The 57,671-nt window shown below is 40.4% G+C and carries 48 protein-coding genes and 1 CRISPR repeat array (2 of these 49 cut by a window edge); of the genes, 32 read left to right on the forward strand and 16 right to left on the reverse strand.

All coding sequences use genetic code 11. The features are described from left to right. From DC077_RS00425 to DC077_RS00445, 5 genes are all read left to right on the forward strand, one after another. Nucleotides 1–2,248, forward strand: partial view of a fimbria/pilus outer membrane usher protein gene (locus tag DC077_RS00425; RefSeq protein ID WP_109217744.1) — the 3' portion only. 254 nt of this gene lie to the left of the window's left edge; the window shows 2,248 of its 2,502 coding nt (coding positions 255–2,502); the start codon falls outside the window, past its left edge; its stop codon occupies nt 2,246–2,248. A gap of 12 nt (nt 2,249–2,260) precedes the next feature. Continuing rightward, a complete protein-coding gene (locus DC077_RS00430) occupies nt 2,261–2,956 on the forward strand; it encodes a fimbrial biogenesis chaperone (RefSeq protein ID WP_109201313.1) in 696 nt (231 codons plus the stop codon). 110 nt (nt 2,957–3,066) lie between these two features. Continuing rightward, a complete protein-coding gene (locus DC077_RS00435) occupies nt 3,067–4,119 on the forward strand; it encodes a hypothetical protein (protein WP_109217745.1) in 1,053 nt (350 codons plus the stop codon). Between the two features lie 295 nt (nt 4,120–4,414). Continuing rightward, nucleotides 4,415–5,482, forward strand: a complete 1,068-nt coding sequence (locus DC077_RS00440) for a hypothetical protein (RefSeq protein ID WP_133243537.1) — start codon at nt 4,415–4,417, stop codon at nt 5,480–5,482. A 316-nt stretch (nt 5,483–5,798) separates the two neighbouring features. Then, nucleotides 5,799–6,782 (forward strand): hypothetical protein, encoded by a 984-nt coding sequence (locus tag DC077_RS00445; protein ID WP_109217747.1) that lies wholly within the window; start codon nt 5,799–5,801, stop codon nt 6,780–6,782. Between the two features lie 256 nt (nt 6,783–7,038). Here the strand turns inward: DC077_RS00445 and ppa are convergent, their stop codons facing one another. After that, nucleotides 7,039–7,581: an inorganic diphosphatase gene (ppa, locus tag DC077_RS00450; protein ID WP_109217748.1), complete on the reverse strand. Its 543-nt coding sequence runs from the start codon at nt 7,579–7,581 to the stop codon at nt 7,039–7,041. Nucleotides 7,582–7,772: 191 nt separating this feature from the next. Here ppa and DC077_RS00455 point away from each other — a divergent pair, with 191 nt between their 5' ends. The 7 genes from DC077_RS00455 (at nt 7,773) to DC077_RS00480 (ending at nt 13,760) form a co-directional block, all read left to right on the forward strand. Next, nucleotides 7,773–9,548 (forward strand): GNAT family N-acetyltransferase, encoded by a 1,776-nt coding sequence (locus DC077_RS00455; RefSeq protein ID WP_109217749.1) that lies wholly within the window; start codon nt 7,773–7,775, stop codon nt 9,546–9,548. Next, nucleotides 9,548–10,237 carry a thiamine diphosphokinase gene (locus tag DC077_RS00460; RefSeq protein WP_157953456.1) on the forward strand — a complete coding sequence of 230 codons (690 nt, stop codon included), beginning with the start codon at nt 9,548–9,550 and terminating at the stop codon, nt 10,235–10,237. Before DC077_RS00455 ends, DC077_RS00460 begins: the two co-directional genes overlap by 1 nt. 39 nt (nt 10,238–10,276) lie before the next feature. After that, nucleotides 10,277–10,438 carry a hypothetical protein gene (locus tag DC077_RS10785; protein WP_157953457.1) on the forward strand — a complete coding sequence of 54 codons (162 nt, stop codon included), beginning with the start codon at nt 10,277–10,279 and terminating at the stop codon, nt 10,436–10,438. A gap of 26 nt (nt 10,439–10,464) precedes the next feature. Next, on the forward strand, nt 10,465–10,827 hold the full coding sequence (locus DC077_RS00465; protein WP_109201320.1) for an ArsC/Spx/MgsR family protein: 363 nt from the start codon (nt 10,465–10,467) through the stop codon (nt 10,825–10,827). 215 nt (nt 10,828–11,042) lie between these two features. Continuing rightward, nucleotides 11,043–11,471 (forward strand): DUF423 domain-containing protein, encoded by a 429-nt coding sequence (locus DC077_RS00470; protein WP_109201321.1) that lies wholly within the window; start codon nt 11,043–11,045, stop codon nt 11,469–11,471. Nucleotides 11,472–11,492: 21 nt separating this feature from the next. Beyond that, nucleotides 11,493–12,863 (forward strand): adenylosuccinate lyase, encoded by a 1,371-nt coding sequence (gene purB, locus DC077_RS00475; RefSeq protein WP_109217751.1) that lies wholly within the window; start codon nt 11,493–11,495, stop codon nt 12,861–12,863. A 258-nt stretch (nt 12,864–13,121) separates the two neighbouring features. Beyond that, on the forward strand, nt 13,122–13,760 hold the full coding sequence (locus DC077_RS00480; protein WP_109217752.1) for a LysE/ArgO family amino acid transporter: 639 nt from the start codon (nt 13,122–13,124) through the stop codon (nt 13,758–13,760). A gap of 354 nt (nt 13,761–14,114) precedes the next feature. Here DC077_RS00480 and DC077_RS00485 read toward each other — a convergent pair whose 3' ends face one another. Beyond that, nucleotides 14,115–14,459 (reverse strand): DMT family transporter, encoded by a 345-nt coding sequence (locus tag DC077_RS00485; protein ID WP_109201324.1) that lies wholly within the window; start codon nt 14,457–14,459, stop codon nt 14,115–14,117. After that, the gene (locus tag DC077_RS00490; RefSeq protein ID WP_192874925.1) at nt 14,459–14,797 is read right to left on the reverse strand and encodes a DMT family transporter; all 339 of its coding nucleotides are present in this window, start codon (nt 14,795–14,797) and stop codon (nt 14,459–14,461) included. Before DC077_RS00490 ends, DC077_RS00485 begins: the two co-directional genes overlap by 1 nt. A 130-nt stretch (nt 14,798–14,927) precedes the next feature. On the opposite strand from DC077_RS00490, the gene DC077_RS00495 reads away from it, so the two are divergent. After that, nucleotides 14,928–15,155: a hypothetical protein gene (locus tag DC077_RS00495; protein WP_133243409.1), complete on the forward strand. Its 228-nt coding sequence runs from the start codon at nt 14,928–14,930 to the stop codon at nt 15,153–15,155. Between the two features lie 24 nt (nt 15,156–15,179). On the opposite strand, the gene DC077_RS00500 is transcribed toward DC077_RS00495, so the two are convergent. The 3 genes from DC077_RS00500 to DC077_RS00510 form a co-directional block, all read right to left on the reverse strand. Continuing rightward, nucleotides 15,180–15,395 carry a hypothetical protein gene (locus DC077_RS00500; protein WP_109201326.1) on the reverse strand — a complete coding sequence of 72 codons (216 nt, stop codon included), beginning with the start codon at nt 15,393–15,395 and terminating at the stop codon, nt 15,180–15,182. A gap of 2 nt (nt 15,396–15,397) precedes the next feature. Beyond that, nucleotides 15,398–16,270 (reverse strand): threonine/homoserine exporter RhtA, encoded by an 873-nt coding sequence (gene rhtA / locus DC077_RS00505; RefSeq protein WP_109217753.1) that lies wholly within the window; start codon nt 16,268–16,270, stop codon nt 15,398–15,400. A 221-nt stretch (nt 16,271–16,491) separates the two neighbouring features. Beyond that, complete coding sequence (locus DC077_RS00510; RefSeq protein ID WP_239990244.1) at nt 16,492–17,388, reverse strand: DMT family transporter; 897 nt, start codon at nt 17,386–17,388, stop codon at nt 16,492–16,494. 583 nt (nt 17,389–17,971) lie between these two features. Here DC077_RS00510 and DC077_RS00515 point away from each other — a divergent pair. The 6 genes from DC077_RS00515 (at nt 17,972) to bioB (ending at nt 25,461) form a co-directional block, all read left to right on the forward strand. Then, nucleotides 17,972–18,520: an elongation factor P hydroxylase gene (locus DC077_RS00515; protein ID WP_109201328.1), complete on the forward strand. Its 549-nt coding sequence runs from the start codon at nt 17,972–17,974 to the stop codon at nt 18,518–18,520. Nucleotides 18,521–18,594: 74 nt separating this feature from the next. Continuing rightward, nucleotides 18,595–19,179: a YfcE family phosphodiesterase gene (locus tag DC077_RS00520; protein ID WP_109217754.1), complete on the forward strand. Its 585-nt coding sequence runs from the start codon at nt 18,595–18,597 to the stop codon at nt 19,177–19,179. Nucleotides 19,180–19,718: 539 nt separating this feature from the next. After that, complete coding sequence (locus DC077_RS00525) at nt 19,719–21,962, forward strand: ribonucleoside-diphosphate reductase subunit alpha (protein WP_109217755.1); 2,244 nt, start codon at nt 19,719–19,721, stop codon at nt 21,960–21,962. 52 nt (nt 21,963–22,014) lie between these two features. After that, complete coding sequence (locus tag DC077_RS00530; protein WP_109201331.1) at nt 22,015–23,112, forward strand: ribonucleotide-diphosphate reductase subunit beta; 1,098 nt, start codon at nt 22,015–22,017, stop codon at nt 23,110–23,112. 413 nt (nt 23,113–23,525) lie between these two features. Then, nucleotides 23,526–24,158: a hypothetical protein gene (locus tag DC077_RS00535; RefSeq protein ID WP_109201332.1), complete on the forward strand. Its 633-nt coding sequence runs from the start codon at nt 23,526–23,528 to the stop codon at nt 24,156–24,158. Between the two features lie 274 nt (nt 24,159–24,432). Next, nucleotides 24,433–25,461, forward strand: coding sequence for a biotin synthase BioB (gene bioB / locus DC077_RS00540; protein WP_109201333.1), 1,029 nt, complete (start codon nt 24,433–24,435; stop codon nt 25,459–25,461). 181 nt (nt 25,462–25,642) lie between these two features. Here bioB and DC077_RS00545 read toward each other — a convergent pair whose 3' ends face one another. The 5 genes from DC077_RS00545 to cysS all read right to left on the reverse strand — a co-directional run bounded on the left by DC077_RS00545 (nt 25,643) and on the right by cysS (nt 33,782). Next, a complete protein-coding gene (locus tag DC077_RS00545; protein ID WP_109201377.1) occupies nt 25,643–27,046 on the reverse strand; it encodes an NAD(P)-binding domain-containing protein in 1,404 nt (467 codons plus the stop codon). An 819-nt stretch (nt 27,047–27,865) separates the two neighbouring features. Further along, complete coding sequence (locus DC077_RS00550; RefSeq protein WP_109201378.1) at nt 27,866–29,542, reverse strand: hypothetical protein; 1,677 nt, start codon at nt 29,540–29,542, stop codon at nt 27,866–27,868. A 284-nt stretch (nt 29,543–29,826) separates the two neighbouring features. Continuing rightward, nucleotides 29,827–30,395: direct repeats of the CRISPR family, unit length 29 nt; unit sequence ATTTCTAAGCTGCCTATACGGCAGTGAAC. 276 nt (nt 30,396–30,671) lie between these two features. Then, nucleotides 30,672–31,739 carry a chorismate synthase gene (gene aroC / locus DC077_RS00555; protein ID WP_109201379.1) on the reverse strand — a complete coding sequence of 356 codons (1,068 nt, stop codon included), beginning with the start codon at nt 31,737–31,739 and terminating at the stop codon, nt 30,672–30,674. Nucleotides 31,740–32,145: 406 nt separating this feature from the next. After that, on the reverse strand, nt 32,146–32,421 hold the full coding sequence (locus DC077_RS00560; RefSeq protein ID WP_109201380.1) for an HP0495 family protein: 276 nt from the start codon (nt 32,419–32,421) through the stop codon (nt 32,146–32,148). Next, nucleotides 32,418–33,782 carry a cysteine--tRNA ligase gene (cysS, locus tag DC077_RS00565; RefSeq protein ID WP_109201381.1) on the reverse strand — a complete coding sequence of 455 codons (1,365 nt, stop codon included), beginning with the start codon at nt 33,780–33,782 and terminating at the stop codon, nt 32,418–32,420. Before cysS ends, DC077_RS00560 begins: the two co-directional genes overlap by 4 nt. Before the next feature lie 428 nt (nt 33,783–34,210). On the opposite strand from cysS, the gene DC077_RS00570 reads away from it, so the two are divergent. After that, nucleotides 34,211–35,416: a multidrug effflux MFS transporter gene (locus DC077_RS00570; RefSeq protein ID WP_109201382.1), complete on the forward strand. Its 1,206-nt coding sequence runs from the start codon at nt 34,211–34,213 to the stop codon at nt 35,414–35,416. A gap of 223 nt (nt 35,417–35,639) precedes the next feature. Here the strand turns inward: DC077_RS00570 and dnaJ are convergent, their stop codons facing one another. The 5 genes from dnaJ to DC077_RS00595 all read right to left on the reverse strand — a co-directional run bounded on the left by dnaJ (nt 35,640) and on the right by DC077_RS00595 (nt 44,799). Continuing rightward, nucleotides 35,640–36,779, reverse strand: a complete 1,140-nt coding sequence (gene dnaJ, locus DC077_RS00575) for a molecular chaperone DnaJ (protein WP_109201383.1) — start codon at nt 36,777–36,779, stop codon at nt 35,640–35,642. Nucleotides 36,780–37,460: 681 nt separating this feature from the next. Beyond that, a complete protein-coding gene (gene dnaK / locus DC077_RS00580; protein ID WP_109201384.1) occupies nt 37,461–39,374 on the reverse strand; it encodes a molecular chaperone DnaK in 1,914 nt (637 codons plus the stop codon). A 552-nt stretch (nt 39,375–39,926) separates the two neighbouring features. After that, a complete protein-coding gene (locus DC077_RS00585; RefSeq protein WP_109201385.1) occupies nt 39,927–40,670 on the reverse strand; it encodes a YggS family pyridoxal phosphate-dependent enzyme in 744 nt (247 codons plus the stop codon). A 17-nt stretch (nt 40,671–40,687) separates the two neighbouring features. Further along, on the reverse strand, nt 40,688–42,064 hold the full coding sequence (locus tag DC077_RS00590; RefSeq protein WP_109201386.1) for a sigma-54-dependent transcriptional regulator: 1,377 nt from the start codon (nt 42,062–42,064) through the stop codon (nt 40,688–40,690). A 230-nt stretch (nt 42,065–42,294) separates the two neighbouring features. Continuing rightward, entirely contained in the window at nt 42,295–44,799 is a 2,505-nt protein-coding gene (locus DC077_RS00595) for a DNA topoisomerase I (protein WP_109201387.1), read from the reverse strand. 449 nt (nt 44,800–45,248) lie between these two features. On the opposite strand from DC077_RS00595, the gene DC077_RS00600 reads away from it, so the two are divergent. From DC077_RS00600 to gatC, 12 genes are all read left to right on the forward strand, one after another. Beyond that, entirely contained in the window at nt 45,249–45,623 is a 375-nt protein-coding gene (locus DC077_RS00600; RefSeq protein WP_109201388.1) for a diacylglycerol kinase, read from the forward strand. Nucleotides 45,624–45,807: 184 nt separating this feature from the next. Then, on the forward strand, nt 45,808–46,827 hold the full coding sequence (gene tsaD / locus DC077_RS00605; RefSeq protein ID WP_109201389.1) for a tRNA (adenosine(37)-N6)-threonylcarbamoyltransferase complex transferase subunit TsaD: 1,020 nt from the start codon (nt 45,808–45,810) through the stop codon (nt 46,825–46,827). Nucleotides 46,828–46,831: 4 nt separating this feature from the next. Next, entirely contained in the window at nt 46,832–48,190 is a 1,359-nt protein-coding gene (locus tag DC077_RS00610) for a deoxyguanosinetriphosphate triphosphohydrolase (protein ID WP_109201390.1), read from the forward strand. 170 nt (nt 48,191–48,360) lie between these two features. Then, a complete protein-coding gene (ccoN, locus tag DC077_RS00615) occupies nt 48,361–49,818 on the forward strand; it encodes a cytochrome-c oxidase, cbb3-type subunit I (RefSeq protein WP_109201391.1) in 1,458 nt (485 codons plus the stop codon). A gap of 19 nt (nt 49,819–49,837) precedes the next feature. Then, nucleotides 49,838–50,662, forward strand: coding sequence for a cytochrome-c oxidase, cbb3-type subunit II (gene ccoO / locus DC077_RS00620; RefSeq protein WP_420810001.1), 825 nt, complete (start codon nt 49,838–49,840; stop codon nt 50,660–50,662). Between the two features lie 33 nt (nt 50,663–50,695). Next, a complete protein-coding gene (locus DC077_RS00625) occupies nt 50,696–50,911 on the forward strand; it encodes a cbb3-type cytochrome oxidase subunit 3 (RefSeq protein WP_239990385.1) in 216 nt (71 codons plus the stop codon). Nucleotides 50,912–50,954: 43 nt separating this feature from the next. Then, a complete protein-coding gene (locus DC077_RS00630; protein WP_109201394.1) occupies nt 50,955–51,992 on the forward strand; it encodes a cbb3-type cytochrome c oxidase N-terminal domain-containing protein in 1,038 nt (345 codons plus the stop codon). A gap of 244 nt (nt 51,993–52,236) precedes the next feature. Then, complete coding sequence (gene ccoG / locus DC077_RS00635) at nt 52,237–53,670, forward strand: cytochrome c oxidase accessory protein CcoG (RefSeq protein ID WP_239990243.1); 1,434 nt, start codon at nt 52,237–52,239, stop codon at nt 53,668–53,670. Nucleotides 53,671–53,690: 20 nt separating this feature from the next. Further along, the gene (locus DC077_RS00640) at nt 53,691–54,524 is read left to right on the forward strand and encodes a FixH family protein (protein ID WP_109201396.1); all 834 of its coding nucleotides are present in this window, start codon (nt 53,691–53,693) and stop codon (nt 54,522–54,524) included. Nucleotides 54,525–54,834: 310 nt separating this feature from the next. After that, a complete protein-coding gene (locus DC077_RS00645) occupies nt 54,835–57,300 on the forward strand; it encodes a heavy metal translocating P-type ATPase (RefSeq protein ID WP_109201397.1) in 2,466 nt (821 codons plus the stop codon). Then, nucleotides 57,297–57,581, forward strand: a complete 285-nt coding sequence (ccoS, locus tag DC077_RS00650; protein WP_109201398.1) for a cbb3-type cytochrome oxidase assembly protein CcoS — start codon at nt 57,297–57,299, stop codon at nt 57,579–57,581. The genes DC077_RS00645 and ccoS overlap by 4 nt, the downstream gene beginning before the upstream one ends. Then, nucleotides 57,568–57,671 carry the 5' end (the start) of an Asp-tRNA(Asn)/Glu-tRNA(Gln) amidotransferase subunit GatC gene (gene gatC, locus DC077_RS00655; RefSeq protein WP_109201399.1) on the forward strand. The gene runs 184 nt beyond the window's last position, so only the first 104 of its 288 coding nucleotides appear in the window; it begins with the start codon at nt 57,568–57,570; the stop codon falls past the right edge of the window. Before ccoS ends, gatC begins: the two co-directional genes overlap by 14 nt.

Here is a 57,671-nt window from a genome sequence, read left to right on the forward strand (position 1 = left end):
GAGTTATATCTGTTATACCGATGAGCTGTTAACATCTCTTCCTATTAGCAAAGAGCTCCGTGTAGGGGCTAAAAAAACGTTAGTCAATAGTACTGATGCGGGTGAGTGCTATGGATTAGAGCAGTATGATTCTGCAATTGCGGCAGAGTTTGATGATAGAGAACAAAAGATTAAGATTCGTATGCCTCATGCTTATTTGGTGGACTTCGATCCCTATTGGGTTCCACCAAATCAGCGTGATTATGGTATTAGTGGTCTGTTTTTAGATTACAACTTACTCAAAACTTATAATCGTTATAAGGGAAGTGATGGTGGACACTATAGTAGTAATCACTTCTCAAGTTATGGTGTAATCGGTTTTAATCTCGGAAGATTTCGTTTTAGAACCAACTATCAATATAGCCCTAATAATGTGAAGAAGTTTGAGCGAACCCAAACCTATGGATTTACTGATATAGGCGCTCTTAATGCACACCTTTATGCAGGAGAGCTCTACTCTCGCTCAAATCTCTTTAGTTCTGTGCGTTTTAAGGGGGTTTCTCTCTATACTGAAGAGAGCATGATGCCTAACTATTTACAAGGTTATGCACCTCAAGTGACCGGGACAGCAACCTCAAATGCCGTTGTAACGGTAAGACAATATGGCAATATCATTAAGCAGGTGCAAGTTCCCCCAGGACCTTTTGCAATTGCCAATCTCCCCTCCTATTTGAGTGGAACTGTTGATGTTACGGTGGAAGAGAGCGATGGCTCGATCAATGAGTTTCAGGTCGAGATAGCGCATGTACCTTACTTAACGCGAAAAGGGGCATTACGCTACAATCTTAACGCCGGTAAATTAGCGCCACAAAATAATTCGCATAAGATTGATGTGAAATTTGCATCAGCGGATGGATCCTACGGTTTGACCGATATGATCTCTCTGATTGGTGGGTTAACCTATACCACAAATAATGAGTACGTTGCTTACAATGCAGGCTTAGGACTTAATCTTGGAATAGTGGGAGCACTCTCCTTTGATATCACTAAATCAGAGAATAAAGCGAATCCAGGTCGCCGTTTAACGGGACAGAGCTACCGTTTTAATTATGCAAAACGTTTTGGTGAAAATACCTCGCTTAATATTGTAGGTTATCGCTTCTCAAGTCGAGATTACACAACCTTGAGTAACTATGTAGATATGAAAACAGGAAGAGATAATCGGATCTATTTAGAGAAAAACCGTTTCTCTCTAAGTGTGTCACAATATGTCCCGCAGTGGAATATAAGTGTGGCAGCAACCGCTTCAAAATCGACCTATTGGAATCAGGAGAGTAATTCTTACTATAACCTTTCATTCTATAAGACGATTGAAAGAGGCTGGTTCCAAAACTCATCGGTTTCCCTTAACTTTACCCATAATAAGAGCAACTATGGGGCGAAAGATGATCTAGTTGGGGTGTATGTCTCTATTCCTTTGGAAGATAGAAAATCTCGTCTCTCATATAATGCTCGTTATGAGAGAAGTCGTAAAAATGTCTCACAACAAGCAGTATTTTATAGTGAAGGGATGGGCGGTAACTACTCTTTAGGTGCCGCAATGAACCACAAACATGACCTGAGTGGTTCAGTCGATTACGCATTAAGCGCTTCTTACAATACAACACTAAGTTTTGGTAACTTTAATGGCTCTGTAAGTTATGCCTCAGATCAGCAAAATGTTACTGCAGGGTTTAGTGGTTCTTTAACATTAACAGAGCATGGTTTAGCAACTCATCCTTATGTTTTTGAAGAGGGCTCACGTTTGATTATTGATGCCGGTGTTCCAGGGGTAGAAATGCAAGGAAATAGTAGTAAATCCAATATTTTTGGTCTAGCCGGTATTAGTAATATTTCAAACTACTATCGTTCCACATATCTCATCGATAATGATAATCTGCCCAACAATGTTGAGATTCAAGATGGGGTGATGGAAGTTGCGCCGACTAAAGGGGCGATTGCATATCGATCGGCAAATGCGATTAGTGGGGAAAAAGCGTTAGTAACGATTACACTTCCTGATGGATCCCACCCGCCATTTGGGGCCATCGTCTATCGAGAAAATGGGAAAGGCTCTGAGGTAGGAATGGTTGCCGATCAAGGTCGGACTTATCTCACAGGTCTTAATAAAAAAGCGGAGTTTGTTGTGAAGTGGGGAAGAGATCAATCCTGTACACTACCGATTCGATCAACAGATTCTAACGATTTAACGAATATTATTTGTCACTAGGAGTAATCTTACATGAAACGACTCTTTATTTTAACGGTAGCACTACTTAATATCTCTTATGCTCAATTGACCTTAGATCGGACCCGAGTTATTTTTGATCGTGGGCAATCAAGTTCTCAGTCAATTGTGGTCTCAAATACTAATAAAAATGAACCTTATTTAGCGCAATCATGGATAGAGGATGAAGCAGGAAACAAGATTGAATCGCCTTTAGTAGCACTCCCTATTTTGCAAAGAATTAATCCTGGACAAGAGAAGCAGGTAAAAATCTCTTTAGCGGGTCAAAATAATCTTCCTGAAGATCGCGAGTCGATGCTCTTTTTTAATGTTTTGGGAGTTCCTCCTAAAGCGGATGCTGAGAATCAGGTCAATATTGTTATTCAATCAAAGGTAAAGCTCTTCTATCGTCCTAAAGGATTACCACAATATAAAGATAATGGTTGGTTAAAAGAGCTACAAGTTGCAAAGTCTGGTAATAGTTACACACTGCAAAATCCAACCCCTTACCATATCGTGATATTTGGTGTCAGTAATGGTCCAAAGGGGAAAATTATTGAAAAAGATCTTGTTGTGAAACCTTTTGGGAGTGTCACGGTGGCCCAAACTTTAGGCAATACGCCGACAATCTATTTTATCAATGATTATGGTGGTACGGAATCACAAAGTTATCAGTGCGGTAGTAGTTGCCAGTTGATAACAAATAACTAATTAATGGTAATTTTAATTTAGCTAATAGAGTCTAATCTATCTTGACCTGCTGAACAGGGTCAAGATAGTTTTTTGATTCTATAACTTTCAAGTTTAATAGGTACTCTCTAATGGATATTTCACAAAGTTGGCGTATTTTTTTACCATGCTTAATGGGAGGGCTATATATTATTTTTAATTATTCATTGGCACAGTCGAATAATTGGAATAATCCTCTTTGTATCGCAAGTGATACAGGCTTAGGCGGGCCTCGTTATATTGAGACGACCTTTCCAATATATGAAGATTTTGGTGATCCGCAATATGTAAAGTTTAAACTTCGTTGTCGGGCAGATGTGCCCATTAGAGTTGAGCCTGATAATAGTGGTACCCCCCAAGCGATTCAACTTGTAAAGGATTTACAACAATACCGTCCTGATGACCAAGGGTTTATGATATATAGCGAAGTGAAAACGTTATATGGTAGCTTTTTTAACTCCTTAAACTTTTTTAAAATGGAAGCGAGTGAGCAGGGACAACCTATCGATTTACCTCCGTTAGGTGCGGGTAAGTATCATGAAATTGATGTAACCATAGGGCTTTCTGTTAAGGTTTTTTACGCGACTTACTTTCCTGAGAACCCTAAACCCATTAGTCCGCTTTATCTCCCCATTTTAAATGTATTTGAAAAGAGTACTCGACCAACTTATGCTCCTTACAATGTTATCGTTACCATGGGGATGGAAAATGACCCGGATCCCTGCGTTACTCCTGGGCTGAATATCAGGGCTCCACAAGACATTGATTTCGGAACATTAAATAAAGAGATGTTAGAGGAAGTTGTTAGTGAGCGGTTTTCAATGAGATTAGTAAGATCCATCGATGACCATTGCCAACAGCCACTTTATCCAATTATTACATTTAAGGCGACGGAGCCTATTCTTAATAATGAAATTCAACTCTCTAATGGAACTCTGTTATCACTTGATGCTGTATTACACTCCCCTCACGGCGGTGGTGACCTTGGGAAATTGCAGTTTAATACTCCAATACGATTAGGTAAATTGAATTTAGAAGATCTAGTTCTTTTAAGTATAGAGGCAAAATTAAGAAAAAACCCTAATAAGTCATTGAAAGGAGGACCTTTTTCAACGACTGTTATCTATCATGTTGAGTATCGATGATTGATGGGAGAGTAGGCTATAGCAAATAGGAATTTCAGTAAAGGTTTTAACAGTTGAAAATCTTAAGTTAATATCTGCCTTATTATCTAAATAGATAATGAGGGTTTTCCTTGGTAATCGTCAGATAATGAGGTTTATAGGCATTATAAATAATTTTTATTTTCATGCTATGGAGGTCATATTTTACTTTAACGATATGGTATTAATTCACTGTTTTTGATAGGGTTTATTATCTAATTCATATAAATAAAACATATTAGGAAAATTATTATAAAAGATAAAGAGTTATTCTCTGTTGACAAAAGGGTATGATATGAAAATTTTTTCAAAAATCTGTAGTGCTATTTTATTTTTTATATCGGTTATTTCTGTAGTCTTTGGACAAGGTTCATCTGGTGAGAGAGCGGGATGCCAGATTACTAACTATTCAACCCCGTGGGGATTTCCGAAGGTTGGCCCATCAACAGGAATGATTCTTCCTGAGTTGACTCAAAATAAGATTTTGAATTTTGCTAATCCTATCATGACTTATACGGTCTCATGTCCAGGGAATATCACCGTAATGATGTTATCTGCTTATACTCCGTGGCAAATGGACAAAGTTGATCAGTTTTGGCGGGAAGTTCGACCGTCCAGAGTATCATCCATGGTCCATATCACGGTGACTCCAATAGGAGGTACTGGTGGGGCAGTAATGAGAGGGAGCTACGATATTATGAATAAAAAAATTATTGGGGGGGGCAATTATACCTATACAGGTACAGCTTATACTCCGGCAAAAGTCGTTGTTCGTATGCAAATAGAACCACTCTATTTTTATTCTAATTTTTATAAAGATAATTATAGTTGGGAAATTATGGACTATACCTATTTTACATCACTCAAAAATGGTAGGGGAGAGCATATAGCAGCGGCATCAATATATCCTAATTTTTTTATGAGGGATGAGCCCTGTTTAATAGATGCCTATAAAACTATCATTTCTACAGATGCCATTGATTTTGGCAACCTGAGTAAAAATGAGATTGAAGCAGGGAAAGTCGTTTCTCGTTCTTTTGACATCAGCTTAACGCGTAATAGTGGGAGTTGTAGTGGTATCTTATCATCTCCTCGGGTGACATTTATTCCCCAGGATTATTATGAGAATAATAATATTTATTTAGAAAATGGTTTGATGATGACCTTTAAAGATACTAGTAGCAATCGGACAATACCGATGGCAAAAGCATATGATCTAGGGCGTGTTAGTAATAATAAATTAAAGAAGACGATTAGTGTTGAATTAAAAAAAGGAAATAAGGGAAAAAACATTAAATCCGGCCCTTTTTCTTCAACAGTTATCTATTTAATGGAATATTATTAATTCTTGATTCTTAATAACAGATTTAGTTATATATCGTTTTAGATAAGTGCTCATTGAGATCTTATCTATTATTTGAAAGATATTCTTCAACTTTCTACGTAAATAAAAACATTAATTAATCACCACATATGATTTTTTTGACTAAATTTATATTAATACAACAATGAGTTATCTGTTTAGGTCAATGATTAATTTTCTAACAGAGCAATGATTAAAGAAATTAATAAATAAAAGGCAAGTCAATTACATAGGGAGATCTCTTGTGAATATAAGTCTATGTAGAAAGTTTTTTCTGTTTTTATTGTTAGGGATATGTTTGGGTCAAGAAGGATATACTCAAAATATTGATTGGAGAAATCCACTCTGTATTGCGGAAGACACAGGTATGGGTGGACCTCGCTATTTTGAAACTAACTTCCCTTTAAATGAAGTAGCTCCTTCTCAAGTTTTTGAATTTAAACTTCGGTGTAGAGCTGATGTTGAAAGTGGATTATATATAGGGGGGTGGGGAAATGGTATTTATCACTTTAATGTTGATTTGGAGCAGTATCAGCCTCTAAGAAAGAAATATGATATTACATTGACAATAACTAATTTAGGTGATAGACAGCAATCAACAGGCTATATAAATGTATTTGCTGTAAGAGAAAGCTATTTGAATCCAATTTATTTTCCTGCATTAGGGGAGGGACGGTTTCATGATATTTCAGTCAAGATATCTCTTAGTGAAAAAATACTTGAAGCGGGTACCATCCCAGAGAACCCAAAACCAGTAAGACCTCTCTATTTGCCTCTTTTTTCTATATCGGAAAAGGGCTCTACACTCCCTTCATCAGAGCGTTATGCACCCTATGTCGTTAATCTAGTGACTACTTTTGATAAATTCCCTGATCCTTGCGTGACCCCTGGGCCATTAATTATCGTGCCTTCACAAGTTGATTTTGGAACACTTAATCGGGAAGATTTAGAAGGGAGCGTTAAAAATAAATTTTTCTTTAGAGTTGCTCGGTCAAGTGAAGATACGTGTACCTATAATCTGTACCCTATCATTACATTTAAAGCAACTGATCCTGTACTAAATGACGAAATTTATCTAGATAATGGCACTATTCTTTCTCTTGAAGAGATACATTCGGGCTTTGGTAAAATTAAATTAAATACACCAATGCGCTTTGGAGAATTGAAGCCGAAAGAATTTTTGAATTTACTTATTGAAGCGACTTTGAGAAAAAACCCTGATAAACCATTAAGAGGGGGCGCTTTTTCAACAGTTGTAATCTATCATATTGAGCTTCGTTAATTACATGATAATGATAGAACGAAGTATGATGTTTTAATTGAATCAAAAAAAGAATCAAAAGAAGAGTTCAAGGAAGTTTTGTCGAGTTAGTCGCAATGATAAAAGAAGGAGCAATCAAAATTACTGATTGCTCCTTCTTTTGGTTTTTTAATTTTTATCGTTTTTTTATCACTTTTTTATAGCTCGTTAGATCCTATAAATCTTTACTGCTATTGATTGTTATCGGTCACTGCTAAGCTTAGCGATTCTCAATCGATTATTGTTTCTCATTGAAGAGTTTTAGAGAGTTTTCAATCTCTTTTTGTGCTGCTGCTTTATCGCTATAGCCATCTAATTTAACCCATTTACCACTCTCAAGACCTTTGTAGTTTTGGAAGAAAAACTCAATTTGATCAACGAGGAGTTTAGGAAGATCTTTAATATCTTCAATATGATCGTACATTGGGCAGAGCTTGCTGATTGGTACTGCAATTAATTTTGCATCGCCACCTGATTCGTCAGTCATATTGAGAACACCTAAGGGGCGACAACGAACAACTGCACCATGGATTAATGGGAATGGGGTGATCACTAACACATCAAGTGGATCGCCATCATCACACAATGTGTTAGGAATAAAACCGTAGTTGGCAGGGTAACGCATATTTGTTCCAACAAAACGATCAACCCAGATAAGATCTGTTTCATGATCTACTTCATATTTAACAGGTGCTGACTCTGCTGGAATCTCAATAATACAGTTGAAATCTTCTGTAATTTTAGCGATATCATTTGCTGCTGGAACTTTTGCAAAACTCATAATTTTCTTTGCCTCATTTGTTAGTAGTGATTAATCTTTAAAGCTCAATAATCAAGTCATTGAGCTCAACAAAATAGATGATAAGCGTAATTATAACAACTTTGTTCTCTATTCCTATTCTATTCCTATTTTAACTGCAAAAAATGCCCATATTTGATAGGATAAACGGATTGTTATGGAGAGGTTTATCTATGAAATTTATCTGGATTAAAGGGGATCGAGTAGCAGCATTTAAGGATGCGCTAGCTGTCCGTGATCAGGTCTTTACACAAGAGCAAGGATTTCCTGCTGAGATCGATTATGATGCGATGGATTGCCAATCATGGCACCTATTACTCTACCGTATGCGGGAGAAGGAAGGGGTTGATGCATCAAAAATTGAGCATGATTTAAAATTAGAAGCGCGTCAGTCAGGTCATAAAGCATCTGAGAGATCCTCTGATTTAGATAATTTAGAAGCAATAGGAACACTTCGTTTTTTCCTTAATGATGATGGTGAGTATCAGGTTGGACGAGTTGCAATACTTAAGGCATATCGAGGATACCAACTAGGGCAATTTCTCCTAAAAGAAGCCCTTAAGAAGATGGCAGTCTTAGCGGAGAGTCGCGAAGTTATTTTGCATGCACAACTTGCGGCAAAAGGCTTTTATGAGCGCTATCACTTTAAAGCGGAAGGGGAGAGTTTTTTAGAAGAGGGTGAGCCTCATATTACAATGAGAAGAGAATTAACGCTCGGGAAAATACCGGCCGATCGTTTTGCTTCTGCAGAGCGAATCCTCTTTATTGCGCATCTGGCAATTGGTGATTTTACCTATCTTCAAAATGGCTTTAGAGCTTTTAAAGAAGCTTATCCTCATCTTAAGATTGATCTCTTTATTGAAGAAGTTCGTTGCACCAATGATCCCAAAAAATGGCCTTTCTTAAAGAAATACTCACTCTATGATTGGGTCGGCAAGTGCGGTATTTTTGATAAGATCTACAATAAAAATTACTCTCCGGCACTTCGTCTAGAATCGATTGTTGAAGCAAAACTCCAGAAATATCCGATAGTGGTCTCCATTGAGACTTTAGCATCGCTCAATGGGGCAGGATTAGCACGAGATATAGCGGGTCCCGATGGATTTGCGATGGGAATGGATATTCGCTATCGCTGGTATCAGATTCGTGAGAAATTGGATCTTAAAAAACTGGATGCAACTATTGAAGTTGTTAAGCCTCATAATGGAAGTGATCGGCATATTAGTGATGATTATGCTTACTGGTTTGCCCAGATCGGTGGGGTGATGCTCTTTCCTGAAGATCGCTATCCTTTTGTTAAAATCCCTAAAAAATGGCGCAAAGATGCAGAAAAGCAACTTGGAAAATGGGGCGTTCAGGCGGATCAACCGATTATTTTTATCAATCATATTGCGAAAAATCCTCGCCGTTCATGGAAATTATCACAGGTTCGTGAGTTGATTGAGTTGATGCAGCAGCAGTCAAAATGGAAAAATAGCTTCTTTATTATTAATGGGATCCCTGAGATTCTCCCAGAAATTAGAGCATTGATTGAGAAACATCAGCTGACTAATACCGTGGCATTTAGTGCTGTTGATAATTTCTTCCAATTGCCGGCAATGTTAGCTGCTTCTGATCTGATTATCTCGGTAGAAACAGCTGTGATGCATCTTGCTAATGCGGTTCATGTTCCGGTAATTGCTTTGATGCGAATTAAGACCTTAGAGTGGGTGCCCCTCAATGAGAAGTTAACAACTCTAATTTTCACACCAAAGCGGGCAGATGTCATCTCCGATATTCCGCCACAACGGGTAATTGAAGTACTGCCTGAGGATCCTTTTGCCGGAAGAGCTAAGAAGATGTTAGATGAGAGTCTTGATGCTTCGGATAATGATGCAGATGATAAGTTAGAAGTTGAAGGGAGCAGGGCGGAAGGTGAATTGAACGCATCAACTGAGGATGGTGAATAGTGCGAAAAAAGCCGACTCGAGCAGTGATTTTACTCCCCGGAACCATTCACTTTGAGGCGGTAATAGCCTCTTTTAGTGATTGGTTTCAAGATGCGATCGTGATTGCGGTTGACAAAGGGATCGATAAAGCGGAAAAAATCGCTCCCTTGCGATGTAATAGCGATGTTGCGGTTGATTATTGGGTTGGGGATTTTGATTCAAGTCATCACCTAGAGATCGCGCCGACCCTCTATCGAGAAAAGGTAAGATATCCCGCTGAGAAAGATGAGATCGATACAGAGCTAGCTCTCTCTTTAGCTAGGGAGCAAGGCATTGATCGATTTCTATTATTAGGCGGGATTGGCGGGCGCCTTGATCATCAAACGGCGCTTCTCTTTCTGCCGGTACAGTATCCTGCGACAACCTTCATCCACACCGATGGAGTCGAGAAACTCCATTTTCTAGAGGCTGGACGCCATTACCATTTTTTACTTCCTTTGGGAACTACCGTAAGTCTTATGGCGCTTACCGATCTGGCAGGTATCAATCTTTCAGGGGTTAAGTGGCCTTTATCGAACTACGCTTTAAAATTAGGCTCAGGATTGACCTATTCCAATGAGGTTGTTGAGGAGCAGGGGATTGAGGTCTCAATCGAAAAAGGGGATGCGTGGCTCTATCTTTTGCCGGCAGATAGCAAGCGTTCTCTCTAGTCTTGCTAGATCTTCTGCTATATCTAAATGGTGGGGAAAATGGTAGAATGGGCACAAATTTTAAATGAAGAATCATTTATTATTTTCGTTCAGATGATCGATATTGATTGGATCGATATCGATTGGGTATTTGATACTCGTGAAATGCTAGAGAGATACGAAAGAACTGAAATAGAAACTGAAATAGAAACTGAAACTTGAAACTGACATAGAGGCTTGGATCAAATATGTGGCAAATTATCTATAATGGCGATTGCTCAAAATCGAGAGCTGCTCGGGAATATCTTGATGAGAAAAAGATTGAATATCAGGTGATTAATTATCTTGATGAGCCGATGAGCAGCGAGATCATTCAATCATTATTAACGAAGCTCGGTTTAGGAATTGATGGGATCATTCGTATGAAAGAGGCGCCATTTCAGGAGATCTCGCAAGAGTGGTTTACTTGGAATGATGCAGAAAAAATTGCATTTGTTGTCGCGCATCCGATCGTTATTGAGCGTCCGATTGTGGTCTATGGTGAAGATGCTGTTATTGCAAGACCAGATCCTTCTCCGATCGATCATCTTTTAGCAAAGGCTTGGAAATAATCCTAGAGGCATCCTGAAAATCCGAAATTATTTTGGAAGTCATTTTAAGCTCATCAATCATGAACTTATTAAGTGAACTTATCAAATGCGCTTATCAAAGCGCGATTCTAGCGATCTTTATAATCTTTGTGGCCTTTGTGATCTATAAGGACCCTTTGCGATTTTATGGTTGAGTGATTGAGGCTAGAATCTATTCATTATTTATAGGAGAGAAGATGGAAGATAATTTACAAAACGTGAGCGATCGATCAATCGGTTTTAGCCGGTTCTTTATAGTCATGGGGGCTATATTTGCAGCGCTTTCTGTCATGTTAGGTGCCTTTGGTGCCCATGCTTTAAGTGAGCAATTGGTAGGCCGTAGTGCTGATGTTTGGCAGACGGCGGTTCAATATCAGTTTTTCCATAGTATTGGATTGATCATTATCGGCATCCTCCTTCTCCTTTTAACAACCCCTAAACTTCTTCGTTTAGCGGGTTTTTTATTTTTAATAGGGACGATTCTCTTTTCGGGAAGTCTCTATCTTATCGCCCTCTTATCCGTTAAGAATTTAGGGCTGGTAACGCCTCTTGGCGGACTCTTTTTTATTGTCGGTTGGATATTGCTGATCTGTGCAGCATTATTATCTACTCGAATTCGTGCTTAAATACTTAATAAAGGAAATATTATGAGTATTCATTCTGTATTATCTGTCTCGCCACTCGATGGACGTTATGCCAGTCGTGTTGAGCCATTAGTGGCTGAAGTGAGTGAGTATGGTTTAATTCGTTATCGTGTGATGGTTGAGATCAAGTGGTTGATTAAACTTGCATCAGAACAACATTTTAAAGAGATCCCTTCATTTGGTGAAGAAGCGAAAGCATTCTTAATCTCACTGTATGAAAACTTCTCTCCAGAAGATGCAATGGCGGTAAAAGAGATTGAAAAATCAACGAACCATGATGTAAAAGCAGTAGAATATTGGATTAAAAATCAGGTGAAAGATCATCCTGAGCTTGCTGCTTCTTCTGAGTTTACTCACTTTACCTGTACTTCAGAAGATATCAATAACCTCTCTTATGGTTTGATGTTCAAAAATACGATCGATGATGTAGTTCTTCCACAACTTCAGGAAGTGATTGCTTCAATGCGTGATATGGCGCATCAATTTGCCTCAATCCCGATGCTCTCAAGAACACATGGTCAACCTGCAACACCAACAACTTTAGGGAAAGAGATTGCGAATGTGATCTACCGTCTCGAAAGACAGGTTAAGCAGTTAAAAAATACAGAGTATTTAGGCAAAATTAATGGTGCTGTCGGTAACTACAATGCTCATGTTGTGGTCTATCCAGAGTTTGATTGGCCCGCATTTGCAGAAGATTTCATTACGCAAGATTTAGGCTTAACATTCACACCTTATTCAACACAGATTGAGTGCCACGATTATATCGCAGAATTCTCACACACCATGACTCGAATCAATACGATTTTGATCGACTGGGCGCGTGATGTATGGAATTACATTAGCCACAACTTCTTTAAACAGCGTACCATCGCTGGTGAAGTGGGTTCTTCAACGATGCCACATAAAGTGAATCCTATCGATTTTGAAAATGCGGAAGGAAACTTTGGGATTGCTAATGCGCTCTTTATCCATTTTGCTGAAAAGTTACCAATCTCAAGAATGCAGCGTGACTTGAGTGATTCTACGGTGCTTCGTAGTGTCGGATCAGCTTTCGGTTATACATTGATCGGTTTTAGCAGCCTCTTGAAAGGTCACGGTAAACTTGAGGTTAGTGCTGAGACTTTAATGGCAGATCTTAATGCGAATGTGGAAGTATTAGGGGAAGCAGTACAGACCGTAATGCGCCGTGATGGTATTGCAAATCCTTATGAAAAATTGAAGGATTTTACTCGTGGTAAACGTATTAATATTGAGCAGATGCGTGAGTTTATCGACACCTTAGAGCTCGCTCCAGAAGTTAAAGCACAGCTTAAAGCTTTAGAACCAGCAACTTATGTTGGTCTTGCGGAGAAGCTTGCAAAAGCGATCTAATTGTCAAAGTAAGATGCTCTAAAAGAGCAACAGCCTCTTGATCTGTTTTAGCGTATCCATCTAGAACAACAAATCGATCATTAGTTTATAAGAATATTTACAGTGATTTCGGTTGCTGTAAATATTTTTTTATGGGGCTAAGAATAATAAGATAATAAGAAACGAAAGAAGAAACGAAAGAAGAAGCTAAAGCAATCAGTATCTAAAGCGTTTAAATCGCTTAAAGCATTTAAAATAGACCAAAGAGGAGGAGGAAAGATGATTTGGGAGATCTATCTACAAGGGGTATTATTATCATTTGGCTTAATTGTGGCGATAGGTGCGCAAAATGCTTATGTTTTAAAGCAGGGGATTCAGAATAATCATATCTTTTGGGTGGCAACGATCTGCTTTCTTTGTGATTTTGTCTTAATGGGAATTGGTATTTTAGGAATTGGTACCATCGTCGCCCAAAACAGTATATTGCAGCTTATTTTGGCATTATTGGGCGCACTCTATTTAGCAATCTTTGCCTACAATTCACTCCGGGCGATGTTCCAAGAGAGTCGGATGGAGACGGGATATTATGAAGGTCAATCATCACTACGCTCGGTCATTATCGGAACATTAGCCATCACACTGCTCAATCCTCATGTCTATCTCGATACGATTGTTATTATTGGTGGCATAGCCGGAACACTAGAGAGTGAGCATAAAGTAGCATTTCTTTTGGGAAGTCTTACCGCCTCAAGTGCCTGGTTCTATAGTTTAGGTTTTGCCGCAACAAAATTAGCGCCGATTTTCCGAAAACCAATTACTTGGCGTATCCTTAATCTTTTGATTGGGATGATGATGTTCTTTATTGTCTATCGACTGCTTCTCTTCAGTTTTGAGCAGATTATGACTTTGATGGCATGACTTTAATGGCGTGATTTTAGTGAGCACTGAGACATTAATATTCAGCATTAGGGAGAGTTCTTGGAAGTTACCGATACCGACCGAAGATTATGGATATCAAGAATGGGTGAACTATAGTCACTATAGAAGCTATAGTCATATAGTCACGTATAGCTACGGAAGAAGAGAGTAGGCTTTTAGCAATGTGATAAGTAAGTGATAAGTAAGCGATAAGTAAGTGACAAAAAAGAAGCGTAGAACTGATTTCAACGCTTCTTTTAGTGTTTTATCTACCGAGAATCTACTCTAGAGAATCTTTATTAATGATCTCTACCATAGAATCTCTACCATGGAATCCCCATTAATAGATAACGATTACTGTGTTGCTGTTACTAATTGCAGGCCAACAACGCCGACAATAATCGCTACTAAGCTCAAGACTCTCTTAATATTTTTCGATTCATTGAAAAATATAATGTTAAGAGTGACCGCCCCGGCAGTACCAACTCCTGTAAAGACAGTATAAGCAATACTGAGGGGAAGGAAGCGGAATGAGAAGTAGAGGAGCGCAAATGAAGCAAAAATGCCACCATAATAGAGCATACGATTGATCAGTGTACGATTTTGACTATAGAGGCTAAGTCCAAAAACACCGACAAGTTCTGCCACCGAGGCAAGTGCAACAAAGATCCAGCCAATTGTAATATATGAGATTCCCATTATGCATTCTCCTCTTCTCGAATATTGACATCAAAGAGGTTAAGTCCTAAAACTCCCACCAAAATAATTCCCATAAAGAAGAGCATCTCTCCCGTGATTGTTTCATCAAAGAGAAAGTAATCCATCAGGACGGTACCAACGGTACCACTTGCGGCAAAGATCGCATAGACTGTACCCGTAGGGAGTCCTTCACAAGCTTTTGCTAGAAAGTTGAGGTCGAGGAGGACAAAAGCACCGACGATAGCCCAATGCCACCAGGTTGATGCAACGTTAAATCCATAAAGCCATATCAGCTCAAAAATAGATGTGAGCGCAACGTAAATCCACGCTTTGTTCATAATAGTTTCCGTATATAAATAACGATAATTGATAAGTTGAGATAGACAGTTGAAGATGCCTAGTAGATTCTCACTTAGACTTGATATTTTTTGATAGTTTTTGATTGTGCTCGATAATGATGATCTGAGTGTGATGATCATCGATGAATCTTGGGTGATTCATCAGCAGGTAGGTTTACCCACGCCGATAGCAGAGAAGACAGAATCGGGCAATAAAGAGCGAAGAATGGTTGTACTGCTGTTTGTCGCAAGAGCGCATAAAAGTAGGAAAGTTGTTAATCGTGAATATATTTTATTCTCTCTTAAGCGAATGTCAATATGGCAGAAGAGAGATTTTTTGAATGTTGATCAGCTTTGAAAACTTTGACTCAAACGAGAGAATTTAAATAGAGGGATCGGCTAGAGGCTTCTCTTCTTTTGCGTTATTTTGAGGCTGCTCAATCTGACGCTCAATAAGTTGGGCAACATTCTCTTTTACAAGATAATTCATAATAAAGAGTAGTAGGAAGATAAGTAGAATCGCACCGACCCACTTTCCTAGTTGATGTTTAATCCCTTTTGGGGCTTGATATTGAGGGAGGTTTCGATCAAATGGCATCTCTAATCCACCTTTTTAACAGTTTCAATCGGCTTTGAGGAGAGGGAGGCACCAAGAGAGGCGATAATGATCGCTAAAATTCCGCTGATCTGTACGCCGGAGAGGACTTCGCTCAAGATAATAAAACCGAAGATAGCGGCAATGGCCGGCTCTAAGCTAGTTAATGTTCCAAAAGTTTTTGCCGGCATTCGGGTAAGAGCCATCATCTCTAGCGCATAGGGCAGTGCAGAAGTTAAGATCGCAACCGCTAGCGCCATAGGGAGATATTGTGGAGCAAAGATTGAAAATCCACCACTTGCGATCCCGATGGGGACATAGATAATCGCCGCAATTGCTGCCCCTATACCGACAGTTGCTGTGCCGTAGTAATTTCCTGCTTTTTGGCCAAAGATAATATAGAGGGCCCAGCAGACTCCTGCGGCTAATGCATAGAAGACCCCTAGGAGATCGATCGAACTACTATCTTGAAAAGGGATGAGCGCTAAAAGTCCGAGCACAACTAGGCCGATCCAGAGAAAGTCGATCTTTCTGCGTGAAGCGAAGAGGGCAACCGCTAATGGTCCAGTAAATTCTAAACCAACAGCAATGCCAAGAGGAATTGTTTTAATCGATTGATAGAAGAGGAAATTCATCGTCCCAAGGGTGATCCCATAGTAGAGAAGGTAGCGGCGATATCCTACCTGTAACTTTCTTTTCCACGGTTTAAAGATGATAAGCAGAATGATTGCACTAAATCCGAGACGATAGGCCGTAACCGCTTCTACTCCTACTAAGGGAAAGAGCTGTTTAGCTAATGTTGCCCCTCCTTGAATAGAGACCATTGCCGCAAAGAGGCAAAGCAGCGGAAGCAGAAGACTACGGTTTGAATAAATCATAATAATATCGGGCTATTATCTATAAAATGGTGCAGAGATTGAGGACAATAAGAGCATCAACAATCGGTGTTTAGATTCATTATTGAAATCATCAGTTATCTAGATCGATACCAGATCGATAGCTGAATTGGTATCTGAATCGATTTTTTAAAGAGTTGATTGTAACATGATCCACCTATTTTTGGCGCGACAAAGTCATCGATGATCTGCTCTGGCTTCTCTTAATGTGCTCGTCTTCGAGGAAGAAGCGTGAGCGCCATTCCTCCAAAGATTGCGATAATGCCGATCCACTGCTCCGGGGAGGGGAAAAATCCGGTGATAAAGATATCCATTAAAATAGCAACAAGCGGATCGAGAAAAACAAGGAGGGCGATAGTCTCTGTTTTAAGTGAACGAATTGAGTCAAAGAAGAGGTAGAAAACAATACCGGTATGAACAAAGCCTGTAATGAGGATATAGAGCCAATTACGAGCGGTTAAATTTTCAAAGAGAGATAGATCGATAAAGGGTGCAAGAAGGAGCGCACCGAAGATAACCTGGATCGTCGTGATGGCATAGGAGCTCGCATATTTAAAGCCTTTTCCTGTAAGCGTTAAAAGCGCATAGAAGAGTGCCGAGAGTAGCCCATAGATCAGCCCTTTACTAAAGAAGTCAGCAAATGACTCAGTGCGATTGATCTCGGAAATAGCAAGGGTTCCGATAAAGCAGATGATAATTGCCAACAGAGGAATCAGCGTAAGCCGCTCTTTATAGATAAATGCTCCGAGAATCATCACAATGACAGGGGCTAGATGATAGATGGAGATCGCCACCGTTACACCGCTCTCTTCGATCGCTTTAAAAAAATAGACCCAATTGAGAATGAGGAAAACGCCACAGACTAAGATCTTCATAATCTCTTTAGGAATCCAACGCTCACGACGTAGTTGCCCCGATAGCCACCAAAAGAGCCCTAAAAAGAGGCTCGCACAGATGCAGCGGATAAAGACTAGTTCCAGGGCGGGTATGCCGCTTCTTTCTGAAAAGAAACCGACAGATCCAAATAGGATCATAGCGATCGACATCTTCGTCAATGCCGAGCGATTATTAAGTGCCGGCGTTAGGGTATTCTCCATCATAATTAAACTCTTTGAGGTGTGGATAATAGCTAAAAGCTGTTGTTACTTATTCATCTAATAGTCATCTAACAGTTCTCTCATGGACGTTCAATAGAGGTGTAATAGACGTGCAATAGACCTGTAATAGACGTGCAATAGACCTGCAATAGAAACATCATAGAGGCGCTATAGCGATGATTCTGCATAGCAGTCATATTATAAAAACCTTATTATAGAAACTGTTATAAAAACTATAGAAGCGCTCTATGCTATCGAAATATTGTCGAAATATTGATAGCTCTGATTGTAGCGAAGCTTGATTTTGTCAAAAGTCTTTAGCTACCCTCTAAAAGTTATGTTTAAGAGCTCATTGTGGGAGCTATTCCATAATCTGCTGACACCGGGTAAGCGTCGATCGATTAAAAGTGGGTGGAAATATCGATATCGCTCCCTACTTTACCAAAGTTAAACGATCATGTGCTATTTTCTGCATCATGGGGCTGAATCTTAGTCAAGAGGAGAGCGAGTCGCTTATGTTAAAATAGTGCTCCATTGGTATAAAATCTCCGCTTAAATGAATCGGATGAAGGAGTAGGAGTGCATCATGAATCATCGCTATGAGGATCTGATCGAGATCTTCAATAATACCTTTTTAGAGAGTGAGAATACGATTTTAGTTAAAGGGGATGACGAGCCGATCTATCTGCCGGCAGATGATCAATCTCCTCATCATCGTATTATCTTTGCGCATGGCTTTTTCCAGAGTGGGCTACATGAAATTGCCCATTGGTGTATTGCCGGGCATGAAAGACGAAAGCTTATTGATTTTGGATACTGGTATTGTCCGGATGGTCGAGATGAAGCAACTCAAGCTCAATTTGAAGCGCATGAGATTCGGCCTCAAGCGTTAGAATGGCTCTTTTCTCAGGCGTGTGGGCGGCCATTTTCTGTTAGCTGTGATAATCTTGCAGGTGATTTTGAACCTGATCGATTGCAGTTTCAGCAGCGGGTGCAGCAAGAGGTGATTAAGATGCTCAATGAAGGGATCCCGCCGCGGGGTAAATTATTGATTACGGCACTGCAAAACTTTTATCAAACATCTCCCTTTACGGAAGCTGACTTTCCCTATCCTGAGACAATTTGGGATCTTTAACGAAGCGAAAGTAGCAGTGAGAGTGGCTCTGTGGAAGAGTATTTAATGAAGTAGTGCGAGGCGATAGAAGAGCGATGGAACATATTGAGCAGTGGGATGATCAAGAGAGAGAATTGAGGGGGAAGATTGAAGCAACATTGAATCCGGAAGATAAGTTGCTACTTGTTCTATCCGATTCCCATGGTGACCTTACTAGTGTGATTGATATTATCACTCGATGGGAGAAGTATATTTCGGCAGTATTCTTTTTAGGTGATGGCGCCGAGGAACTTTTAGAGGCGGCTTATATCTTTCCTAATCTCCCTTTTTATGGTGTCACGGGAAATAATGATCCACAAATAGCGCCCAATAGTCGCCTCAACTTTCCTTTAGAGAATATGGTAGAGATTGCTGGAAGGCGAATCTATTTTACTCATGGCCATATCGCCTCTTATAAAGCGGTAGCGGCAAGTGTTATCAAACGAGCAAAAGAGCATCATGCTGATATTGCGTTGCATGGTCATCTCCATATTCCGGCAGAAAAAGAGATTGAGGGGATCCAACTCTTTAGTCCCGGAGCGATTCGCTATCCGCGAGGGGGAAGCAAGCGGGGCTATCTCCTTCTAAAACTCGATAAAGATTGCAGCGCTGAAGGATACTTTTCTACCTTTACTAAATAGGGATGTTCTTTTAGCGAACATTTAAGATCGATCTTAAAATGGTTCTTAGAATATTTTCTGTCTCTTTTTTGAAAAAGAGGGTGCAAATGGGCAAAGCATCTTTTAAAGAATCTGATCAATTTATAGTAAAGAGATAGTTTTGAATTGATCAGTAATAGGCTGATTATAGAGGTTTTAAATCGATTGCTGGGAGCTTCATATGCAGTAAAAAAGAGTTTGTTCAAGGTATAAATTTAAATTAATTTTGAGAGCGATAAGAACCTTTGAAAGGGGCTATGATTACTATCTTTTACCCATTTCAAGAGATGGATCGAAGATAAAACGGACAAGTCTTCTGCTTACGATTAAGTGATAAGAGTGGTATAGTAGTCTCTCAAATTTATCTTGAGTTTTTCTCATCATTTATTCCCATCATTTATTAATGAGTCAAGCAATCGTTGAACAAATTTCCATCTCTAGTCATCAGGTCGGAGGCGGGAATTTTTTGCTTTTTAGTGATGAGAAAAACTTAAAATTTCAAATTGACATAGGGTGCTGAGATGATTAATTACGTAGTTAAAAGTAATGGCGAACGAGAGAAGTTCGATGCCGATAAACTCAATAAATGGGCTGAATTTGCCGCTCATTATGAAGTTGATTGGAGTGCGATCGCATTAGAGGCTTATCGTAAATGTTATGACGGTTGCACAACGCTAGAACTACATAAGGCGATGATTGATGCCTGTGTTGAACGTGAAGATCATCAGCACCTAAAGATGGCAGGTCGCCTTTTAATTGGTACGATCTATAAAGAGGCTTTTGGCGGCTTTAAAAAGATTCCAACGCTCCCTGAATTTTATGATCATATGGTCGCTCTCAATCATTGGGAAGCGATGGATTACACTCGTGAAGAGTTAGAAGCATTAGAAGAGATTATCGATCACAATATCGATATCAACTACAACTATACAACGCTTCGTCAGATGAAAGATCGTTACTTGATCAGTAATCGCGTCACAGGACTCTGCTTAGAATCGCCACAATTTATGTTTATGGGAATGGCGATGCAAAATATGCAGAATCAGCCTCGTGAGCGCCGTATGGGAGATATTAAGAAGCTCTATCGTTACCTTAATGAGTTAAAGATCAATACGCCAACGCCGATGTTGATCAATATGCGTACACCTCATAAAGGTTATGCTTCATGCTGCGTCTATACTACGGCTGATAATGTGAAGAGTTTGGCAGTAGGGGATCATATCGCTTATATGATGACCTGTGCTTCAGCCGGGATCGGTTCTCATCTTTTAACCCGTTCTAAAGGGGATCCGGTTAAAGAAGGGCGCGTCGTGCATCAAGGCAAGCTCCCTTACTATCGCATGATTCAGTCGGCAGTACATGCCAATATGCAAGCCTCTCGTGGCGGATCAGCAACGGTCTATTTCAATGTGTTAGATCCTGAGATTTTTGATCTCTTAGTCTTGAAAAATCCAACAACTATCACGCAAAAGCGTATTCGTGATATCGACTATGCCATGTTGGTGAATCGTTACTTTGTAGAGAAGGTAGCACGCAATGAAGATTGGATGCTTGTTAGTCTGCTTCATGCACCTAAGCTCTATGAGCTCTTCTATAGTGAAGATTACGAAGCCTTTAAAAATGAGTATGAGCGTGTCTTAGCCGATGATTCTATCGAGAAAACTTTAGTCAAAGCGCGTGATATTGCGATTAAATCATTAACCGAGGCGGCAGAAACAGGGCGTATCTATCTCACCTATATTGATGAGATGAATCGTCATACACCGTTTAAAGATACAATCTACTCTTCAAATCTCTGTCTTGAGATTGCGTTGCCGACAAAACCTTATACCGGAATGCCTGATCTCTACTCGAGTGATCCAGAAGGGGAGATCGGCCTCTGTTCGCTCGCTTCGATCGTTGTAGGTCGCGTCTCGGAAGAGGAGTATGAGGATGTAGCGTACTACTGCGCACTCATGATCGATAATGTTATTGAGATTATGGAGTATCCATTTGCTTCACTTGAGACAACAGCAAAAGCGCGACGTTCAATTGGTGTTGGTATTACTAACCTTGCTCATGAGATGGCATTGCAGAAGTTTAGCTATGCATCACAAGAGGGTAAAAACTATATCCACTTTATTGCCGAGCGCCACTCCTATTTCCTTCATAAAGCGAGCTTGCGCTTAGCCCAAGAGAAGGGGAATGCGGCATGGATCGATCGAACAAAATATCCGGAAGGATGGCTGCCAATCGATACTTATAACAAGAATGTCGACAGTGTGCATACACAACCATTAGTGTATGATTGGGAGAGTCTCCGTCAAGAAATTATCGCTCAAGGGGGGATTCGTCACTCTGTTCTAGAAGCGATGATGCCGGTAGAATCAAGCTCGCAACTGACAAATACAACGAATGGTCTCTATCCGATTCGTAACTTGAAAGTGATGAAGACCTCAGGTACCGGGAAAAACCTTCTACTTGCGCCGGATATGGATGAGCTAGCACCCTACTACGATATCGCTTGGAATCTCGATTCTAAAGACCTTATTGAGATGTATGCTATTATTCAGAAGTTCACAGGGCAGGCGATTAGTGCTGACCTCTACCTTAATTTACAAAATCAGCAGACGATTTCGAGCAGACAGCTCCTCTCTGACTTTATCTATATGATGAAGTTAGGTTGTAAGACCCGTTACTATCTCAACAGTGCTTCAGGTATTGTTCATGAAGGATATGAGAAGGTAGAGGATCAGAGTTGCGCCGGCGGAGCATGCACACTTTAATTGAATAATCGGCGAAGTCCTGCAAATTTCGTCGTTTTACTGGAGAAAGTTTATGCAAGATATATCAATATTTAATCAGAAGAATGATAACTGGCAAACAGGTCAGTACCCACTCTTTTTAGGTGAGCCTTTAGCACTTTATGATTCGATCAATACGCCATACCCACGCCTATTTGATCTCTATAAGTTACAAAAATCGATGGATTGGACTGAAGATGAGGTCAATCTTGAACAATCTCGCATGGACCTCCTAAACTGTTCTAAAAACAACTACGATATTATGGTCAAGACATTGGCATTCCAATGGGAGCTTGACTCAGTTGCATCAAGAACAATCGCACCACTCTTTGCGCCATTTGTGACCAACTCTGAGCTTTGGGTCATGCTCTCAAAACAGTCAGAGATGGAGAATCTTCATGCATTGACTTACTCTGAGATTATTCGTCAATGTATCTCCGATCCGCAAGAGGTCTTTAAAGAGGTCATGCGCAATGATGAGGTGCTCAATCGCTCAACAACGGTGATCGATTGTTTCGATACTTTAGATCGTTATGGTGCGCTCTATAAGTTAGGGAAAATTGATCGCGACTCAAGAGAGTTGAAGTCAGTCATTCTTCGTGGATTTATTGCGCTCTACTGTTTAGAGAAGATTGAGTTTATGAGCTCATTTGCTTGTACATTTGCGCTTGCTGAGCAAAATATCTTCCAGGGAATTGCTAAACTTGTGCAGAAGATCGCTCAAGATGAGCAGGTCCATGTCATGATGGATGAGGCAGTTTTAGAGATTCTCTTCAAAGATCCTGAGTGGGTTGAGCTTCTTCATGAAAATAGAGATGTAGTCTATGAGATTATTAAGTCAGTGATTGATCAGGAATTTGATTGGAATCGTTATCTCTTTAGTGAAGGGCGCTCGATTGTAGGTCTTAATGAGATGCTTCTTAATGAGTGGGTCCTTTGGAATGCTCAAGATCTCTATCAGTTCCTCGGTTTAGAGAATCCCTATAAGCGTATTGAGAAGAATCCGCTCTCATGGATGGATAACTGGTTTGATCTTAATAAAACGCAAAATGCGAACCAAGAGATGGATAACACCAACTATCGTCTCAATAGCGTAATGGATGATGCGGAAGATGAGATTTTTGATATTTAAGTTCGATATCTAAATTGATATCTTAATGATCATTGAAAGATCTATTTTTATCATTCGGAAGATCCTAATTGAATTATTAGGATCTTTTTTGTTGTTACTCTTTTATTATTGTTATTGTTATTGTTATTGCTATTGTTAGTTTCATCATCGCCACTTCTCTCTTATTAAGCATGCTTTTATTGATGCTGCTATCGAACTTTGATATGGGAGCTATTGATATCTTCTTAATAGTGATCGATCACTATTGATGATCGCTTCTTGGCGAGGGGCTATTGAGACACTGTTGAAGAATATTGATTGCTTAGAAGGGTATCTTCTTTTATCCTATAGAAGTGATTTTTTTAGGTCACTTCTTTTATTTGGGGCGATTTCCTAATTGCGGCCCTTACATTTCAGCTAAAAAGGACAGAAAAATGACAAATGATCATACTCCTCGTGATATGCAAAATATCGACTTCAGCGAGCAGCATCAAAACATTGATGCTCAATGTGGTAAAAATCACAATCAAAATCAAAATCGAAATCGAAATCAAAACTATAACTACGATGATCGCGATGACTCCCGAAAAATAGGTACTTTAGAGCGAGAAGGCGCTCAAGACGCCATCACTGATACTTATTCTAGAGAGATCTATTCTAAAGAGATCGAGTTTAAGGAGATAGAATCTAGGCAGATCGATTTTAATCAAATAGCGCTACAGCAGTATCAGTTACAGGCTTCCCCTTATCAGCTCTTTTTACAATTTGTTCCCGCTTCGGGGCGTATAGGTATCTGGTTGAAGGATAATTCCACAATCGATCGAAATAGCGCTATTAGTCAGCAATGTAGAGTAGGGGGAGAGGAGATACGATCGAGGTTGCTTGGTTACTACTGCTCGGAGAAGCAGTGTTGGTATCATCAAAACTCTGATATCAAACTCTCAAGTACAGCATTGATAGAGATTGAGGCATATGCTTCGGGTTATGCATTACGAAGAAGTGCTGACTTTTCTACCAAAAGAACATTGGCGCATTACTTAAGTCATTATGCGGGTTATACCCTCTAGATGAAAGATCAAAAGTAAGCGTCTGTAGCGCGTGGCGACTCTTCGATAAGAGTCGCTTTTTTATCGCGTTTCTCTTAATATTGCGCTCCTTATTCGGAATAAATCGTTTTAAATCTTGAGGCGAGAGAAGGGCGTAACCCCTGATATTGGAGGGGAAGTGAGTAAAGAGTCACCAAAAATCTTAAATAAAATCACATTCCTTCTCTATTTCCCCTATGATAGTACGGTACGTTTATATCTAAGAATGCTCTTAAGGGCTGGAGGAATAACAACAATGGAATATTACACAAATGAGTGGTCAATTGAGAAGGCATTAGCGCTCTTTGAAAAGCCACTTTTTGAGTTACTTTATGAAGCACAAACGGTTCACCGTCAAAACTTTGATCCTACTAAAGTACAGGTGAGTACCTTGCTCTCAATTAAGACTGGTAATTGCTCAGAAGATTGTAAATATTGTGCGCAGAGTGTCCGTTACGATACCGGATTAGAGCCAGAAAAGTTACTAGAGGTTGAGAAGGTTATCAATGAAGCAAAAGCCGCAAAAGAGACAGGTGCTAGCCGTTTCTGTATGGGTGCTGCATGGCGGAATCCCAAAGCGCGCGATATGCCGATGATTAAGATGATGATCGAAGGGGTTAAATCTCTTGGTCTTGAAACCTGTATGACGCTTGGGCATCTCAATGCTGAGCAGGCTGAAGAATTAGCGGATGCTGGCTTAGATTACTATAATCATAACCTTGATACTTCCCCAGAGTATTATGCGAGTGTGGTGACCACCCATAGCTATCAGCATCGCTTAGATACGCTCGATTATGTGCGTGATGCCGGCATTAAAGTCTGTTCAGGCGGTATTATCGGCTTAGGTGAATCTGTGCGTGATAGAGCCTCTCTTTTGGTGCAATTAGCCAATATGGGAACGCCACCAGAGAGTGTTCCAATTAACCGTCTTATTCCGATTGCTGGAACACCATTTGAAGAGAATAAGCGTGTTGATGATTTTGATTTCTTAAGAACGATTGCTGTTGCACGTATTATGATGCCAAAATCGATGGTGCGCCTCTCAGCAGGTCGTGAGACGATGAGTGAAGAGTTGCAAGCGCTCTGCTTTATGGCAGGTGCAAACTCAATTTTTTACGGCGATAAACTCTTAACGACACCGAATGCTGATCAGATTACCGATAAAGAGCTCTTTGAGAAGCTCGATATTACGGCAACACATGATCCGTATAAGCCTGGTCATAATCCCCATACGGCAAAAAATGATCTTGAAGAATCGGTCAAAAAAGCTGCTGTAACTGCCTAATATCTGAGTTATTAAGCATTACTATATTATCTGCTGATACTAAAACCCCCTTTAAGGTATTCCACTTAAAGGGGGTTCTTTATAAAGTATCTCTTATTTTGATGAGAACTCTATTTAACTCTATTAAACTTTATTTTGATATTACTGTGAATAGTGCTGTAGCCTGTGGCTGAGCCCTATATTACTTTTCACACTCAACAGGTTCGCCTGTTAAAGCATCTTCTTCCGCCTCTACGAACTCTTGAGCCATAAAGCCACGATAGGAATCATCCATAATCTCCATCCAAGGTTTTGGTAGGGCAGAGGCTAATGTTCCTGTAATGGTTGAACTATAGCTCTTATTGCGGAAGCCCATAATATCTTCCTTTTTATCTTCTTGCCATGATTTAAGGATCAATCCTTGTTCATGAACATGGAAATCCGGATAATCTGTTCCTTGAAGAAGGTCTTGGATATAGGAAGCTTGGTAATCAATAAATTCGTGATCTGTAGAGAGCTTCTCTAAACGATCGATCCACTTCTGGCTATCTTTACGCATCTCCTCTTTTGAGGGGAGTTTTTGCGTACCCATAATTATATCGCGGACTGTCCATGCTTGAGTGTCAAACATATTAAAGGTGTAGTATTGGTTCTGCATTCCGACATAGAACATCTTTGGATTATCGATAAAGCAGACACCTTTGTAGAGATTTTCAGGATAGATACTCTCTTTCGCTACTAAACGGACATTGTCATGTAAAAATGGGAAATTAAATTTAAAGCCCGTACAGAGGATTACAGAGTCGATCTTCTTTTGAGTCCCATCTTTAAAATGGGCAATATCATCATCCATTCTCTCAAGAAGAGGAACTTCAGTAAAACCTTCAGGCCAGTCGTGACCAATAGGATTGGTTCGATAGCTAAACGTAATCGATTTAGCACCATACTTAAAGCACTGTGTACCGATATCTTCCGCTGAGTAACTACTACCAATAATTAAGACATCCTGATCTTTAAATTCTCGAGCATCTCTAAACTCATGGGAGTGAAGCACTCGACCAGAGCTCATTGAGAGTCCATCAAATCTTGGAATATTGGGGGTAGAGAAGTGACCTGTTGCACAAACAACATAATCAAACACTTCTGTAATTAATTTGTTTTTATTATGATCCATAACGGAGACAGTAAACTTTTCACTCTCTTCGTTATACTCCACCCAGCGTACAGCATGATTGAAGCGGATATATTGACGAATATTATTTTTCTCAACACGTGAGATGACATACTCTTTTAGAACCGCTCTTGGAACATATGAAGGAATCGGCTCTTTAAAATGCTCATCAAATGTGTAGTCACCAAACTCGAGTGCTTCTTTAGGTGCGTTAATCCACAAGAATCGATACATACTGCCATGTACGGGCTCTCCATTACGGTCTGTACAGGTTTCCCAATTGTAGCGCCACATACCGCCCCAATCTTCCTGTTTCTCATAACAGACAATTTCAGGAATCTCTTTTCCTTGGTCACGCAATGTTTGGAAAGCTCTTAATTGTGCAAGTCCACTTGGGCCTGCGCCTAATACTGCAATTCTAGTTTGTTGATTCATAAATACCTTTCTACATTTGCCAATAACGCTTATAACAGTATCGAAAAATAAATCTCGATACAATATTGACAAGATTGATTATGTTGTGTATGAAATTCAGATTTTTCACCGGTTTGACAGAAGTGCCCATTTTTATCAACTTCTGTTCGCTCAGCGCTTTCTTAAAAATTATCTCAGCAATTTAGCATTGGGGAGGATATTCGCTATAGATCGATAGCTATGGGGAATTTGCCACGGTTGGAAAATGGTTGAAAATCTTTGTGTAGTCTTGCTGTAGTTTTTAGTTTGAAAAATGAAAAGGAGAGGTTAAGCGTAGCTAAAAGCGGTTAATGATCAAATATTGATCAAATGTGATTTTTTCTCTCTTTTTAGTAAATTTAAGAAGTTCATGCTCGTGGATTTATCGGGCTTTTACTAAAAATATTGGTAGATAAAGGGAGAGAAATGGGCAGGGAAAAGTGTTTTAAATAGGGGAGAATAGACAGTTATTTCACCGATAAAAGTGGGATTTTACGCTTTTAAGGGGAGATTAAGTATTGATTCTGCTTGTTATGTGTTGAAATTGTAGGGATAAAAGTCAGTTGAGTTCTTTTATAGAGTGACTTTGTTGGGTGTCTCGCTATCTTCAGAGAAGATATCAAGCGATAGGATGATTAGCGGAGGTTAGGGAAGTGATTCTATTTTGCATTCCTTCTGCCTCCGCTATTGGCGATATCTTTATTATTATCTTTATTATTATCTTTATTATTATTATCTTTATTATGTTTTTACTATGTTTTTAAGTTTTCATTATCTTTCGATCATTTTAGGTCATCACGATTAGATATTTTCTGTTAAGAGAATGGGCCAACTATTTTTACGAGCATTGGTGATGACAGCTCGGTTGAGTGCCGTTCTTGCTAAAAGATAATATTTAGCGGCATTAGGTGCCATTTCGACAATAATTTGATAGCTAGTTGTGGTGCCGGAGAGCAGTTGTCGCAGATAGAGAGTAATATTTTTAACTCCGTTGGGAAGCCCCGATTCATAATGAGCAAATTCTGCCTTAATGGCATTGATCATACTCTCTTCAACCTCCGCAAAGGTAAGGGGGTTCTCCGGATGGGGCTCTTCTAATGTAAAGTTTAGCGTTAAGCTATAGCCGCGAGAAAGGTTGCTAAATTTCAACTTATAGAACTCGGCAGTAGGCATCACAATGGTTGATCCATCATGATCGAGGTAGATCGATTCCGGGGTTTGTCGTAAAACCTTAATGATACGTTTATCAGGGAGAAGCAAGATATCATTCTTTCGACTTGGGAACCAAAGCTCATCGGTGAGCGTTTCGCGGGAATAGAATTTATCGAGGAGATCGATCGTTACCCGTACAGTGCCGTTATCGAGAAGTGGATTAGTTAGGTAGACATAGTTAAGGCTAATCTTCTTAATCTCCCAAGGAATATCAGCATAGATAATTCTCTCCCCTTCTCGTGCTTGTCCAAGATTAAGGAAGATACGTAGTTTTTGCAGATAGAGCGGGAACTTCGCTCTAAAGCTGACAACTAGCATCAAGAGGGCAAAGACCACAATCCCAAAGAGCATCAAGTTACCACTTGTATGGAGGATCACCAGGAAGATTGTCAGCGTCAGAAGGAAATTGGCCGCTTGGAGAAGAAGCATGACAAAGCGCCATTTAAAATCGAGTGTTCGTTTACGATCCCGCTGTTGGTAGTTGGAATAGAGAAGAATAATCTGTCTAAAGAGATAGTAGAAGATAATAGCGGCAACAGAAGCGATCACAAGCGTGACTCCTTCCTCTGTAATAAAGTGCCAAAGATTATCCCAGAGCTTCACTAAGAAAGGCCGGCTATCGGTTAGATCTTGTAGCTTAAGATCAACAATATTTTTTTGATGTTCTAACGATTTGATCTTATCGAGCCATTGCTCTTCGATCTTGGTAATCGCTGCTAGTGATTTAGGATTGAGGTCTTCACGATTGATATTTTGTAATGTATTGAGTCCAAACTCTGCTAACTCAATCTTTTTTGCAAGTTCACGGGTATCTTCAATCAGAAGATCTTTCGTCCGTGCTTTCTCCGTTGCGCGTTGCATCTGGGCAAAGAAGGGCTGCAGAATCTGTAAGACCTCTTGTTGCCAATCGTAGTTGATCTGGGTATCAGCTTCTGGCGCATTCTCGGGCTCTGCAAAGAGAGAGAGGTCAATCCCGCCTAGTGCTGTCTGTTCAAAGAGGGCATTAAATTCTTTCTGTTGATGCAAAAGAGTCTGTAGTCGTTGGTTAAGATCAGCGACCTCCTCTTCCGAGAGCGCTTTATCTTTGAGCTGACTTTGAAGGGATTTCTTTCTTGCAAGAATATCCTCAAGTTTTAATTCAATATCATTGAGTTTTTCGGTACGCTCTTCGATCGGTGTATCTTCCGCCATTAAAGGGGAAAGTCCCATCGAAAAGAGTAGAAGAAGCATTAAAAAGAGGCTGCGAATCTTGAAGTTTCTGATCATTTCTCTCTATCCCTATAATATTATCTCTTTCACCTTAGAGTAATGAACTCATGAGGTCAATATCCCGATTCTATCAGCCTTATGATTATTAGGGCATTAATACTATATTAGAGATCTATTAGAGATTGATTTTAGGATCTTTTTTATTTTTATAGAGAAGTTTATCTATTTGAAATTTATCTATTTGAAATTAATTAATCCTACTTGATTATCTAATATCTTCAAGCCACTTATGTGGCGGTGAATAGCAATTGAATAGTGAATAGTTCCTTCCAGAGGAAAATATTCCTAAGCTGCCTATACGGCAGTGAACTAACTACCTAAAAAGTTAAATCGTTCAAATTTTTTCTAAGCTGCCTATACGGCAGTGAACAAGCCGGCTTTGATGATGTTGAGTCTCCTTCATTTCTAAGCTGCCTATACGGCAGTGAACAAGAGATTGTTACATTTAGAGTGGGCGCTCAATTTCTAAGCTGCCTATACGGCAGTGAACATTAGCTACAATAGATTCACAGTCAAGAAACATTTCTAAGCTGCCTATACGGCAGTGAACAGCTTCTCCCTGTATTGGGAGCGGCGATAATATTTCTAAGCTGCCTATACGGCAGTGAACTTCAGTCTGAAAGCGGGGATTTTAACTTCCAATTTCTAAGCTGCCTATACGGCAGTGAACAGAGTTGGGGTGATGGGTGGCGCTAAAAATAATTTCTAAGCTGCCTATACGGCAGTGAACATGCTTTAAAGAGATGCGCAATTGTAGATACATTTCTAAGCTGCCTATACGGCAGTGAATTCTTTTAAATCATTAATCCTTACACCGCTTAGTTTCTAAGCTGCCTATACGGCAGTGAATAGTGAGTTAAAACGTTAAAAGAGAGGAAAAATCGAAGTTTAGGGTTGTTTGCTCCTTAAAACCTATTATTTTCCTCTTTTATCTAACTCATTGATTTTAGTTTAATTTTTTAAAGAGCTTAAAATAAAGGTTAAAAAAGGATGAGTAAGCGATAAGCAGATTAATCCTTTTTTGTATAGTTACTTTTATAATTTTTTTTAGATGGTGAATGAATATCTGCTTCTATTGAAGCCTAATTGATTTTCAATTGTCCATCAAGTGATTTTAAGAAGAGTATTATCTTCCTGTTTGTCCGCGATGGCGAAGGGCATGATCGAGTAGAGTGATCGCTAACATTGCTTCAGCAATGGGTGTTGCACGGATTCCAACACAAGGATCGTGTCGACCTTTGGTAATGACCGAAGTCTCATTTCCCTCAGTATCGACAGTGCGACCTTCGAGACGTAAGCTTGAGGTTGGCTTTAAGGCAATATGGGTGATGATTGGCTGTCCTGAAGAGATCCCGCCAAGAATTCCACCGGCATGATTAGAGAGAAACCCTTCTGCTGTAATTTCATCTCTAAACTCTGTACCAAGTGCCTCTACCGTGTCAAATCCATCTCCGATCTCTACACCTTTTACCGCATTGATTCCCATCATTGCATGGGCTATATCAGCATCGAGTCGATCAAAGACTGGTTCTCCTAATCCTACTGGCGGATTTTCTGCAATAACAGTTACCTTAGCGCCAATGGAATTTCCTGATTTGCGTAGTTGATCCATATAGCTCTCTAACTCGGCGATATCTTCTTGGCAGGGCCAGAAGAAGGGATTCCCTTCAGCTTCTATTGCCTCTTTTTGAAATTGACTCGGCTTCAATGGGCCTAATTGTGAGAGGTAGCCATAAATTTCAGTACCATACAATTTTTTCAGAACGGCTTTAGCGATGGCGCCGGCAGCGACTCTGATAGCTGTTTCCCGGGCGCTTGAGCGACCTCCGCCACGATAATCACGTAAACCATATTTGTGATGATAGGTAAAGTCAGCATGACCCGGTCTAAAGAGATCTTTAATATCGTTGTAATCTTTAGAGCGTTGATCTTCATTTTCGATAAGAAGCGCAATGGAGGTGCCGGTACTTTTACCTTCAAATACACCGGAAAGAATAGAGACACGATCCGCTTCTTTGCGTTGTGTTGTGTGGCGAGATTGTCCCGGCTTGCGGCGATCGAGATCAACTTGCATCATCTCCTCATTGATTTCAATTCCAGGAGGGCAACCATCTACGATAGCAACTAGGGCTTTTCCATGGCTCTCTCCTGCAGTGGTCACACAAAATAATTTTCCGATGCTATTGCCCGACATATACTTTTCTCTCCCTTGTGTCGATATGAGATTAAATTTTATTACGCTTATATTTATGACGTCTATATCCATGCATGACGCATGCATTATTTTGTTAATTTTGAATCACTTTTGATTCAGACAATAGAGCAGAATAGCACCTTTTTCTGCTTATCGCATCTCCCATTCTTTGCCCCTAATGTTCTCTTTTTATATTATGAATTCTTCTAAATATAATCTTTCCGACCGTTGGACTCAGCCGGGAAGAAACTTTGCTGTAAATATTAAGATCGCACTCTAGATTAGCATCAAGTGGTAAGCATCCTTTTAGAATGGCCTTAGCAAACACTTAAGTATTCAGGGATTAAGAGGAGTAAAAGCAGAAGAGGCTCACTTTCGTGAACCTCTTCATGATTAGATGACTAGGTTAGATTGCGAAGAGAACTCGCTTCTCATCTTTGAGTAATTCATACACTTTATCGATATGTCCCTGTTCAGTAACAAATACTTCGATTGTTAAAGAGATATATTTACCCGATTTACTCATGTTACGCTTAATGCGATCGTGATTTAATTTAGGGTCGACCTCTTTCATTAAGCTGATAATAAGCTCTTCAAAGTTGTCACTATTTTCCCCTGTTACTTTAAATGCAAAGTGGGTAGGGAATTCGACAAGTGATTCGCCTGTTTCTGGATTAATCATGATATTTTTCTCCAAGTTGTTTGACCATCTTTATCTTCAAGCGCAATTCCTAGGGCTGCGAGCTCATCACGTATACGATCAGATTCAGCCCAATTTTTCTCGGCTCTTGCTTGGTTGCGTGCAGCGATCATCGCATCGATATCAATCTCTAAGTCTGCTCTATCCCCTTGTAAAAATTGGGTCGGATCTTGTTGTAAAATTCCTAAAACAGCGCCTAATTCCTTTAAAAGCGTATAGTAAATAGGCTCTTTGGTTCGATTATAGTTGTTCGCTACTTCATGTAATATGGAGATTGCAAGGGGTGAATTAAAGTCATCATCCATTGCTGTGTAAAAACTATCCAATACAGGATGCTGCTCCGGCAGAGGTAGAATCTCTTTAGGAGGTGTAGCGAGTGCTGTATAGAGACGTTTTAAGCCATTACCGGCTTGCGAGATCGTATCGGTTGAGTAATTGATATGACTTCGATAATGGGTACTTAAGATGAAAAAGCGCAAGACTTCTGCCGGATAGCGTTCAAGAATCTCCCGAATAGTGAAGAAGTTACCGAGAGATTTACTCATCTTCTCATTATCAATATTGATAAAGCCATTGTGCATCCAGTAGTTTGCCATCGGTTTATCATGACATCCTTCCGATTGTGCAATTTCACACTCATGGTGGGGGAATTTAAGATCCATACCGCCGCCATGAATATCGAAATGTTCGCCTAGATGCTCAGCACTCATAACAGAGCACTCAATATGCCATCCCGGGCGGCCGGCACCAAATGGAGAATCCCATGCGGGCTCCCCCTCTTTAGCATGTTTCCAGAGAACAAAGTCGAGGGGATCTTCCTTATATTGATCGATTGCGATTCGTTCGCCGGCTCTTAACTCATCAATCGATTGATTAGAGAGTTTGCCATAATCTTTAAATTGGCGAACGCGATAGTAGACATCACCATTATTGGCATGATAAGCAAGTCCTTTTTCAATCAATTGGGTGATCATTTTGATCATGCCGGGAATATGATCTGTCGCGCGTGGCTCTGCATCAGGTTTGAGGATATTGAGCGCTTCACAATCCTCATTCATCTTAGCGATAAATTCAGCGGTTAGCGCATTGATCGTGATCCCTCTCTCATTCGCTCTTGTAATGATTTTGTCATCGATATCGGTGATGTTGCGAACAAATTTGACATTGTAACCACGATGACGGAAATAGCGATTGATCATATCGAAGGCGACAAGAGAGCGAGCATGGCCAATATGACAATAATCATATACTGTCATTCCACAAGCATAGATTTTGATTTGCTCAGGATTTATTGGGATAAACGGCTCTTTTTTGCGTGTTAAGCTATTATAGATTTGAATCATGCTCTTTGATCTCCAGCTCTAAAAGGAATCAATCAGCGAGCAGGCTAGCAATTACCTCATCTCAACCTCAAAGGTCTCTTGTTTAGTTCGCTTACTATCGCCTACTATTATGCTCACCATCTACAGGGTGGCATTTTACGATAGGGGAGATTTGGTATCTTGTTACAACTGCTCAGTTGAAATATAAGCTTCCTATTTTAGCGTATCTCACTTGATATTGATAATGAATTCATAGGTAAGATCTCGGTAGAGGGAAGAGAGCACTATTTTCGATGCATTATTCTCGGAAAGATCTCAATTGATAGTGGGTGTGATATAATTCTCATTCTCAATAACGCTCTAAAGAGAGATGAGTCAATCGATTACAGCTGATGTTTTATACTGATATTTTATAAACTAGACACTCTAAGATAGGTAGATCAATATTTATGGTTCTCTATACTCCTAAAAAACTTCCCGGTGTGCCATTGCTTGTCATTATTATTACATTGATGGGCGCATTTGCACCGATGTCTATCGATCTCTATCTGCCGGCATTTTTGCAGATTCAGGAGGGTTTTGGTACGACAGACGCAGAGGTGAAAAAGACCTTAACACTCTTTCTCTTAGGTCTCTGTGTTGGAATGATGTTTTATGGGCCGCTTTCTGATAAATATGGGCGGCGTAATATTATTCTAATTGGTGCTGTGATCTACTCAGTCACAAGTATTTTAAGCACTTTTGTCTCTCAAATTGAGGGATTACAGGCTTTACGTCTGATTCAGGCAATTGGTGCTGGGGCTTGTATGGTGGTAGGACGTGCGGTTATTCGTGATGTCTTTAAGGGGAAAGAGGTTGCCGTAATGATGTCGGTGGTGCAGGTTATTATGATGATCGCGCCGTTACTTGCTCCTTTAATCGGGGTAGCCGTTCTCTATATTTTTAAGAGCTGGCAAGCACTCTTTTGGGTTTTAACCTTTTTTGGGAGCGCTGCATTCTTTTTAACTTTCTTCTTTCTGCCGGAGACCTATCATAAAGAGGATCGCCCTGATATTAGTATTGCGCAGACTTTTAAAAATTATCTTCTAATATTAAAAGATCGTCGCTCTTTGGGAGCAATGTTAGGTTGTGCTTTACCGGCGGGTGTTGTTTTTGCATATGTCACCGGCTCTTCCTATCTCTATCAGGCGCAATATGGATTAAGTGAGTTTCATTTTAGTCTTCTATTTGGGCTCAATATTGTAGGCGTGATCGTGAGTGCGCTTCTCAATATCTTATGCTTAAAACGTTTTAATGTGATTACCCTGATTCTTTTTGGGCTGATTTGGATCAGTCTTGCCGGCATTATTATGCTACTTTGGGGTGATCAGTCGTTGATCGGTTTCTTTCTCTCCACTTTTCTTTTGATGTGTGTTTCGGGCTTTATTGGTAATAATATTGTTTCGCAAATTATTGAACTCAACTATCATCGAGCAGGGGCAGCAATGGCGCTCAATTCTGCAACTCAATTTTTTGTGGGAGCCATTGCCAGCTATATCGTTACTCATCATCAGGAGCTTTTAACTGTGGTGATGGGGATCTCAGGAATTTCGGGAGCGATCGCCTATTTCCTTCTCTATCAACCTTGGCGTGAGGTTAGGGCAGAAGTTATGTAATACTGTAATATGATTGATGCAGAATTGATCATTAGCAATAGCTATAAAAAAACTAATAAAAAGTTAAGAAAAGAATCCATAAAAGCGCCCAGAGAGGATAACCTCTTTGGGCGCTTTTAAATTTAGGATTTTGTATGAAGATGCTAGCTTAAAATGCTAGTAGGTTCATTATCTTATCGCATCTTTCATCGCTTTAATGGCCTTGAAGTGCGAACCAATGATTTTACTTACCTAAATCTTCGAAAAAACGTTTTGCTTTATCTAACCAGCTATTTTGCTTCGGTGCATGATTTTCACCTAACGTCTCTCCAAATTTACGTAACATCTCTTGCTGCTCACTACTGAGCTTTACCGGGGTTTCCACTTTAATGGTGCAGTAGAGATCACCTTGCGCGCCACCTCGAACTGGTTTTACACCTTTACCACGCAATCTAAAGACGCGATCTGTTTGGGTTTCTGCCGGAATCTTTAAGTTAACGCGACCATCGAGTGTGGGGACCTCAATTTCACCCCCTAACGCAGCAGTTGTAAAGCTTACAGGAACTTCGCAATAGAGGTTCTCATCTTCACGGGTAAAGATCGCATGCTTTTTCACGCGGATCTGAACATAGAGATCACCATTAGGGCCACCATTTTCGCCCGCTTCTCCTTCACCTGAGAGGCGAATTCTATCGCCGGTATCCACACCTGCCGGTACTTTCACTTCAAGCGTTTTGTTTTTACGAATGCTACCGCTACCATGGCAATGTTTACATGGATTGGTAATCTTCTTCCCGCGACCATGACAATCAGGGCAGGTCTGCTGTACAGAGAAGAAACCTTGCGAGACACGAACTTGCCCTAAACCATGACAGGTTGTACAGGTAACAGGTTCTGATCCCTCAGCGGCGCCGGTACCATTACAGTAATGGCAGTGAACCTTTGTAGGGACGGTAATTCTGGTTGTTGTTCCAAAAACTGCTTCTTCTAAGGTAATATCGAGCTGATAGCCGATATCTTCACCTCGATAAGCGCGAGGGCCACTCTGGGCACCGCCACGATTGCCGAAGATATCACCAAACATATCGCCGAAGATATCACCAAAATCTGCGCCACCAAAGCCTCCGAAACCGCCTTGTCCGCCACCGGCTTGACCATTAACGCCGGCGTGACCAAATTGGTCATACATTTTTCGCTTCTCTTCATCGTAGAGAACTTCGTATGCTTTCTGGACCTCTTTAAATTTTGCTTCTGCTTCTTCTTTATTGTCAGCATTACGATCTGGATGATATTTTCCAGCAAGTCTTCTGTAAGCTTTACGGATCTCATCTTGTGTCGCCGTTTTTGCTACGCCTAAGACCTCATAATAATCGCGTTCCGCCATATATGCTTATTCCTTAATCTTAATTTTATATCGTTAACTCTAATAACTCTTATCTATCGTTCTAATCTCTATATTTTCTATCTTTTTTATCTTTTTAATGTTATTTCATTTATCATTTATTTTGTGAGTGATGATGAGGGGTTAATTGATGGATCACTATCAATCACCTAAATATCAATTGCTTAAATATCAATTAATTAAAGTCAATTTCATCAAAATCAATTCATTAAACAGATTATCAATAAAGATTGTGGTGCTTATTCATGTATTAGTTTGACATTGGGTCGAAGGGGTGAGTATTTGCTTCAGCCTCTTCGAATGCTACGATCTGTTTTATCTCCTTGTCTCTGCCTTTTGTTATCTCTTCAATTTTGATCAAGAGAATCAATGGTTGAGAGGGTAGAGAAAGTTAAGATTGTTTAAGATCGTAAGAAAGAAGCAACATTTCACTAATGAATTAAGCTCAGATAAATCATGATTGATAAGATGTTTACAATGATATCGTCGTTTTGAACAACAGCTTTGACTTATCGCCGTTGATAAAGTTTGTAGGTAAAACCCTACTGAAAATATGATTTTATTCCGATTCCGATTCCGATTCTGATCTTGCTCGCTTAAACTTTAAAAGAGGATACCTCTTTCGAGGTATCCTTTCATAGTATGACTTAGGATTAAGAAAGATTACTTCTTATCGCCTTTATCATCTTTAACTTCTTCAAACTCAGCATCAACAACATTGTCATCTTTAGCTTCTTGACCTTCTGCTGTTTCGCCCTGTTCTGCGTAAGCTTTTTGTGCCAATGCGCCTGCAAGCTCTGTTAACTTTTCAGTTTTTGCATTGATATCGGCAAGATCATTACCTTTCACTGCCTCTTTAAGCTCTTCAATGGCAGCTTCAATTGCTGTTTTTTCAGATTCTTCTACTTTGTCTGCCAAATCTTTGAGAGATTTTTCAGAAGCGTGAATCATCTGTTCCGCCATGTTACGCGCAGAGACGAGTTCTTGGAACTTCTTGTCATCTTCAGCATGCTTTTCTGCATCTTTGATCATCTTCTCAATGTCAGCTTCAGAGAGACCGGAGTTCGAACGGATTTGGATCGATTGCTCTTTACCAGTCGCTTTATCTTTCGCAGAAACATTCATAATACCATCTGAGTCGATATCAAATGTAACTTCGATCTGTGGTACACCGCGTGGCGCTGGAGGAATGTCTGAGAGATCAAATTGACCTAAAGAGTGGTTCTCTGATGCTTGTGGACGCTCACCTTGTAACACATGGATGGTTACCGCAGGTTGATTGTCCTGTGCTGTTGAGAATACTTGGCTCGCCTTTGTTGGGATCGTTGTATTCTTCTCGATCAATTTTGTCATCACGCCACCCATAGTCTCGATACCGAGTGAGAGTGGAGTTACGTCAAGAAGAAGAACATCTTTAACATCGCCTCCTAAGACGCCCCCTTGTACTGCTGCACCAGAAGCAACTGCTTCATCAGGGTTAACATCGTGGCGCGGCTCTTTACCAAAGAACTCTTTAACTTTCTCTTGCACTTTAGGCATACGAGTTTGACCACCTACAAGGATCACATCATCGATCTGGCTTGCAGAAAGACCGGCATCTTTAAGAGCAATACGGCAAGGCTCTAATGTACGATCGATGAGATCTTCTACTAATGCTTCAAGTTTTGCACGAGTCATCTTGATATTAAGATGTTTTGGCCCTGTATTATCTGCTGTGATGTAAGGAAGGTTGATCTCTGTCTGTTGTGCAGAGGAGAGTTCAATTTTCGCTTTTTCACCGGCATCTTTAAGACGTTGTAACGCTAAAGGATCATTTTGTAGATCGATACCTGTCTCTTTCTTAAACTCTTCTACAAGGTAGTTGATAATTGCGTTGTCAAAGTCTTCACCACCGAGGAAAGTATCACCGTTAGTTGAGAGTACTTCAAACTGTTTATCACCATCAAAGTCTGCAATTTCGATGATGGAGATATCAAATGTACCCCCTCCTAAGTCGAAGACGGCAACTTTCTTCTCACCTTTAGAATCTTTATCAAGACCATAAGCAAGTGCAGCTGCTGTTGGCTCATTGATAATGCGTTTTACATCAAGACCTGCAATTTTACCCGCATCTTTTGTTGCTTGACGTTGCGCATCATTGAAGTAAGCCGGAACAGTAATTACTGCTTCAGTTACTTTTTCACCAAGATATTTCTCGGCAGTCTCTTTCATCTTCATTAAGACACGTGCAGAAACTTCTGGTGGCGCCATTTTTTGATTATCTAAAACTTCTACCCAAGCATCACCATTATCGGCTTTGATAATGGAGAAGGGAACAATCTCACGATCTTTTTGAACTTCTGGGTCTTCAAAGCGACGACCGATAAGACGTTTGATTGCGTAGAGTGTATTTTTAGGGTTTGTAATTGCCTGACGTTTTGCTGGCTCACCTGTTAAAACTTCATCAGGTGTATAGGCAACGATAGAGGGGGTAGTGCGATCACCTTCTGCGTTCTCAATAACGCGCACTTTATCGCCTTCCATTACGGCAACACATGAGTTAGTTGTACCTAAGTCAATACCAATAATTTTAGCCATTATTTATTTCCTTTATTGTTACTTTTTATTGAATGTTTTATTGAATAATTATTGATTGAGTAATCATGAATAGATAGTGTCATAATTTCTTACAATCTGGAGTAAGGCATCAAGAGTTATTAAATGTCATTAATAACTATCAGTAGCTATCAATAGTTATTAATAATTGTTAAAGCGATCTGCAGGGATCTACAACAATATCATCTAGAAGTGATCTCAAAGGTTTTCAAAGTGATTCCACGATAATTTGAGTAGTCATTTGAATACCTTTTAGATGCAACCTAAAACCATAAGCTTAAAACTATAATTAAAACTATAATTAAAGCTATAAGCTATTTGAGACATTTAAACTTTTTGTAGCCTATCTCATTCTCTGAGTACAATATGGGAACGAATTTTCAGACTTCAAGCTCTTTTTTAAATTTTTCTTAAACTTTATTTTTAAATTTGCTAAGAACTCGTAGTAGTGGGCTTTTAACCCTCTTTCATCTCTTTGGATTTCTCGGTGCTTTTCTCTTTTTTAAATCATGTATTGATTTAGAGAGGTTCGATTTAGAAAGATTTTCTTGCACCGAAGATATCACTTCCGATACGAATAATAGTGGCTCCCTCTTCAATTGCAAGTTCGAGATCTCCACTCATCCCCATTGAGAGCGTCTTTGCGTGAGGTGGAAGTAAGCCAGCATCGCGCATCTCTTCACTAAGTTGACGTAATGCTGCAAAACCAGTGCGAACAACTTCAGGATCATTCGATTGTTTTCCAATGGTCATTAAGCCGCGAACCTGTAGATGGCTAAAAGTGGCGATCTCTTCTAAAAAGGGGGCGAGTTGTTTGGGAAGTAAGCCCTGTTTATTGGGGTCAAGTGAGCTATTGACTTGCACTAAAATAGCCATATTTTTATTGAAGTTTTGAGCCGCTCGATCGATGCGTCGAGCAATTCTAATGCGATCAACACTCTGGATGCAATCTGCATAAGCTACAACTTCATTCACCTTATTTCCCTGCAAGGGGCCGATAAAGTGGGTCTCCCTTACGGTTTTGAAGGGAATATCGATTCTTTTTAGAAGATGAGGCACTTTTTCTACAAGTTCTTGTGCTCTATTCTCTCCAATAAGTCCATATCCAAGAGCAATTGCGTTATTGATGATATCGATAGGCTGCTGTTTAGTTGCAAGTAGAAGAGAGATCTCATTAGGATCTCTCTGAGCACGCTTTGCAGCGGACTCTATCCGCTGACAAACCTTCTCAATATTGGAAATGAGTTTTGAATTGTTGATTTGATCTTCAAGTGTCATATCTGTTCTCCTTCCGATTAGTAACCCTTTTTAGGATCGATATCGAGAGATTTCAGTTTACGATAGAGATTAGTTCTCTCCATGCCAACTAACTCAGCAAGATTTGCAATATTCCCCTCAGATCGCTCATATTGAGCGATTAGATAAGCTCTTTCAAACTGTTCACGCGCCTCTCTTAAGGGGAGATGCAATGGTAGGTGATCAGTTAAATTGGTGAGATTGCTGCTATTTTTAAGATCTTGCTCGAGCGCCTGATTCACCTCATCTAATGTCACTTCATCACTTTTTCCTAAAACAAGTAGACGTTGAATAATATTTTTAAGGGCAAGATGATTTCCGCTCCATTGATGATTGCGTAGTCTATTTTGAGCCGCAATGGAGAAGTGGCGGTAGGTTAGCCCTTTATCATCAACAAAATAGTGGATATAGGCATTTACTAACTCAGGAACATCTTCAGGATGCTCGGCAAGGGAGGGGATTTCAATAAGAACGACATTGATTTGATGCCAGAGGGGTTCGAGGAAATCGCCACTCTCTACAAGTGAGAGTAAGCCGGGTTGTGCTGAGAAGATATAGCGAATATTAGTGGGGGTAATTGCCCCTGTTTTTGGGTGAATATAGGACTTTGTTTGAATTAAGTCATAGATCAGTTTTTGTGCTCGGTCATCGGCCTGCTCTAAATTACTGAGATAGAGGGTGCCACCATCGATCGACTGCAATAGCTGTGATCGTTTTTCAGCATTTTCAATGAGTTCCTTAACCTCATTTAAGCTCAGAGAGTTAAAGCTTAATTCTAAAAAGGGCGCTTGTTTTCTACGTGATGAGGTGTGGATATAGCTTGCAATACCGGCAACTTCGGAGCCAAAAGTATGGAGTAAGAGAACATTGGTATCTGATTTAGCCGCCTCGATCAGTTTCTCCCTTAAAGTGACCATCAGTTGACTTCTTCCAATGGGTTCAAAAGGAGGAATTGAGGGGGGGGCGCTTTGACGATTTTCTGTTTGCGGTGAGTGGGTTTTGGCCTCTTCCAAGGTTTTTTCAACCACTAAGAGTAGCTTTGCTAATGTCAAAGGTTTTTCAAGAAAATCGACCGCCCCTAACTTTGTCGCCTCAATTGCATGCTCTAGAGTGCCGTGACCGCTCATCATAATAACAGGGCAGTGTAACTCATTGTTATTACGCCATTCACCTAAGAGGGAGATTCCATCTATATCGGGCATCCAGATATCAAGAAGAATAAGATCGGGCTCGCGCTCTGTTTTTAGGGCTTTTGCTTCTGTGCCATTATAGGCCATAGCAACCTCGTAGCCCTCATCTTGCAGAATATCACTAACAAGGTTACAGATATCTTTTTCATCATCAATAATTAGGATATAAGGCTTTTCTTGTGACATAGTGAATTGACTCTCTCTTATAAAATTAGGGTAGGGAAAATGGAGATAGGAAGAGTAATACACTCTTTTAAGAGCGTATTGATCCTCTGTTATCCTCTATTATAGAGTTCATTTTATCAACAAAGAGTAAAAAGGGGTGTCTTTAACCACCCCTTTTGTAAGATTCACCTCTATGCTATCGCTATTTTAATAGTGTGATAGAGGTATTGTTGAGAGTTATTTGAGGGTAATTACACCTCGCTACTCTCCTTAGTACTACTCTTTTTGCTACTGCTCTTCTTTGTTGTTGTGCTCTTCTTGGCTGTGGTGCTTTTTGTTGCTGTACTCTTTTTTGTAGGACTCTTTTTGGTCGTGCTTTTTTTAGTGGCTGTTTTTTTAGTTTCAGCTTTTTCATCTGCAGCCTTTTTAGTGCTACTCTTCTTTGTTGCCGCTTTTCGGCGACCTTTTGCAGGGGCTTTAGCGAGGAGCTCTTTACACTCTTCAAGTGTTAAAAGGGCAGGATCACTCTCTTTAGGAACTTTGGCATTTTTGGTGCCATCTGTGATGTAAGGCCCATATCGGCCATTAATGACTTCGATCGTGATATCCCCATCTTGAAATGAGTTGATAAACTTAGCAGCTTCTGCCGCTTTATGAGCTTCAACAATCTCTATTGCACGCTCAAAAGAGACGCTATATGGGTCATCCTCTTTTAGAGAGACAAACTTACGAGGACCATATTGAATATAGGGCCCAAAGCGACCAATATTTGCACGAATATCATAACCATCTTCACCTTGCCCTAAGATACGGGGGAGGCGGAAGAGTGCCATAGCCTCCTCGAAAGTGATAGTGTCGATACTCTGTCCCGGTAATAGTGAAGCAAAGCGAGGCTTCTCTTCATCATCTTTATCACCGATCTGAGCAAAGGGTCCATAGCGACCAATTCTTACAGAGACCGGTTTTCCTGTTTTAGGATCTTCCCCTAACACTTTAGCTTGAGCAACTTCAGCTCGCGTGACATTCTCTTCAACATGATTGCATTGAGCAATAAATGGGGTCCAAAATTCTTCAAGAAGTGGAATCCAAGCTTTTTCACCATTTGCCACTTCATCGAGGTTATCTTCCATTAGCGCGGTAAATTCATAATCAACAATTCGTCTAAATTCCGAGGAGAGGAAGCGTGCGACAATTTTTCCCATATCAGTAGGAATAAAGCGACGATTGTCAAGGATGACATACTCTCGATTTTGTAAGGTTGAAATAATAGAGGCATAAGTTGATGGGCGACCGATCCCAAATTCTTCGAGAGATTTTACCAATGAAGCCTCAGTGTAGCGTGGTGGTGGCTCAGTAAAATGTTGATTAGGCTTGATCTCAGTCAGGTCGATCACTTCACCAACAGCCATCTCGGGAAGAATCTTATCCTCCTCTTTCTGCTCTTCTTTCTCATCATCAACATCTTCAAGATAGAGGCTCATAAACCCTGGAAAAGCGATCGTTGAACCGGTTACGCGAAATGTATGCAATCCTTTCTCCCCTAAATCGATAGAGGTTGTATTCATAATTGCAGATTCCATCTGTGATGCGATGGCGCGCTTCCAGATCAGCTCATAGAGACGATATTGATCTGAAGATAGATGCTCTTTAACAGACTCAGGGGTTCTAAAGACAGAGGTTGGACGGATCGCCTCATGCGCTTCCTGCGCATTTTTTGCCTTTGTTTTATACTCTCGAGGTGCCTTAGGGAGATACTCATCTCCATGTTTACTTTTGATGTAGCGACGAATATCTTCGAGCGCTTCATTAGAGAGGGTAACGGAGTCTGTACGCATATAGGTAATCAGACCGATGGTTTCAGCCCCTAAGTTAATCCCTTCATAGAGATCTTGTGCTGTTCGCATTGTTCGGGTTGTGCTAAATCGTAATTTTCGCGATGCTTCCTGCTGTAAGGTTGAGGTTGTAAATGGGGCAGCGGGATTACGACGACGCTGTTTCTTTTCAACATTATAGACAGGAATCTTGCTATCAAATGCTTTTTCAAGTGTTGCTTTAGCTGCCTCGGCACTCTTTTTATCCGTAATGGTAAATTGCTCAACTTTTTCACCCTGATACTCAATCAATTTACCAGAGAAGGTTGAGCTCTCTTTGGCAAGATCGGCAAAGATAGACCAATATTCTTGAGAGACGAATGCATTGATCTCATCTTCTCTTTCAACAATTAACCTTAATGCCGGTGATTGCACCCGTCCGGCTGAGAGGCCAGGGTTGATTTTCTTCCAAAGGAGAGGGGAGAGATTAAAGCCGACAAGATAATCGAGTGCGGTGCGGGCCTGTTGCGCTTCTACTAGGTCCATGTCGATCTGTCTTGGATGAGCTACGGCATATTGAACCGCACTTTTAGTGATCTCATTGAAAACAACGCGGGTAATGTTTTTCCCTGTTAAGGCGCGTTTACTCTTTAAGTATTCTAAAATATGCCAAGAGATCGCCTCACCCTCTCTATCGGGGTCCGTTGCAAGCATAAGATTATCTGCATCTTTCAATGCTTTTTCAATGGCAGATAGATGCTTTTTATTTTGGGGGATCACTTCATATTTCATCGCAAAATTATTATCGGGATCAACAGAACCAGTTTTGCGAACTAATTGTCTTACGTGACCAAAAGAGGCAAGAACAGTAAAGTCCTTGCCTAGATATTTTTCAATTGTTTTCGCCTTTGCGGGCGATTCAACAATAACTAAAGATTTACTCATCTAATTTCTCAATTATCCTACGATTGTAACGTGTCTATATTTTATAGTTCAAAGTGGCACATATTTGCTACAATAACAAATTCAGATTTCTAAATTCAGATTTAAAACGAAGTAGTAGTTTGAGTAATTTAACTTAAGAATTCAAGCTATCGCTATAAATTAACCTAAAAAGCAGAATTGATATCAATATGTATTACGACCAGAAAAAAACAAAAAGATCTTTCAAGTGGCTCTATTTGATTCTTATTGTTGCCTTTGTTGTGTGGGTAATGCTCGATGATACTGATAAAGAGAGCGAAACAACACAGATTATTGAGGTTGAGTTGCCTCAATAGCCCCATCTATTATCGATAGCCTGATATCGATAGATCGATCTTGTGAGTTCGATCTTTTATAGGGGATTTTTATAGGGAATAGATCCAAATAAGTCGGTCAATAAAGGAATAATTATGACCCAAAAGATGAATAAGCCTGATCGAAAAGGGTTAGCTCGAATTGTGGCGGCAACAAGATACTCTATCAAAGGGCTGCAGGCCGCTTATCGTAATGAAGAGGCGATTCGTCAAGAGTTGTTGGCCGGGATTGTTGTTATTCCTATGGCTTTTGTTATTGCAGAGAATGGTGTGGAGTTAGCATTATTGTTAGGAAGTGCCATTTTGATCTTCTTAATGGAGCTTATAAATTCTGCGATTGAGTCAGTGGTTGATCGGATTAGCTTAGAGCATCACCCTCTTTCTGGGCAGGCAAAGGATATTGGATCGGCGCTTGTGATGGTGGCGCTCCTGCTCTTTGCTGTTGTTTGGCTAGCGATTCTCTTCTATTAACCCATTTATCGCTCTATTCTCTATTTGCTTTATTCTCTATTTTTAAAGAGTCTATTCTGATGTAGTAGATAGAGCAGAGATAGACACGAGAATAGAAGTAGAGATAGAAGTAGTGAGTGATATTTTAAAAATTTTAGAGTTAAAGATTTTAGGGGCTCCATTTTCATTTGAGTAGAGGCAAAAAGTGATTGTATTAGGAATAGAAAGTTCATGTGATGAGACAGGTGTTGCCATTTATGATGGGGCAGAGCAGAAGTTGCTAGCGCATCAACTTTACTCTCAGATCGCTCTTCATGCTCAATATGGTGGTGTTGTTCCGGAGTTGGCGTCAAGAGATCATATCCGTAAATTACCGCTACTAGTGAATGCAGCTATCGAAGAGGCAGGAATAAACCTGCAAGATTTAGAGGGCATTGCTTTTACAAGAGGTCCAGGCTTGATTGGAGCCTTGATGGTTGCCGCAACTTATGCGCAAGGGTTAGGGTTAGCGCTCGATATTCCGATCTTAGGGGTTAATCATATGGAGGCTCACCTTATGGCAGTAATGTTAGAAGAGCAGAAGCCAGAGTATCCATTTGTAACGCTTTTAGTCTCTGGTGGACATACACAGCTAGTTTTAGTGCGAGATTTTGGAAATTATGAACTTTTAGGAGAGAGTCTAGATGATGCTGTTGGAGAAGCTTTCGATAAGACAGCAAAGATTATGGGGCTCCCTTATCCAGGAGGGCCGGAGCTGGCTAAACTTGCTGAAGCGGGTGATCCATCTCGTTACCATTTTCCACGTCCGATGCTCAACAGACCTGGGTTAGAGTTTAGTTTTAGTGGTATCAAAACTAAGGCGTTACTAACAATAGAAGAGGCAACAGAAGCTGACTATCCCGATATTGCAGCAGCCTTTCAGGAAGCTTTAGTAGATACGTTGATCCAGAAATCTTTAAGAGCACTGAAGAGGACAGGTGCTAAAAATTTAGTTGTATCAGGTGGGGTCGGTGCTAATAAGCATCTTCGTTCTGAATTGAAGCGGTTGAGTGAAGAGAAGGGCTTTCAGGTCTATTTTCCTCGGTCTGAGTTCTGCACTGATAACGGTGCAATGGTTGCCTATCTAGGGTGTGAGCGGCTAAGTCGAGGGGAACAGAGTGAGAGCGTAAAACTGTTAGCAAGATGGCCGATCGACCAACTAACAGAGCGCGCCTCTAAGGAGTAGATCGATGGATCACTATCATCTTCGTTGGCGTGAGTTGCTTCCTCAAGATCGCTTAGGAGTTGAGGTAAAGCAGGGCGTTCAAAGTTATCGTACAGATTTTCAAAAAGATTTTGATCGTCTCATCTTTTCAGCTGCTTTTCGTCGATTGCAAGATAAGACTCAGGTCTTTCCTTTAGCGCAGACTGATTATGTTCGCACACGCTTAACCCATAGTTTGGAGGTTAGTAGTGTTTGTCGTAGCCTTGGCTCTCTTTTAGGTGAGCACTTAGAGCGTAATAATGCGCTATTTCAGATGACGCCGGCAGATCTAGGGGCAATTATGGCCGCTGGAGCTCTAGCTCATGATATTGGTAATCCACCCTTTGGGCACGCTGGAGAAGAGGCGATTAGTCGCTTTTTTCGTCGTAATAGTATTGGTCGCGATGTTTTAGCGCAGATGAAGCCGGAAGAGCAAGCAGATTTTTTAGCTTTTGAGGGAAATGCACAAGCATTTAGAGTTTTAACTAAGTTGCAAAACTCTACAAACCGTGGAGGCTTGCAGCTCTCAATTCCCGTTTTAGCTTCTATTTTAAAATATCCTTGTGCGAGCTTAAATAAGCCGATCGGTCCCAATATTGCTTTTAAGAAGTTTAACTACTTTCAATCGGAAAAATCGCTCTTTGCCGAGGTTGCAACTGCATCATCGATGATGCCACATCCAACAGTTGAAGGGGCTTGGTTTAGACATCCTCTAGCATATCTATTAGAGGCGGCGGACGATATTTGTTACCATTTAGTAGATTTAGAGGATGCTTATCGTTTAAGATTATTAGGAAGTGAGCAGGTTGCGCACTTTTTAGAGTCTGTTATTACTAGTACGACAAAATTACCTGAGCGGAAATTGAGTCGCTTTACAAGATCAAAAGATCGAGTTGAATACCTTAGGGCTTTTGCGATTGGCTTATTGATCGATCAAACCATAGCGGTTTTTATTGAGAATGAGGAAGCGATTTTAGAGGGGAGTTTTACTAAGAGCCTTTTAGATCTGATTCCGGCAACAGAAGCTCTTCAGGCGATAAAAGTCTACTCGCAGGAACATGTCTACCACTCTGATACTGTTTTAGAGGTGGGGATTGCAGGATTCAAAGTTTTAGAGACTCTCTTAGAGGCTTTTACCGAAGCGGTTGAGTTTGGTGAGAAGGGTGGGGCAAGAACGAAGATGTTATTGAAGTTTCTGCCGGATCAATTTTTTTGTGAAGAGCGGAGAATAAGTACCGATCCATATACGCGAGTACAGCAGGTGACAGACTTTGTCTCCGGAATGACGGATCGCTATGCGGTAAAAGTATTCAAAATGATTACGGGGGTTGATTTGCCTGTATAACTCTTGTTTAATATGCGCTGAACTGCGGATCTTGGCGCTTCTTGCTTTGATACTATTTATTATTGATAGATGTCAAGACACAACTGCTTGATTCTAGTAAGATGATGGCTCGAGTAACATTAGTATGGGATGCATTTTTAAAATGATGTTTGTTAAATTTTGGGGGAACTATGGGACAAAGTAAAAGTCTTCATGATCATTATGAGTACGGAGTAATCCGTGGGCTCGTAGTTAGTACTCTGTTTTTTGGAGCACTAGGATTATCTGCTGGACTTTGGGCGGCGTTAGAGCTGACCTGGCCAGTATTAAACTTTGATTTGCCAGGACTAACGTTCGGGCGCCTTAGACCTGTTCATACCACTTTAGTTATCTTTGGTATGGGGGGCTCTGCACTAATCGGTACATCTTTCTATGTTGTACAGAGAACTTGTCAGGTACGATTGGCATATCCGGTCTTGGCATATATTGTATGGATCGGTTGGACAGTGGTATTTACCCTAGTTCCGATCAGCTATATGATGGGGTACACTCAAGGTAAAGAGTATGCTGAATTTGAGTGGATCTTTGACTGGGCAGTAGCAGTTATCTGGTTAATGTATTTCTTCGTGTTTGTAATGACTGTATTACGTCGTAAACAGAAGCATATCTACGTAGCTAACTGGTTCTATCTTGCGTTCATCTTAGCGACAACGCTCCTTCACGTATTTAACAACATCTCGATTCCTGTATTTGGCGCAGAAGGTTTAAAATCATATAACGTATTTAGCGGTATGCAGGATGCTATGGTTCAATGGTGGTATGGACATAACGCTGTTGGATTTATCTTAACGGTTGCATTCCTTGGTATGATGTACTACTTCGTACCTAAAGAGGCGGGTCGTCCGATCTATTCATATCGCCTTTCAATCGTTCACTTCTGGGCATTAACATTCCTCTACATGTGGGCAGGTGCGCATCACTTACACTGGACTTCATTACCAGACTGGGTGAGCTCACTCTCTGCAACATTCTCAATTATTCTTCTTCTTCCTTCATGGGGTGGAATGATTAACGGTATCATGACCTTGTCAGGTGCATGGGATTCAATTCGTACCAATCCAATCATTCGCTTCATGGTTGTATCTCTCTCCTTCTACGGTATGAGTACATTTGAAGGACCATTAATGAGTCTTCGCTCTGTTAACGCACTCTCTCACTATACAGACTGGACAGTAGGTCACGTTCATGCTGGTGCTTTAGGTTGGGTTGCGATGATTACATTTGCGTCACTCTATCACATGGTTCCACGTGTATTTGGTGGTAAGATTTGGAGCGAGCGCATGATCTTTGCTCACTTCTGGTTAGCGACGATCGGAATTGTAATCTACATTGTTTCTTTATGGGTTGCAGGTATCGGTCAAGGTATGATGCTACGTGCATTTAACCCTGAGTATGGAACACTTGCATACGAATTTATTGAAACAGTTAAGTTTATGCATACTCCGTATATCTTCAGAGCAATTGGTGGTGGCATGTTCTTATTGGGTGCTGTTCTTATGATCATTAACTTTGTAATGACAATGATTGTAGGTACTCGTGCTCAAGCGGATAACAATGCGTTAATCCCTGATGCAAAAGCTCATGCGTAATTAGGAGAAAATTTTAATGATTAAACATGAACGTTTAGAAAAAAATACAGGGCTCTTACTTCTCTTCACACTCGCCGTCATTAGTATCGGTGGATTGATCGAAATTGTTCCTCTCTTCTATATTGATGGAACGATTGAAGAGGTGAAGAAGAGCGTTACAGAAGTGAAGCTTGATGAAAACTTCCAACCTGTTCTCGATGAAAATGGTAATGCGGTAATGGTAACGCGTGAAGTAGATGCGATCCGTCCTTATACCCCGTTAGAGTTTTTAGGTCGTAATATCTATGTGGCGGAAGGTTGCTATAACTGTCACTCACAACAGATTCGTCCGATGCAGGATGAGTATGAGCGTTATGGTCACTACTCGTTAGCAGCTGAGTCTCAATTTGACAAGCCATTCCAATGGGGATCACGTCGTATTGGGCCAGACCTTGCTCGTGTGGGGGGTAAGATGGATAACCAGTGGCATGTTGACCACTTAGTTGATCCTAAGAGCCGTGTACCTGCGTCAATTATGCCTAAATATCCTTGGTTGCTTGAAGATGACCTCTACTATGCTGACGTTAAGGAGCATTTAAGTGCAGCGCGTATTGCTGGGGTTCCTTATTCGAAGACAGAAGAGGAGTATCAAGCAAATATAGAGCGCTTTGGCGTTGATGTTGCCAATATGCTTGTTATTGACCTTGCGGCGCAAAACTTAGAAGCACAAGCAGCTGCAGGAAATTACGATATGAATCCTGATCGTCTCACTAAAATGGATGCAATTGTTGCTTACCTTCAGGTATTAGGAACAATGGTTGAGTTTAAGGAAGACCAGGGTATCGAATTTAGTGAATTCCGTTAATTTAGAGGGGGATGTGTGATGATGGATTTCTTTATGTGGTTTACAGACTTAGGTAATAGTAAAACCGTAGCAGCTGTTATTTTCTTTGCTGTCTTTATCGGAATTATCATCTACACATTCACCGGTAAAGCTCGGAAAAAACGATTTGATGAGTATCGATATATTCCATTTATGGATGATGAAGAGTTCCTCTTTGATCAAAAAGAGCAGAAAGATAAAACTCAAGATCAAAGCAATGGACACAAATAGGTGAAAGATCTCTTCATGGTCAAAGTGACTGAGGAATAAAATAATGAGTGAAAACACAAATAAGAAAGATTTAAACAACGCAGAGGTAGAAACAACCGGTCACGTATGGGACGGTGACCTTCAGGAGTATAATAATCCTCTTCCTAGATGGTGGTTGTATGCCTTCTACGGAACTATTATATTTGCAATTGGTTACTGGATTCTCTTTCCAACTTGGCCATTAGCAAATGGTTATAGTAAAGGGATCTATAAGGTTGAAATTGAACGCCCCGTTGTTCAACAATCTGGTGATCTTTTAGTGGATGTGGAAGATGCAGATAATGCACAGATGGAGCGTGTAAAAGTTCACTGGACAACACGTACTAGACTTGTGAATGAGTTGCAATCTTCTCCTGAAGCATTAAAACGACATGAACACTTCTCTGAGCTGATGGCTAAAACAGAGGAAGAGATTATCAATGATCCTAATATGATCAAGTTTGCAGAGAATGCGGGTAAGACCTTATTCGTTGATAACTGTGCGACATGTCATGGTCCGCAAGCACAAGGGATCGTTGGCCTCTATCCTAACTTGAACGATGATAACTGGTTATGGGGTGGTAGTTTAGCGCAGATTGAAGAGACAATTACGAAAGGACGTCGTGGTAACATGCCTGCAGGTAAATTGACTATGACACCTCAAGAGATTGAAGATGTTGCTAAATATACCTTAACACTCTCAAATAACTACACTCCTGATGAAGCGACATCACGTGGTGAAGAGCTCTTTTTTGGTAAGGGTGCATGCTTTACTTGTCACGTAGATTTCACAAAAGATCCACGTAAAGCTCAAGGTAATCCGCTTCTTGGTGCGCCTAACTTAACGGATCAGATCTGGGAGATTGTAGATATTAACTCTAAAGAGACACCAGAAGAGAAGGTTGCGGCAATCATTCCACAAATTCGTGATGGGGTAGATCCTAATACGACGAATCGTGTGATGCCAGCTTGGGAGTCTCGTTTAAGTCCAGAGCAGATTCGTGCATTAGCTGTTTATGTTCACCAATTAGGTGGAAATAGTGCGGAAGAGTCGAATCAATAAATAGAAGAAGTCTACAGCTCCAAGGGAGCGAGATGGCAGCTGTTTGTCAGTATCGTCGCCATGTAGCTCTCTACTAATAGACCTCTACTTAAGAAGGTATTAGAAAGCCCTTTAGTGATATAAAGGGCTTTTTTATTGATTTAGAACGTAAAAAGCGATTTCCTTTTTGGGAACACTTAAGATTTTTATCAAATTTGGTTATAATACAGGTCTTATAATCATTAGCTCATAAAGGATGAAGAGAGTGGCAAATAATCTATCAGAGCAGAACAATACAACTCCAAGTGGTGATTCACTTTATGCAAAACGTATTCCCATCTATCCGCGAAGTGTTAAGGGGAAATTTAGAACTTTTAAGAGTTCCGTTTTAGCATTAGCGTTTCTTGTATTTTACCTATTACCCTGGGTGCCATGGGATAGAGGTCCGGGGCTGCCAGGACAAGCTGTCGTCTTTGACTTAACGGCAAAGACCTTCTATATCTTTAGTCTTCCTGTTGATATTCAAAATATATTTTGGTTGGCGGGTGTCCTAGCGATCTTTGCGTTCTCACTCTTTTTCGTAACCGCTGTTTTAGGACGGGTGTTCTGTGGCTATTTCTGCTTCCAAACACTCTGGACCGACGCGTTTATTATGATTGAGAGCGTTATCCAAGGTAATCGTAATGCGCGTAAGCGTCTACATGAAGGGCCATGGACTGGAGAAAAATTTAGTAAAATTGGTTTAACTTGGTTAGTTTGGTTAATCTTTGCCGCATGGACCGGTTTTACTTTCACCTCCTATTGGATGCCGGCACCAGAGCTGATTAAAGTTGTATTTATTGGTAAGGCTCCTTTTGCTGCTTATGGTACGATTGCCTTTATTACTGCGGCGACTTTTATTATGGCAGGTTTCTCTCGTGAGCAAGTTTGTACCTATATGTGTCCCTATGCTCGTTTCCAAGGGGTGATGTTTGATAAAGATACACTTGTTGTCACCTATGATGAAGCGCGTGGTGAGAGAACAAAAGGTAGAGCGAAACCCACTAAGGCATTACGAGATCGTGATACACGTATTGAGGAAGGCTATGGGGATTGTATTGATTGTGATCTCTGTGTTCAGGTCTGTCCTGCGGGTATCGATATTCGTGATGGTATTAACTATCGTTGTATCACTTGTGGGCTCTGTATCGATGCTTGTCACAATATGATGACGAGTCTTAAATATCCAACAGGTTTAATACGTTACGCCTCTGAAAATAGTTTAGAAGGGAAAAAGACCAATTACTTTACACCAAGAAATATTGGTTATGGTATTGTAATCATCATTGTTGCTGCGATTTTAGCGTGGAGTGTTTCACACCGAGATGTTGCACACTATATTGTTGAGTCAACCCGTAAACCGCCAACACTTTTGAGTGATGGGCGCCTTCAGAATACTTACGAATTGAAGTTTAATAACTTGACGCTTGAGTCGCAAAAAATTCATGTCGCGGTAGAAGATCCGGGCTATGAATTGGCAATGCGCTTCAATGATATTATCTTGAAGCCAGGTGAGCGAGTCGCACTTAATGCGGCAGTTCGTAAAGATAAGGGTGTTGCCTTTATTCCGAAAGTAACATTTGATATTACTGTCTCTGATCCTGAGACGGGGGATGTCATTGATAAGCAGAAGATGAAAGCAATATTTCTTGAGAGATAAAAGAGGATTAATTTAAGTCTATGAATGAAACTGTAGCAATTATGCTGCTCGGTATCGTATCAGTTTTAGTAGCCTGTATTATTCTACACAGGCTACTAAGATTTACGCCACTACAGGCAGCAAGCATTACAGCATTGATGGGGATCGCAGTTGTTGTTCCCTTTTCAATATTGCACTGGCGGGGTGGAGATGTCTTTACGCTCTACATTACCTGTAACTTACTCACTTCATTTGCCTATTATCTAATCGCTTCCGGCGGAATGAAAAGTCTTCGAGATAAAGATGGAAAGCGTATGCACTGGGCACCGATTACGATACTCGGTTTCTTCTTAGTGTTGACGATTCAAAATGGGGCATTTGTTGTGATGGCTGAGAAGGGATTAATCTTTAAGAGTAATGCTGAAGACTCTTTTGTAAGTACACGTTTCCCAGGACAAGTTCCTAATGCTTATCATAAAAAAGAGGCTTACTATAATGCCTATCAGAAGCGTCTATTAGAGCAAGAGAAGCGTGGATGGCAGGTGAAGTTTGGTTTTGCTGAAACTCCATTTGCGCATCAAGATAACTTCTTTGTTGTACAGCTTTTAGATAAGGATGGCGTACCGTTAGAGAATGCAGAAGTTACTGCGAAGTTTACACGTTCTGCAGAGCAGGAACTCAATAGAGATTTTAATTTAGAGATGTCTGAACCTGGATTATATTCTGTACCTATTAACTTCCCTAGAGTCGGTCCGTGGGGCTTGGAACTTGATATTTTCCGCGGAGATGACCGTCACGAGTTAGTGGGGCGCACTTTAGTAAATTGTCCTCCTGAAATGGAGTGTGAGCTAGAAGAGCGACTCAGAGTCCATTGATGATGGATGATCGTGATCTCATTTTAGATTTTCTATTCTAGATTTTATGTGAGTGAAATTAAAGCTATAAAACTGTAGAGTTATTGGAGAAAGAGCAGCAATGCTCTTTTTCTTTATCTCATTTTCCTCTTAAATTTACTCAGTAAGTCATTCTTTGATGCTTGAGCTTCAGCTGAGCAGAAATATGATTCATATAAATATGATTCTTTAAGGTTACTGACTAGGATTAAATCATTGTTATGGGGGCGGATGCTTTATACTATTCTCTAGGTTTTAAGATAGGTGTGATTTTAGTGGAGTTGAAATTTTAATGAGTGAGAAGGCTACCCAGTTACAATGTTACCATTGTGAGTTGCCCATTAAGGGCAAGGCACCATTTATGGCAATGATTCAATCTGAAGAGCAACCGATGTGTTGTGCCGGCTGTAAGGCTGTTGCAGAGATGATCGATCAGACAGGATTGACTCGTTACTATGACTTTCGATCTGAGGCGGCCGAAAGACCGGATACAGCGCCCAATCTTATCCCTGATGAATTGCGTCAGCAGATGCATTTTTATGATCACCCCGATGTTGCCGTGCAATTTATTACTAAGACAAAAAATAAACAGGGCAAAGATATTTTTGAAGCTTATCTCATTATCGATAAAATCACCTGTGCGGCATGTGTTTGGCTACTTGAAAATAGTATTAAACGCATAAAGGGGGTTGAGCGATTTGATATTAACTTAACGACCCACCGAGCTCATTTAAGTTTTGATCCATCTGTGGTCAAAATTTCTGAAATATTAATCGAAATTCTTAATTTAGGTTATCAAGGAACGCCCTATGATGAACAGATAGAGCAGAAGAATTTAAAGAGGGAGTGGCGATCACTCTTGATGGAGTTTGGTATCGCGGCACTCTTTTCTATGCAGGTGATGACAATCTCAGTTGCCCTCTATTTTGGCCACTATTCGGAAGATATGAGCGCGAGCTCCTATCATCTATTGCGGTGGTTTAGTCTTTTTGCAACTATTCCGTGTGCCACCTATTCGAGTCGCAGCTTCTATAAAGCGATGTACCATGACTTAAGAAGTGGTCGCTTAACAATGAATGTAAATATCTCGATTGCCGTTATCGCCGGTACGCTATGGAGTGGCTATAATACTTACATGGGGATAGGTGAGACCTACTATGAAGGGGTAACCATGTTTGTTTTCCTTCTTCTTGGGGCGAGGGTATTGGAGACAAGTGCTCGCCATAAATCTCTATTGATCTCTGATGATATCTTAAAATTGAAGCCCAATTTTGCAGAGAGAATTGCAGAAGATGGCTCCTTAGAGTTAGTTTCAACTAATCGACTAAATGTCGGTGATATTCTTTTGATTAAACCGGGAGATAGTATTCCAGTTGATGGTATATTGCTTGATAAGATCGCTATGGTGGATGAGTCACTTCTTTCAGGCGAGAGTTTGCCACTTGAAAAACATCAAGGTGATCGCCTGATTGGTGGCTCTGTCAATTATGAGCAACCATTGCGTATGGAAGTTTTAACTGTTGGCGCGGAGACAGTTCTCTCTAAAATGTCTCGTTTAATCGATCGTTCGATGAGTGAAAAACCAAAAATTGCGAAGCTCGCCGATATTATCTCCACCTATTTTGTGATTGGCCTTTTACTCTGCTGTGTGGGTACTTTTACTGTCTGGTACTTTTTAGCAGATGCTCCTACTGCATTTGGCGTTACTCTCGCAGTGCTAGTAGTCTCTTGTCCTTGTGCGCTTGCTTTAGCGACCCCATCCGCTTTAAGCGCGGGTAATCAAGCGATTATTGAAAAAGGCTTGATAGCGACACGTGCTGGTGCTTTAGAAACGTTAGGGAAAGTTACCGATATTGTTTTTGATAAGACAGGAACTTTGACAGAAGGGCGTTTAACCATCAATGAGACATTGCTCTATACCGATCAATATAGTGAATTTGAACTAACTAAGATCGCCGCAAGCTTAGAGGCAACCTCTAATCATCCGATCGCTTATGGTTTTAATGAATGGATGCATGAGAATGAGGTTGAACTCTATCCTGTAGATCTAATTGAAAACGTTGTAGGTCGTGGGATTAAAGGTGAAGTCAATGGTGTCAACTATAAAATTGGTCGGCTCGATTGGTTTGATCTTAGTGAGCATGAGGGGAAATTTGATTCCGGTTTATGGATTGGACTGGGAATCGATGATCAACTCTTAGCGGCTTACTCTCTCTTAGATCAATTGAAAGATGATACTAAAGCGGTTATTGCAGCTTTAAAAGCAAAAGGCTACCGTTTACATATTTTAAGTGGTGATCGACAAACAACGGTGGATCTCTTTAATCAGGAGTTGCAGATTGAAGATGCTCGGGGAGATCTTCTTCCAGAGGGTAAATTGGCCTGTGTTGAAGCATTGCAAGCAAAAGGCGCTATTGTAGCAATGTTAGGGGATGGAATTAATGATGGGCCTGTTTTGGCTAAGGCGGATGTCTCAATTGCCATAGGTCAGGGGGCACTTTTAGCACAGTCTACAGCCGATATGATTTTGATGAGCGATCAACATCTCATGCCGCTGGTGGAGGGCGTTAAATTGGCGAAAAGAACTGATAAAATTATTACGCAAAATCTCTTTTGGGCGTTATTATATAATATCGTTGCTATTCCTTGCGCAATGACAGGATTTGTCTTGCCTTGGATGGCTGCACTCGGAATGAGTTTAAGCTCATTAATAGTAGTAGGCAATACACTCAGAATTAGGGAGGGCCGAAATCAATGAGTCCGCTATTTATATTACTGCCGCTCACTTTAGTAGGAATGGTGGTGGCAGGTTATGCATTTATTTGGGCTGTTCGCTCAGACCAATTCGATGATATGGAAGGTCCTGCTTACAAGATCCTTTTTGATGAGGATGTTAGACCTCTCGATGAAGAGGAGAAAAAGGCAGAAGATCATTCTGATGAGCCTTCGAAAAGCGATGAAGATGGCTCAGTAAAGAAAGGCTCGAAAGATGAGGGTTCACTTACGGCAAAAGAAAGGTTAGAAGATGAAAATAGATGATAAGACAGTAGAGTGGTTAGCTTTTTTAGCCCACCTGCAGATTAGTGAGGATAGAATTGACGCGCAAAAATTACGTCTTGAGAATATGGC

Source organism: Ignatzschineria cameli (genome assembly GCF_003121895.1).
Classification (GTDB): domain Bacteria; phylum Pseudomonadota; class Gammaproteobacteria; order Cardiobacteriales; family Wohlfahrtiimonadaceae; genus Ignatzschineria; species Ignatzschineria cameli.

Excerpts from the sequence above, each read along its gene's own strand:
- cysS (WP_109201381.1), bottom strand. The coding sequence starts at position 33,782 with ATGATTCAAATCTATAATAGCTTAACACGCAAAAAAGAGCCGTTTATC.
- DC077_RS00430 (WP_109201313.1), top strand. The coding sequence starts at position 2,261 with ATGAAACGACTCTTTATTTTAACGGTAGCACTACTTAATATCTCTTAT.
- DC077_RS00520 (WP_109217754.1), top strand. The coding sequence starts at position 18,595 with ATGGAACATATTGAGCAGTGGGATGATCAAGAGAGAGAATTGAGGGGG.
- DC077_RS00485 (WP_109201324.1), bottom strand. The coding sequence starts at position 14,459 with ATGGGAATCTCATATATTACAATTGGCTGGATCTTTGTTGCACTTGCC.
- DC077_RS00590 (WP_109201386.1), bottom strand. The coding sequence starts at position 42,064 with ATGTCACAAGAAAAGCCTTATATCCTAATTATTGATGATGAAAAAGAT.
- DC077_RS00500 (WP_109201326.1), bottom strand. The coding sequence starts at position 15,395 with ATGCCATTTGATCGAAACCTCCCTCAATATCAAGCCCCAAAAGGGATT.
- ccoN (WP_109201391.1), top strand. The coding sequence starts at position 48,361 with ATGGGACAAAGTAAAAGTCTTCATGATCATTATGAGTACGGAGTAATC.
- DC077_RS10785 (WP_157953457.1), top strand. The coding sequence starts at position 10,277 with ATGGTAGAATGGGCACAAATTTTAAATGAAGAATCATTTATTATTTTC.
- DC077_RS00600 (WP_109201388.1), top strand. The coding sequence starts at position 45,249 with ATGACCCAAAAGATGAATAAGCCTGATCGAAAAGGGTTAGCTCGAATT.
- DC077_RS00535 (WP_109201332.1), top strand. The coding sequence starts at position 23,526 with ATGACAAATGATCATACTCCTCGTGATATGCAAAATATCGACTTCAGC.
- DC077_RS00515 (WP_109201328.1), top strand. The coding sequence starts at position 17,972 with ATGAATCATCGCTATGAGGATCTGATCGAGATCTTCAATAATACCTTT.
- DC077_RS00595 (WP_109201387.1), bottom strand. The coding sequence starts at position 44,799 with ATGAGTAAATCTTTAGTTATTGTTGAATCGCCCGCAAAGGCGAAAACA.
- DC077_RS00470 (WP_109201321.1), top strand. The coding sequence starts at position 11,043 with ATGGAAGATAATTTACAAAACGTGAGCGATCGATCAATCGGTTTTAGC.
- rhtA (WP_109217753.1), bottom strand. The coding sequence starts at position 16,270 with ATGATTTATTCAAACCGTAGTCTTCTGCTTCCGCTGCTTTGCCTCTTT.
- DC077_RS00585 (WP_109201385.1), bottom strand. The coding sequence starts at position 40,670 with ATGACACTTGAAGATCAAATCAACAATTCAAAACTCATTTCCAATATT.
- DC077_RS00645 (WP_109201397.1), top strand. The coding sequence starts at position 54,835 with ATGAGTGAGAAGGCTACCCAGTTACAATGTTACCATTGTGAGTTGCCC.
- DC077_RS00455 (WP_109217749.1), top strand. The coding sequence starts at position 7,773 with ATGAAATTTATCTGGATTAAAGGGGATCGAGTAGCAGCATTTAAGGAT.
- dnaJ (WP_109201383.1), bottom strand. The coding sequence starts at position 36,779 with ATGGCGGAACGCGATTATTATGAGGTCTTAGGCGTAGCAAAAACGGCG.
- DC077_RS00480 (WP_109217752.1), top strand. The coding sequence starts at position 13,122 with ATGATTTGGGAGATCTATCTACAAGGGGTATTATTATCATTTGGCTTA.
- DC077_RS00510 (WP_239990244.1), bottom strand. The coding sequence starts at position 17,388 with ATGATGGAGAATACCCTAACGCCGGCACTTAATAATCGCTCGGCATTG.
- DC077_RS00530 (WP_109201331.1), top strand. The coding sequence starts at position 22,015 with ATGCAAGATATATCAATATTTAATCAGAAGAATGATAACTGGCAAACA.
- purB (WP_109217751.1), top strand. The coding sequence starts at position 11,493 with ATGAGTATTCATTCTGTATTATCTGTCTCGCCACTCGATGGACGTTAT.
- DC077_RS00640 (WP_109201396.1), top strand. The coding sequence starts at position 53,691 with ATGAATGAAACTGTAGCAATTATGCTGCTCGGTATCGTATCAGTTTTA.
- DC077_RS00610 (WP_109201390.1), top strand. The coding sequence starts at position 46,832 with ATGGATCACTATCATCTTCGTTGGCGTGAGTTGCTTCCTCAAGATCGC.
- DC077_RS00465 (WP_109201320.1), top strand. The coding sequence starts at position 10,465 with ATGTGGCAAATTATCTATAATGGCGATTGCTCAAAATCGAGAGCTGCT.
- dnaK (WP_109201384.1), bottom strand. The coding sequence starts at position 39,374 with ATGGCTAAAATTATTGGTATTGACTTAGGTACAACTAACTCATGTGTT.
- bioB (WP_109201333.1), top strand. The coding sequence starts at position 24,433 with ATGGAATATTACACAAATGAGTGGTCAATTGAGAAGGCATTAGCGCTC.
- ccoS (WP_109201398.1), top strand. The coding sequence starts at position 57,297 with ATGAGTCCGCTATTTATATTACTGCCGCTCACTTTAGTAGGAATGGTG.
- DC077_RS00625 (WP_239990385.1), top strand. The coding sequence starts at position 50,696 with ATGTGGTTTACAGACTTAGGTAATAGTAAAACCGTAGCAGCTGTTATT.
- DC077_RS00550 (WP_109201378.1), bottom strand. The coding sequence starts at position 29,542 with ATGATCAGAAACTTCAAGATTCGCAGCCTCTTTTTAATGCTTCTTCTA.
- DC077_RS00570 (WP_109201382.1), top strand. The coding sequence starts at position 34,211 with ATGGTTCTCTATACTCCTAAAAAACTTCCCGGTGTGCCATTGCTTGTC.
- DC077_RS00490 (WP_192874925.1), bottom strand. The coding sequence starts at position 14,797 with ATGAACAAAGCGTGGATTTACGTTGCGCTCACATCTATTTTTGAGCTG.
- ppa (WP_109217748.1), bottom strand. The coding sequence starts at position 7,581 with ATGAGTTTTGCAAAAGTTCCAGCAGCAAATGATATCGCTAAAATTACA.
- DC077_RS00435 (WP_109217745.1), top strand. The coding sequence starts at position 3,067 with ATGGATATTTCACAAAGTTGGCGTATTTTTTTACCATGCTTAATGGGA.
- DC077_RS00545 (WP_109201377.1), bottom strand. The coding sequence starts at position 27,046 with ATGAATCAACAAACTAGAATTGCAGTATTAGGCGCAGGCCCAAGTGGA.
- DC077_RS00525 (WP_109217755.1), top strand. The coding sequence starts at position 19,719 with ATGATTAATTACGTAGTTAAAAGTAATGGCGAACGAGAGAAGTTCGAT.
- aroC (WP_109201379.1), bottom strand. The coding sequence starts at position 31,739 with ATGTCGGGCAATAGCATCGGAAAATTATTTTGTGTGACCACTGCAGGA.
- DC077_RS00630 (WP_109201394.1), top strand. The coding sequence starts at position 50,955 with ATGAGTGAAAACACAAATAAGAAAGATTTAAACAACGCAGAGGTAGAA.
- DC077_RS00560 (WP_109201380.1), bottom strand. The coding sequence starts at position 32,421 with ATGATTAATCCAGAAACAGGCGAATCACTTGTCGAATTCCCTACCCAC.